Raw genomic sequence first — 57671 nt, 5'->3', positions numbered from 1 at the left:
GGGCCGTTTTCACCACCCAAGGAGCATTCACACCCATGAAGAAACTCACAACAACAGCATCGTTGGCATTGGCGGCACTCGGGGTCCTGGCATCGGGCAGCGCCCTGGCGCAGAACGCGGGCGACTGGGTCGTCGGCACCGGCTGGTTCCATCTTTCGCCTCAGGATTCGAGCAAGCCGCTGACCGTGACCTCGCCCGTGCACAGCGTGCTGGCCGGCTCGGGCGCGAGCGTCACCAACTCGGACACGCTGGGCCTGAATGTCGCGTACTTCATCGACCCCCACTGGGCCGTCGAGGGCGTGTTCGGCGTGCCGCCCAAGTTCAAGCTCCACGGCAGCGGCACGCTGGCGCGCGTGGGCGAACTCGGCCAGGCCCGCCAGTGGAGCCCGACCGTGCTGGCCAAGTACTACTTCAACGAAGGCAACGACGCCTTCCGTCCGTTCGTGGGCCTGGGCGCCACCTACGTCTGGTACAGCGACGTGAAGCTCACGCCGAACCTGCAGGGCGCGCTGGCCAGCCAGTTCCACGTGTCGCCGTACTCGGTGAACACCACCGCCAAGCTCGACAGTTCGTTCGCGCCCGTGCTCAACGCCGGCGTGGCCTACCAGTTCGACAAGCACTGGGGCGTGTCGTTCTCGGTGTCGTACATCCCGCTGAAGACCAAGGCCAAGCTCACCACAACCAGCATCACCGGCCTGCCGGTGGCACGCAGCGAATCGAGCCTGAAGCTGAACCCGATCGTCACCTACCTGGCGGCGACGTACCGGTTCTGACGGGATCCGGCGAGCCTCGGTGGCGCCGTCAGTCGCGTGAGGTGCGATAGGGCTCGTCGAAAGCCACGAAGGTCTTCTCGGCCAGGGCGCCATCGATCCACGCAGCGACGCCCGGCAGGGCAGCCACGCGCGCGATGTACGCGTCGATGGCCGGCGGCACCGGCAGGCCGTAGCCGCGGATGCGCATGCCCACGGGCGCGAAGCAAGCGTCGGCGATGGTGAAGGCACCGAACAGCATCGGGCCGCCGTGGCGGTCGAGCAGCTCGGTCCACATCTGCACGATGCGGTCGAGGTCTTCCTGCACGCCGGGCTGCTCGGCCAGGAGTCGCGCGCCCACCTCGGGCAGCGAGGCCTCGATGTTCATCGGGCAGTTGCCGCGCAGCTCGGTGAACCCCGAATGCATTTCGGCGCAGATGCTGCGCGCGCGGGCCCGCTCGGCCACGCCCTGCGGCCACAGCTGCTTCTCGGGAAAACGCTCGGCCAGGTATTCGGCGATGGCGAGGGTGTCCCACACGGCCAGGTCCCCGTCGACCAGCACCGGCACCTTGGCCACGGGGTTGATGGCACCGATCACGTGCTTGAACTGCGAGGTGGCGTCGAACGAATCGAAGCGCACCATCACCTCCTCGAAGGGAATGCCGGCCTGCGTCATGAGCACCCAGGGGCGCATGGACCACGACGAGTAATTCTTGTTGCCGATGTAGAGCTTGGACATCTGTCTGGGTCTCCGGGTCAGTGCGGGAATGCGGGGCAAAGCCGTCGATGCTAGCCGGGCGGCGCGCTGCGATTGATGACGAAGGCGGCGCGAATTGATGCGCGACGCTTCAGCGCGGGTCGTCGTTGTGGTTGTCGGTGCGGGACCCGGGCGGCACGATCACGCGCGGACCGGCGCCGTTCGCATTCGATGGCTTCGCCACGCGCTCGATGAGGTTCACGAGACGCGGCACCAGCGACAGCACCGCGAGCGCCAGCAGCGCGCTGAGCACGGCCGTGACCTCGCGGCCCAGCCCACAGGCCATGCCGATGGCCGCCGTCATCCAGAGCCCGGCAGCGGTGGTCAGGCCCTGCACGTGCGATTCGTCCTTGCCCTGCTTGAGGATGGTGCCGGCGCACAGAAAGCCGACACCGGCCACCAGCCCCTGGATCACGCGGCTCATGTCGGCCGGCACGATGCCGGTCTGCTGCGGGATCAGCACGAACAGCGCCGAGCCGATGGCCACCAGCATGTGGGTACGCACGCCGGCCGCCTTGCCCTGCTGCTCGCGCTCGAAGCCCAGCAAAAAGCCCAGCACGGCCGCCAGCAGCAGCCGCACCGCGATGCGCGTGAGCTGCGCGACGTCGCCCACGTCCGAGAACTCGGACGCGACGGTGTCGAGCACTTCGTCGCGCCAGGTCATGTCAGGGGAGGTCCTTGTTCGGCTCGGGCTCGCTCGCGTTGCGCGGGCCCACGCGGCCCAGGCGCTCCTTCAGCGACTGCGGCTTGCCGCTGATGATGGCGGCGTAGTGGGTGGTGTTGGCCAGCACCTTCTTCACGTAGTCGCGCGTCTCGTTGAAGGGCACGTTCTCGGCCCAGATGGCCGCGTCGAGCACCGGGCCGTTGCGCCAGTTGCGCGGGCGGCCCGGGCCGGCGTTGTAGGCCGCGGCGGCCAGCGCCATCGAACCGTCGAAGTCGTCGAGGGCGAGCTTCAGGTAGTTGGTGCCGATGGTGATGTTGGTCTCGCGGTCGTTGATCTGGCCGGGCGAGAAGTCGGTCAGGCCGATCTTGCGGGCGGTCCAGCGCGCGGTGGCGGGCATGACCTGCATCAGGCCCGAGGCGCCGACGCCCGAGCGTGCGTCCATGATGAAGCGGCTTTCCTGCCGGATCAGGCCGTACACGTAGGCCGGGTCCAGGCCGATGTCCTGGCTCTTGCGCAGCACCGTGTCGTGGAACGGCATGGGGAAGCGCTGCTCGACGTCGATCACGCCCTTGGTGCGCTCGCTGGTGTTGATGCAGCGGTCCCACACCTCGCGCTGGCAGGCCAGGTCGGCGGCGGCGAGCAGGGCGCGGTCGTCCATGCCGCCCTTGTCGTGCAGGTTGGTGGCGTAGTTCCACTCGCGCGTGCCTTCGGAACGCAGGCCCATGCCGATGGCATACAGGCCGCGTTGCAGCCCGGGGTTGGTGCGCGCGGCGTTCTTTTCCTCGGGCGTGAGCGGCGCGGGCCGGGTCGCCGCCACGACGCGCTGGCCCAGTTCTTCGAGCGCCAGCATTTCATAGAAGCCGCGCGTGCCGGCGATGCTGGTGTACAGCTCACGGGCCTGGGCGCGGCGCTCGTCGCCGCCGGCGGCGCTGAGCGCGCGGGCCTTCCAGTAGACCCAGGTCGGGTCTTGCTGCGCGGCGTCGCTCATGGCGTTGATGGCGGGCGCCACGTCCTTCCACTGGCCGGCGCGCAGCGCGGCGCGCACGCGCCAGCCGAGCATGTCGTCGGACAGATCGCTGTTCTTCGTGACGTTGCCGAAGTAGCTCACGGCCATCGGCGAAAGCTTGTTCGCGGCCGTGCGGCCGATGGTGCCCCAGACCCAGTTGCGCTCTTCGGCGGAGAGCATCGGGCTCCACTTGCTGTCGAGCTGCGAAGCGGCCTGGTCGGGGTCGGCGACCGCGATCTTGATGAGCGCGAGCACCACCAGTTCCTTGCGCGACTTGGCGGCCACGAAGGCGCGGCCGGTGAGGAACTTGGCGGCGCTGGCGTTGACCTCTTCGAACAGCGGCAGTGCGTCGGGCGCGGCGATGGTGACGGCACCGCGCGCAGCCGCGGGCCGGTTGGCCTCGATGGCCAGGCGCGCCTTCTTCCAGGCGTCGTTGGTGGTCATCAGGCGGGCCGCGACCATGCGGTCGGCGGCGGTGAGGCAGCCGTCGTCGCCGTCCCTTTGCGCGAACCAGTTGCGGCGCACTTCGTCGGCCTGCGCCTGCGTGGCCGTGCCGGTGCGCAGTGTGTCGACCAGCACCGCATAGCAGCGCACCTGGGCGTCGTCGCCCATGCGGAAGCCGGCGATGTTGGCGGCGAAGCCGTCCCAGTCGCGGCGCTGGCCGAGCAGCAGCAGCCAGTCGTTGCGCAGGCGGTCTTCCTGGTAGGTGTTGGGGTAGCGCGCGTAGAAGTCCTGCACCTCGTTGGGCGCGGCTTCCTGCAGGCGGGCCTTGAGCTCCCAGTAGGCGGCCCAGGGTTCGAGCGCATGGCCGCGCGCCTGCGGCAGCAGGGCCGTGAGGCGGGCCTTGTCGCCGCGCTGGAAGGCCTGCTTCATCTGGACCAGCACGTCGTCGTTGGTGTTGTTCTGCGCGGCAGCGGGCTGTTGCGACAGCAGCGCGGCGAGCGCAAGAACGGCGGAGAAAACCAGGGCGGGCGCGCCGCGGCGCTGACGAGTGCGCGCGGATGCCAAAATGCTTGGGAACTGCATCGGGGGATTATGGACAAGTCAAAGGATGCCGACACCTCGGCCACCGCGAGTTTTCTGAAGGACCAGCTGAGAAAAGCGCTCATCGAACAGCGCCTGGGCATGCCCGATCGCCTCGCGCGGGCCGACCTGCTGCAGCGCGTGATGCGGATCTGGCTGGTCGGCCGGCCCGACACCGTGATCGGCGCCTACTGGCCGATCAAGGGCGAGTTCGATCCCCTGCCTGCCTTGCACCGCTGGAAGGAAGACGGCGAGCTCATGGAAGAAACGCAGCGCCGCCGCATCGGCCTGCCGGTGATCGACAAGGTCCACAAGACGCTCACCTTCCACGCCTGGTACCCCGGCTGCCAGATGGAAGAAGACGCCTACGGCATTCCCAAGCCCAAGGACACCGAGCTGATCGTGCCGACCCTGCTGTTCGTGCCCTGCGTGGGCTACAGCGCGGGCGGTTACCGGCTGGGCTACGGCGGCGGCTTTTACGACCGCACGCTGGCGGCACTGGAGCCGCGGCCGTTCACCGTGGGGCTGGGCTTCACGAACGGCTTTCTCGAAGACTTCGAGCCGGAAGCGCACGACCTGCCCTTGGACGCGATCCTCAACGACAACGGCGTGGTCTGGCCGACCTCCTGAGCCAGCTCAATCGAGGTTGTCGACCGTGTCGGGATCGGGCACCTCGCCCACCGTTTCTCGCGTGATGACGGCCTGCGCCTGCAGCCAGTCGCAAAAAGCCTTGATCTCGGGCCGCAGCGCATTGCGCGGCCCTGAAATGAGCCAGTAGGCCATCGGCGAATCGAGGCGGTGCTGCGGCAGCACCTCGACCAGGTCGCCGTTGGCCAGACTCTCGGCCACCAATGAGTTGCGCGCCAGCACCACGCCCTGGCCGGTGAGCGCGGCCTGCACCATCTGGTAGGCGTAGTTGAAATAGAGCCAGCGCTTGGGCTGGGCGCGCTCCAGGCCGTTCACCTCGAACCAGCGGCGCCACGTGAGCCATTCGAGGTGCGTGCGGTGCGCGTCGCCGGCCTCGATGAGCGTGAAGCGGGCGATGTCGGCCGGCGTCTTGATCGGCGGGCTGCTCTTGATGAGCCAAGGGCTCGCCACCGGCGTCAGGTTTTCGCCGAACAGGCGCACGGCGCTGGCGGGCATGGCCTCGGGCGGACCGTAGCGCAGGGCGATGTCCACGTCGGCCACGTCGAGGTCGACTGCGATGTCGCTGGCATCGATGCGGATGTCGATCTCGGGGTTGTCGCGCTGGAAGGCCTCCAGCCGCGGAATCAGCCACATCGAGGCGAACGAGGCGAAGGTGGTGAGCGCCACGCTCTTGCGCCCCGCGCTCTGGCGAATCTGCCGCACCGCCGTGTCGATGCGCGGCAGCGCCTGCTGCACGGCCAGCAGCAGTTGCGCCCCGGCGCTGGTCAGCTCGACCGCCCGCGTGTGGCGCAGGAACAGCGCCACGCCCACCTCTTCCTCGAGCGACTGGATCTGCCGGCTGACGGCCGACTGGGTGAGCGCCATTTCCTCGGCGGCGGCGCGGAAATTCAGGTGCCGCGCGACCGCCTCGAAGGCCCGCAGGTGCCCCGCGGAGATCGGGCGGGAGCGCAGGTGGGTTTGCGAATGTTGCATGGGTATGACTTTGGTGTGCGTCCCGGCGGCCGGATCGATTGATGCGAAACGCGCATCAGTAGGCTACCTCGTTTTCATTGGACCTCCAAGGCCGCAAAAACGATCATTCATTCCCGAACTGCGCCAACCTCTCTGTCTGTCAAGGCGCTTCGGACCAGCTTAGGAGTCCACACCATGTCCACCGCCGTCTGCACCAACGAATCGCTCGCTTCCCTGTCCCGCGCCAACCGCACCGCGGCCATTCCGCCGGCCGTGCGCCGCGGCGCCTGGCAGATCGCGCCCGGCGAGGCGATGAGCCTGAAGGCGCGGTCGGCCAGCGTGCTGCGTGTCAAGCAGGGCCGCGTGTGGATCACGCCCGACGCCACGGCCCACGGCCCCAGCGAAGACATCGTGCTGGCCCCGGGCGAGTCGCTCACCGTGGCCGCCGGCCAGCGCATCGTGATGGAAGCCTGGGATGGCTACGGTGCCACCTACGTGTGGGATCCTGTCTGACCGGCCGCCAACGCGACCGGCACCTCCCGCACTCCTGATCCAAGGCGGCTTCGGCCGCCTTTTCTTTGCCCGGCGTTTTCGTGCGCCGTCGCCGGAGCGCCGGGTTCAGCTGCTGATGTCGAAGCTCGCGCGCAGCGCCAGGAAGTACGCCAGCGCGGCGTCGCCGCGCAGCGCCTGCAGGGCCGAGATCGGGTCGGGCCCCTCGCACTCGGCCAGCCCCATGGCAAAGCCCGTGTAGCGCCGGGCGGCCAACGGGCCGTCGTGGACCACCACGAGGTCCGCATGCCTGGGATCGCGCCGCAGCCGCGCCATCAGGCCTTGCGCTGCCCCGTGCGGCCCCTCGAAATGCTGGCAGAAGAACTGGCCGTCGAACACCAGGAGGCCGGAGATGCCGTCCACGGCATTGCGGGCGCGGGCCTGGGTGACGATGGCGCCCACGGTGGCGGGCGGCAGGTCCTGTGTAAGCAAGCTGCAGTAAAGGAATTCGTGCAGTTTTTCCGGTTCTGCGGGAGTAGATAGGGGTGGTTGTTCTTGTGTCATTCGATGCGGAAGGGTAAACGCTTCCGAGTCTAGGGAGCTGCCCAGCGTTCCGATATGTAAAAAGACACAGCGCCGCGGCCTATAGTTCAGCGTGAAATTCGAGGACTACCCCATTGCCGCCGCGCCACCCCAGGGCGCGAACGCGTGCGAACACTGCGCCCTGCGCCGTCTCGAGGCCTTCTTGCCGGTGACGGCGCAGCAGCTACAGGCCATCGAGTCTTTCCGCATCGGCACCCGGCGCGTCGAGGCGGGCGGCACCGTCATCGAGGAGCACCGGCCCAGCCCGCAGCTCTTCACCCTCTACGCGGGATGGGCCTTCCGCTTCAAGACCCTGAGCGACGGCCGCCGTCAGATCTTGAGCTTCCTGCTGCCGGGCGACTTCATCGGCCTGCAGGACGAGTTCGCCGACGGCCAGACCCATGGCGTCGAGGCCGTGACCGACGTCACGCTCTGCGCCTTCCCGCGCGACCGCCTGTGGGAGCTGTTCCATGCCGAGCCCCGGCTGGGCTACGACATCACCTGGCTCGCCGCGCGCGAGGAAAAGATGGTGGACGACCACCTCGTCACCGCAGGCCGCCGCAATGCCGGCGAGCGCGTGGCCATGCTGCTCATGCACCTGTACCGCCGCGCCCAGCGCCTGGGCATGGTGCGCGACGAGTGGGTCGAGTTTCCGTTCAACCAGCAGCACATCGCCGACGCGCTGGGGCTGTCGCTGGTGCACACCAACAAGACGATGCGGCGGCTGCAGGGCCTGGGCCTGTACAAGCTCGACGGCGGCTGGCTGCGCATCCTGGAGCCGCGTGCGCTCGAAACGCTGGGCGACTACTTCGAGCGCCCGATGCGGCCCGTGCCGATGATCTGAGGACGACGGCCGGCCCGCTGCCTCAGCGCGCGGCCACCAGCTGCCGCAGGTCGCCCTGGTAGGCCTGCAGCCGACGCACGGCCTGCTCGCGCTGCGCGGTGCTGGTGGTGTTGTGCAGCGCCGCCAGATTGCGGCAGCCTTCCTGCAGCAGCGCCTGTTGCTGGTCGCGCCACGGGCCGGGCGGCGGATCGGCGATGCGCAAGATATAGGCGTGCAGCGCGGCGCGGGCCTCGGCCTGCGAGGCGCGCGGCCCTCCGTTGCTGCCGAGAAAGCCGCGCAGCAGCACCAGCGCCTCCTGCTGGCGCTGGCGCCGCTCCTCGTACGCCAGCCGCGGGCTGAACACCGACTGCGCCACCTGCTGGCGCAGCAGGGCGCGCTGCTCGGTCGTCAGGCGACCGTAGAAGTCTTCCTGTCGCTCGAGGAACTGGTCGTAGCGCTTTTCCTGCACCTGCGCGGGGCTGCGGTCGAGCCAGTCCTTGCGGTACTCGGCGTTGTTCTTCGCGTATTTGCGTTCGAGTTGCTGCAGCTGCGCCTCGCTCAGGCTCAGCGCCAGTTCGGTGCTGGCGGCCTCCGCGTGCTCGGTGACGGCGAGCAGCCGCTCGCGGACCCGGTCGGCCAGCTGGCAGGCCTGGGCAGGCGTCACCTCGGAAGGTGCCAGGCCCTGGGCCTCCTGCAGCAGGCCGATGATCCGCGGCAACTCGTTCTGGCGGTGCCAGGCCAGCAGCTGGGCCAGCTCGTCGCGCACCTTCGGGGTCTGGGCGTCGTCGAAGTCGAAGTAGCCGTCGAGCCACCAGTAGCTCAGTTCGGGCAGGTTGTTGTAGGCCAGCTTGACCGCGCTGCAAGCCCCCAGGGCAGCGGCCAGCAGGAGCACACCGATAATCCGGGCCAGTCCAGCACAACGAATCCGGGAAGAAAAGCGCATGAATCAGACTCCGCAGCAGAACCACCAGGGACCGGTCGACGTCGTCATCATGGCGGCCGGCAAGGGCACGCGCATGAAGAGCAAGCTGCCCAAAGTGTTGCATCGTTTGGCCGGCCGCGCACTGCTGGCCCATGTGACCGACACCGCCGCGCGCATCGGCGCGCGCCACGTCGTGGTCGTCACGGGCCACGGTGCCGAGCAGGTCGAGACCGCCATCAAGGCCGCGGCCGCCAACGCCGCCGCGCTCGGCTTCGCGCGCCAGGAGCCCCAGCTGGGCACCGGCCATGCCGTGCAGCAGGCCACACCCCAACTGCCGGACGACGGCACCGTGGTCATCCTGTCGGGCGACGTGCCCCTGATCGCCGAGGACACGCTGCGCACCCTCATCGCCGCCAGCGGCGGCGAGCGGCTCGCGCTGCTGACCATCGAACTGGACGACCCCACGGGCTACGGCCGCATCATCCGCACCAGCGCTGGCGGCGAGGTGACCGCCATCGTCGAACACAAGGACGCCACCGAGGCGCAGCGCGCCGTGCGCGAGATCAACAGCGGCGTGATGGCCGTGCCCGCGCGGCTGCTCAAGGGCTGGCTGGCGCGGCTGGACAACAAGAACACCCAGGGCGAGTACTACCTGACCGACATCGTGAAGTTCGCGGCCGACGACCGCGTGCCGGTGGTGGCGCATGTCACGACCGACGCGCTGCAGGTCGCCGGCATCAACAGCCCGGTCCAGCTCGCGGCGCTGGAGCGCGCCTGGCAGCTGCGCCAGGCCAACGTGCTGATGGAACAGGGCGTGCGCCTGGCCGATCCGGCGCGCTTCGACCTGCGCGGCACGCTGAGCTGCGGCACCGACGTCGACATCGACGTCAACTGCGTGTTCGAGGGCACGGTGTCGCTGGGTGATGGCGTGCGCATCGGCGCGAACTGCGTCATTGCCAACGTGCGCATCGAGGCGGGCGCGGTCATCCACCCCTTCACCCACATCGACGGCGAGAAGGCCGGCGTGACGGTGGGCGCGGGCGCGCTGGTCGGGCCGTTTGCGCGGCTGCGGCCCGGCGCCCAGCTGGGCGCCGAGGTGCACATCGGCAACTTCGTCGAGGTCAAGAACTCCACGCTGGCCGCGGGCGCCAAGGCCAACCACCTGGCCTACCTGGGCGACGCCACCGTGGGCGAGCGCGTGAACTACGGCGCGGGCAGCATCACGGCCAACTACGACGGCGCCAACAAGCACCGCACCGTGATCGAGGCCGACGTGCACGTGGGCAGCAACAGCGTGCTCGTGGCACCGGTGACCATCGGTGCGGGCGGCACCATCGGCGGCGGCTCGACGGTGAGCAAGTCGACCGAGCCCGGCGCACTCACGGTGGCGCGCGGCAAGCAGGTCAGTTTTGCCAACTGGTCGCGGCCGAAGAAGCTGCCGAAAGGCTGATCTTTTCGGCGCGCTCCTGTTGAGGGGCGCGTGCCATGGCAAGGCAGACGCCGCGGCGGGCGCTTGGTCGCATCAGCCCAGCGGCACGCGCGCGCCGAACTTCGCGCGCTTCAGGCTGAAGAACGCCTTCACGTTGCGCACGTTGGCGTCGGCCGTGAACAAGCGCTGCGTCAGCGCGCTGTAGTCCGGCATGTCGCGCGCCACCACCACCAGCACGAAATCGGGTCCCGGCGACACGCGCCAGCACTGCTGCACCGCGTCGTCCGCGATCACGCGGGCCTCGAAGGCGTCGAGCGCGGCGGCGTCCTGCCGGTCCAGCGAAATCTCCACCACCGCCTGCAGCCCGTGGCCGAGCACCGTGGCGAGCCGGTCGGGCGAGAGCAGCGCGACCTGGCGCTCGATCAGCCCCTCCTGCCGCAGCCGCTGCACGCGGCGCAGGCAGGTGGGCGGCGAGATGCCCACGTCGGCCGCCAGGCGCTGGTTGGTCTGCGAGGCGTCGTGCTGGAGTGCGTCGAGCAGCTTGAGGTCGATCGCGTCGAGCGAGATTGATTCCATATTTATTGGAATTATGGAATAAAACTCCATATACATGTTTTGATGAAATAAAAGTCCGAAATCGTGGAAATTTAGACGCCATATTTCTCTACTGCCTCCCTACCATCGAGCCCTTCTGTTCTTCAAGACAAGGTACATCCCATGTGCGGCATCGTCGGCGCAGCCTCCCATCGCGACATCGTTCCGGTCCTGGTCCAGGGCCTTCAGCGGCTCGAATACCGCGGCTATGACTCCTGCGGCGTCGCGGTGCATGCGGGCGGCCTGAGCCGTGCGCGCACCACCTCGCGCGTGGCGGACCTGCTGACCCAGGTGCGCGACGACAAGGTCGAAGGCCTCACCGGCATTGCCCACACGCGCTGGGCCACCCACGGTGCACCGGCCGTGCACAACGCCCATCCCCATTTCAGCCACGGTCCCGGCGCCGACGCACCGGCCGCCCGCCCAGGCCGCATCGCGCTCGTGCACAACGGCATCATCGAGAACCACGAGCCGCTGCGCGCCGCGCTCGAAGCCAAGGGCTACGTGTTCGAGAGCCAGACCGACACCGAGGTCATCGCCCACCTCGTCGACAGCCTCTACAACGGCGACCTGTTCGAAGCCGTGAAGGCCGCCGTGCTGCAGCTGCACGGCGCCTACGCCATCGCCGTCATCTGCCGCGACGAACCGCAGCGCGTCATCGGCGCACGCGCCGGCTCGCCGCTGATCCTCGGCGCCGGCAAGGACGGCACCGAGAACTTCCTGGCCAGCGACGCGATGGCGCTGGCCGGCGTGACCGACCAGATCGTCTACCTCGAAGAAGGCGACGTGGTCGACCTGCAGCCCGGCAAGTACTGGATCGTCGACAAGAACCACAAGCCCGTCACGCGCACCGTGCGCACCGTGCACGCCCACAGCGGCGCGGCCGAGCTGGGCCCGTACCGCCACTACATGCAGAAGGAAATCTTCGAGCAGCCGCGCGCCATCGGCGACACGCTCGAAGGCGTCGAGGGCATCGTGCCCGAGCTGTTCGACGGCATCGGGCAGGACGGCGCCACCGGCGCCAGCGCGCACCGCGTGTTCCAGGACATCGACAAGATCCTCATCCTGGCCTGCGGCACCAGCTACTACAGCGGCTGCACCGCCAAGTACTGGCTCGAGAGCATCGCGAAGATCTCCACCCAGGTCGAGATCGCCAGCGAGTACCGCTACCGCGACTCCGTGCCCGACCCCAAGACGCTGGTCGTCACCATCAGCCAGTCGGGCGAAACCGCCGACACGCTGGCCGCGCTCAAGCACGCGCGCTCGCTCGGCATGGAGCAGACGCTGACCATCTGCAACGTCGCTACCAGCGCCATGGTGCGCGAGTGCAAGCTGGCGTACATCACGCGCGCCGGCGTCGAGATCGGCGTCGCCTCGACCAAGGCCTTCACCACCCAGCTCGCGGGCCTGTTCCTGCTCACGCTCGCCATCGCGCAGTCCAAGGACCGCCTGAGCGCCGTCGACGAGGCGCGCTACCTGAAGGAAATGCGCCACCTGCCCGTCGCGCTGCAGTCGGTGCTCGCGCTCGAGCCGCAGCTCATCGGCTGGGCCGAAGACTTCGCGCGCAAGGACAACGCCCTGTTCCTCGGCCGTGGCCTGCACTACCCGATCGCGCTCGAAGGCGCGCTCAAGCTCAAGGAAGTGACCTACATCCACGCCGAGGCCTACGCCGCCGGCGAGCTCAAGCACGGCCCGCTCGCGCTCGTCACGAGCGAGATGCCCGTGGTCGCCGTGGCGCCCAACGACGCCCTGCTCGAAAAGCTCAAGAGCAACCTGCAGGAAGTGCGCGCCCGCGGTGGCGTGCTCTACGTGCTGGCCGACGGCGACACGCAGATCGCCAGCGGCGAAGGCCTGCACGTGATCCGCATGCCCGAGCACTACGGCGCGCTGTCGCCGCTGCTGCACGTGGTGCCGCTGCAGCTGCTGGCGTATCACACGGCGTGTGCGCGCGGGACGGATGTGGACAAGCCGCGGAATCTGGCTAAAAGCGTGACGGTGGAGTGAGGGGTGCGGGGGCGGCGCGATGCTAATCTCGCCCAATAAAGTCGTATACGGGGCAATAGAGTCGTAAACGGGGCAATAGTGTCGTAAATGAAATAATGCGATCCTCTCGTCTTCGCACCGGAGGTTGATGAATGCAGCCGAGCGCTTAGATAGCTATCTAGATGTGAAGCGTCAAGAGGTTGTTTCTTGACGATTTGATTCTGGACATGGGCGCGAGGCCTCCGATACCGCTGTGCGGGCGGTGCCAGTTGTAGTGGTGCTGCCAGCTTGCCAGGGCATCGGTTCGATGAGCTGAATTCTGGTAGGTCCACTCGCGCAACGCGGACTGGATGAACCTCTCGGCTTTGCCGTTGGTCTGCGGTCGGTAGGGTCGCGTGAAGCTGTGCTTGATGCCCAGTTCAGTGCAAGTCGCCTTGAACTCACGCGAGCGGAAGGCCGCTGCGTTGTCCGTCAGCAGTCTTCGCACAGTGATGCCCAGGCGGGCGTAATAGTCCACCGCATTGCGCAGGAACAGGATCGCGTGCGCCTGCTTCTCATCGGGGTGCATGGCGGTGAACGCGAGCCTTGCGTGGTCGTCGATGGCCACGAACAACGTCTCCCATCCAGCGCCATCGACCGAGTCACGTCGGTTGCCCGTGACACGGTGGCTGGGCCGCACGATGCGCCCAAGCTTCTTGGTGTCGATGTGCAGCAGATCACCAGGTGCCTTGTGCTCGTGGCGCACGATCGGCTCGGCAAGCTCCAAGTCACTCAGCCTGGACATGCCTGCTCGCGCCAGCACCCGGCTGACTGTCGAGGCCGAAACACCCACGCCGCGTGCAATGCGAGCGTGCAGCATTCGACGTTTGCGCAGTTCGACGATGAGCAAGGCCTTGCCCGCGTCGATGGTCCTGGGCAAGCGTGCGGGTCTGGAAGAGGCATCGGCCAAGGCGGCTTGTCCGCCACCCAGATAGCGACCGAGCCACTTCCTGGCCGTTGGTGCAGTGACGCCGTGCGCAGCAGCCGCGCGTATGGCGTCCAAGCCTTCCAAAGTCATCTGCTTGACCATCTCGAGTCGGCGGGCAAAGGTAAGTCGGGCATGCCTATGGGTGTTCACGAGGCTCAGGGCCTCGGCATCAGCGGCGAAGCCGGCACCACCGGCAGCGGGCGTTGCGGGTAGACCGAGGTGCCGAAGGTGTTGCCCATGCGGTGTCCGGTCGCCGCGCGGTTGAACAGGCCGAGTTGGTTCGAGGGGCGCTGCACGATGGCCTCCGATGCCATGCCGGGTTGCGCGTCCTCCGGCCCGCGTGCAGGGGCCTTGGGCTGCAGCTTCTGCGTGAGGCACTCGTAGGAGGGCGTGCGTTCGCCGTTGACTGTGACCTCCGCACAGCTGTCCACGCCAGCGTTCGTCGCCTTTGCCGAGTCCTGCGCGGCTGCGACGCCGCAGACTCCCCACACCCCGCCCACCAGCAAGGCCGCCATGCCATACAAGAATTTCATGTGCCTGCCGTCCTTCTGTGTGCCGCCTCGAACGCGCCAGTCTAGGCCGCATGCAAGTCAGAGAGAAGACGGCTGCGTGGCATGCATACCAAACGTCACATGTCGGTCATTCGCGCCGGATAGCCTCGCCGCTTCGCACCCCATCTCTCCAGAACGCTTTCCTGTTGTCGACCTCCCGCCACATGACACGTACTTCCGCATCGGGCGGTGCCCTGACACTGTCCTGGTGCCTCGTCATGGCGTTGATGATGGGCGCGCGGCTCGCCGCCGCACAGGCCGCCTCCGATGGCGAGGTCGTGCGGTTCGACCTGCCAGCCCAGCCTCTGGAAATTTCCCTCGCCGTCTTCGGCCGCATCACCGGGCATTCGGTGCTGGTGGCCAGCAGCCTCACGGCCGGCCGCGAGGCTGCCGCGGTCCGGGGCGACTTCGCGCCGCGCGAAGCATTGCACCGCATGCTTGCGGGCAGCGGGCTCGTTGCACGCTACACCGGCACCAATGCTTTCACGCTCGTGCCGGTCCCGGCGGAGCCGTCCGAGAAAGGCCTGGCCGACGGGCGCGCAACGAAGGGCGACCCCGGGGCGGTGGACGCCATGCGGGCGCAGGCCGGCTATGCAGCCGTGCTCCAGGCATCGATCACGCGCGTGCTCTGCATCGCGCAGCCCGATGCCTTCGGCCGCTATCGCCTAGGCCTGCGGCTATGGATCGATCCCACGGGGCTCGTGAGCGAAGCCCGCCTACTCGAAGGCAGTGGCCTTGCGCAGCGCGATGTGGCGGTGCTCGCCATCCTGCGCTCGCTGGAGATGGATGCACCACCCCCGCCTGGCATGGCGCAGCCCGTCACCATCCTTCTCACGCCGCGCGCCGATCCGGCGCGCGACTGCCGGCCCTACAGCACCGCGCGTGGCGCGCGTGCGGGCTGAGCGCCGGGGACCGAAGGCATGCCCGATTCGATCAAGGCCGCGTTGCGCGCGCTGTTCCTCGCGCGCTACGCCCAGTTCAGGAAGCATCTGCAGATTCGCCTCGGCTCGGAAGACCTGGCCAACGACGCGCTGCAGGAGACCTACCTGCGCATGGAGAGCGCCAACGTGCGCAGCCCGGTGCGCTATCCCTCGGCCTACCTGTTTCGCATCGCGCTCAATGTGGCGGAAGACCAGCGCAAGAGCAACTCGCGGCTGCTGAGCGCGGGCGAGGTCGAGGCGCTCTACGACATGGCCGACGAGATGGCCGACCCGGCGCGCGGTGCCGAGGCCCGCAACGAGCTGGAGGCACTGGAGCGCGCATTGACCGAGCTGCCGCGGCGCCGCCGTGCCATCGTCCTGGCCGCACGCGTGGACGAGATGCCGCACAAGGACATCGCCGCGCGCTACGGCGTGTCGGCGCGCACCGTCGAGAAGGAACTGCGCGCGGGCCTGGAGCATTGCTGCGAGCGATTGGGAAGAGATTTCGTCCAGCGCTTCGGTCCCGGCGCCGGAAAACAGTCTAAGCGTCATGACAGCTGAAGAATCCGAACAAACCGGAGACGGCCAGGCGATGGAGCGCCTGCAACGTGAAGCCCGGGCCTGGGTCGTGCGGCTCGGTTCGCACCAGGTGACGGACGAGGACGCACAGGCCTTCAGGCGGTGGTGCGCGCAGAGCCGCAACCATGCCAATGCGTTCGTCCAGGCGCGCGAGGTGTGGCGGGCCATGGCGCCGGCCGCACTGCAGCTGCGCCGGCAAGACGAACGCAATGCGCGCACCCGCATGCCGGTGGCAGGCCGGCGTGCGTTCCTGGGCGGCGCGGTGGCCGCCTCGGTGGCTTACCTGGCGGTGCGGCCGCCGCTGCAGCTCTGGCCCTCCGTCACCGAGTGGGGCGCGGACTACCGCACCGCCACCGGCGAGCAGCGCGAGGTCGCCATGGCCGATGGCGTGGTGCTGCAGATGAATACGCAGACCCGCGTCAATGTGCTGCGCGGCACCGAGGGCGGCGAGGGCATCGAGTTGCTGGCCGGCGAAGCCGAGATCGCGACGCAGGCCTCGGCCTCCGCGCACGTCACCGTGTCGGCTGCGGACGGCGTGGTCTCGGCGGTGCGCGCACGCTTCAACATCCGCAATACCGACGGCCAGGTGTGCGTCACCTGCATTGCGGGCCAGGTCGAGGTGGCCCGTGGCGCGCAGCGCGTGTCGCTCGACGAAGGACGGCAGCTGCGCTACGGCGCCGCGGGCCTGGGCCCCGTCACGCCGGTGGACACCGGCCCGGTCACAGCCTGGCGCCGGCGGCAACTGGTGTTCGACCAGGTGCCGCTCGCGCAGGTGGTGGCCGAGGTCAACCGCTACCGGCGAGGCCGGCTCATTCTCACCAGCGAGGCATTGGGCCGCAGCCTGGTGCAGGCGAGCTTTTCCATCGACCGGCTCGACGACGTGGCTTCGCTGGTGCGCGAGGTGTACGGCGCAGAGCTCACGCAGCTGCCTGGCGGCATCGTGCTGCTGGGGCAGGCGACGGCCTGAGCATCCGGGCTTTCGTGAAGATTTCGTGACATGGTGCAGTCGCCCCGCACCCTGGCTGTCATAGCTCGGTAGACCACGGGCCCCCGACTTCCGGGCGCGCTCCGCGGCATCGACTCGAGCAATGAAACACGAACCCATGGAAGTCCGCATGCAACGCAGCAGCAGCACGGTGGCCCGGCGCAACACGAACTCTTCTTCCTTCTTTCCGAAGGCCCGGCTCACGCCGCTGGTGCATGCCATCGTGGCGATGCTGGCCGCCGCCGCGACGGCGCAGGGCGCGCATGCGCAAAGAGCGTTCAGCAGCGCGTGGATGGCGCAGAAGAACATGGCGCAGAACGCCGCCGCCGCCACCGGCCGGTTGCCCAACGGCATGCCGGCCTCGGCCCTCACCAGCCCGCAGGCACAGCAGCAGCGCGCAAGCGAGCAACTGCAGCGCTCGATCGGCAACCTGAACCTCGCCGCGCGCGGCATCGCGGCGCAGCAGGCCGCGCAGGAAGCCGCACGGCGCGCAGCGCTTGCGACCGGCGCGGACGTGCCCGACGGCCTCGTCGAGGGCGGCTTGCGCGTGGACACCGCCAGCCTCTCGGCCGGCTGGGCCAACGCCAACGCGCCGGTGCAGACGCAAGAAGGCGGCCGCACGCAGGTGAGCGTCACGCAGACCGGCGAGCGCGCGATCCTGAACTGGGAGACCTTCAACATCGGGCGCAACACCACGCTGAAATTCGCGCAGCAGCCCGGCTGGGCGGTGCTCAACCGCGTGAACGATCCGCTCGCGCGCCCCTCGCAGATCCAGGGCCGCATCCAGGCCGACGGCACGGTGATGGTGGTGAACCGCAACGGCATCGTGTTCAGCGGGAGCAGCCAGGTGGATACGCGCAACCTGCTGGCTTCCGCCGTGGGCATGACCGATGCGCAGTTCAAGCGCGGCATCTACAGCGAGGCCCTGGGCACCGGTTTCGTGCCGACGCTGGCCAACGACCTGAGCGCGAGTGCCACCGCCGTGGCCAGCGGCAACGCCACGGGCGACGTGATCGTGGAGCGCGGCGCGCGCATTTCCACGCACCAGCCGCAGACCGTGACCGAGGGCGGGGGCTACGTGCTGCTGGCCGGGCGCGAGGCGCACAACCGCGGCACCATCGTCACGCCGGGCGGGCAGACCACGCTCGCTGCCGGCGACAGCTTTGTGATCCGCAAGGGCCTGGGCACCGACAGCAACCAGCAGTCGAGCACGCGCGGCAACGAGGTCACGCCCGCGCGCAACAAGGACAGCACCGCCGGCAGCGTTTCCAACTCGGGGCTGATCCAGGCACTGACCGGCGACATCACGCTGACCGGCCGCACGGTCGAGCAGTCGGGCGTGCTGCTGTCCAGCACCAGCGTCACCACGCGGGGCACGCTGCACCTGAACGCCGCGGGCCATGCGGGCGAGGCCGATGCGCGCGTCACGCTCGCACCCGGCAGCATCAGCGCCGTATTGTTGGACGACAGCAAGGCCACCGCGCTGGACGTGCAGCGCGATGCGCAAATCAAGGAATCGGCCACCCTCTCCGACGGCGCGTACAACCGGCGCGACCTCTCGCTGGTGCAGATCGCGTCCACCGGCAACGTGGAGTTCCAGTCCGACTCGATGACGCTGGCCACCGGCGGCCAGGTCAACGTGAATGCGACGCGCCGCGTTCATCTGGCCGAGCGCGCGGCCATCGACGTCGCGGGTGCGGTGGGCGTGCGCGTGGCCATGGCGTCGAACAACATCGAAGTGAACGTCCAGGGCAACGAGCAGCGCGACGCACCGGGCAACCGCGACAGCAAGAACCTGAACAACGCCAACGTCTGGATCGACCGCCGCTACCTGGTGCGCGTGCCCGCGGGCACCAACGGCTATGCCACCGAACGCTGGTACACCGGCGGCGGCCTGCTGGAGGTGAGCGGCTACCTGAATACCGGCGGCCACGGCATCGGCGAATGGACGGCCTCGGGCGGCACCGTCGCCTTCGGCGGCGGCGAACTGGTGACGCGCGCCGGTTCGGCCATCAATGTGTCGGGCGGCTCGCTCGATGTGCAGACCGGCATGATCAAGCAGAGCTGGCTCACCGGCAAGGACGGCCGGCTCTACAACCTGTCGAGTGCGCCGGGCGACATGCTCTACAGCGGCGTCTACCGCGGCTTCGAGAGCCCGCACGAGCGCTGGGGCCAGAGCACCACCGAGTTCTTCTACAACCCGCTGATCGGCGCGCGCGAGCGGCTGGAGAACGGCTACACCGTGGGCCGCGACGCGGGCCGCGTGATCGTGGGCACGACGTCGGCGGTGCTCGAAGGCGGCGTGGAGGCGACCGTGTTCCAGGGCGAGCGCCAGCGCAATGCGCCCGACGCCGCGCTCGACGGCTACCGTCAATCGCAAACGGCGGCGCCGCGCGCCGGGCAACTCGTCATCGGCCAACTGCGCCCGGTGTTCGACACCGCCACCGGCATGCTGCGCGATAGCGCACAGGCCGCGGCCGAGCGCATCGACATCGGCGCGGTGCAGGGCATCGCCGAAGGCCTGCGGCTGGAAGACGCGTTGCCGGAGGAGCTGAACGGCAAGATGAAGATCGACGCCGGCTGGCTCAACGGCTTGCAGCTCGGCGGCTTCAAGGCCTATGCCACGGGCGGCATCTCGGTGGATGCCGAGGTGGCCGTGGGCAACGGCGGCAGCATCGCGCTGCATGCGACGCAGGTCGACGTCAAGGCCAATCTTGGCGCGCGCGGCGGCAGCATCGCGCTGGGCAACATGGTGGGCCGGCTGAAGTCCGGCAGCAACACCGATTTCATCGAAGAGCCGGTCGTCGTCGCGCCGCCCGAGGGCTACACGCCGGGCGTGGACGTGGCTGCAGGCGTCACGCTCGACACGCGCGGCCTCTGGACCAACCTGCGCAACAACCCCTCCGACATCGGCGCCCTGCCGTACATGAACGGCGGCAATGTCTTCATCAGCAGCACCGGCGACGTGCGGCTGCACGCCGGCTCGGCGATCGACACCTCGTCGGGCGCGGCCATGATGGCCGACGCTTCGCTGCAGGGCGGGCGCGGCGGAGACATCACGCTCAAGTCGAACCAGTACGACGCCAACGGCCGTGGCGCCGGCGCGCTGCTGCTCGAGGGCGAGTTGCGTGGCCATGGCGTCAAGGGCGGCGGCACGCTGACCGTCGACACAGGCATCGGCGTGGCCATTGGCGGCGGCGTGCTCCTGAACCCGGGCCGGCTGTCGGCGGGCGAAGCGGTGCCGGTGCACCTGACGCTGGCGCAGGCCTTCACCATTCCCGCTGGCACCGTGCTGCCGCAGGACTTCAGCTACGTCGCGAACACCGTCGCGCCGGGCGAGGCGATGAAGATCATGCCGGTTTTCACGGCCACGCGAAGCTACACGCTGCCCGCCGACTGGGTGGTGCCGGCCGCGACCGTGGCCTGGGAGTACGTGTACGTCCACAGCAAGACCGGCAGCATCTACGGCAGCGGCACCGTGGTGCCGGCGGGCACCGAGCTGGTCAACATCAGCGGCAAGATGGCGCCGGGCTACGTCGTGCCCGCGGCCGCGTTCCCCAACGGCATGCCCGTGCCCGACTACACCGCCACGGTGGCCGCGGGCACGCCGTTCGCGCGCGACGTGGCGCTGGCCGAAGGCGCGCTGCTGATGGCCGGCAACCGGCTGGCGGCCGACGTGGCGGTCAAGCCGCTGCTGGTGCTCGATGACAGCCTGTTCCGCAGCGGCTTCTCGCGCTACAGCGTGAGCGCCCAGCAGGGCGTGCAGGTGGCCGGCGGCGCGCGGATCGACGTGGCCATGCCCGTGCTGCGCGCCGATGTGGCCGCGGCCCGCGCTACGGCCACCGGCGCCGATCCGTCGGTGGTGCTGCAGCGCTGGCTGCCGCCGCTGTGGCAGGAAGACCCGCTGAAGGGCGTGCTCACGCAGCGCGCCGGCGCCGACCTGGCGCTGAATGCGGGCTCGATCTACAGCCAGGCGCCGCTGGTGGTGGGGCAGGGCGCCGCGATCTCGGTCGATCCGGGCCGCACGCTCACGCTCACCGGCAACGGCCAGATCACCATCGACGGCACACTCAACGCGTGGGGTGGGCGCATCGGCGTGCTGCCGGGCGCCTTCGGCACCGGCAACGACGCGAACCGGCCGTCCGGCGCGGCCAACGCCACCTCCATCTGGATCGGTGACGGCGCGGTGCTCGATGTCGCCGGCCGCGCCGAGACCGCGGTCGATTCGAAGGGCCATGTGTACGGCCGGGTGGGCAAGGGCGGTCGCATCGAGATCGGCGCGGCCTACAGCGTCGACGCACGCCAGGTCGACGCGGCCGATGCCTTCGTGGTGCTGCGCCCCGGCGCGCGGCTCGACGCCTCGGGCGCTTCGGCGAACCTGGACCTGCCGGGCCGCGGCACGGTGGAGGTGGCCAGCGACGGCGGCCTGATCGCACTGGCTTCGTACCGGGGCATGTTCCTCGACGGCAGCCTGCGCGCAGCCGCTGGCGGCGCGGGTGCGGCCGGCGGCACGCTGGCGCTGAGCCTGGAGACGCCCAACTACGGCGTGGTCGGCAGCCTGGACCTGAAGGGCATCAACGTGGACGATGCGGTGCGCGTGCCGCGTGAACTGGTGCTGGCGCAGTCGCAAGGCGACAGCGGTCTTTCGGCCGGCCTGAAGGCCGGCGAGCGCGAGGCCGCACTGACCTACGGGCACGCGCGCATCGGCGTGGACCGCATCGCCGGCGGCGGCTTCGACAACCTCTCGCTGATGGCCAACGGCCTGGTGAGCTTCGACGGCAGCATCGACCTGCGCCTGGGCCAGAGCCTGCGCCTGACCGCCAGCGCCATCGACCTGGCCGCCAACGCCGCGCCCGGCTCGCAGGTCAACCTGGCGGCGCCCTACATCCGCCTGGCCGGCAGCACACGCACGCAGGCCGACAACTACATCATGCCGAACCCGGTGCGCGGCTCGAAGAACGGCGGCACCGGCGGCGGCGCGCTCGGCATCCCGCTGGTGGCCGAGGGCTCGCGCCTGTCGCTCGATGCGCAGTTGATCGACATCGTCGGGGTGGTCAACACCGGCGCGCGCGGCACCATCATCCAGAACGTGGCCGAGCCGCTGGTGGTCGAGCGCAAGGCCTTCGATCAGATCGCGATGCGAAGCGGCGGCGACCTTCGCCTGTCGCAGGCGGCCACCTTCTACACGCCCGGCAACCTGACGCTGGCAGCTTCGCAGATCTACCCCGCAATGAACGACAGCGGCAGCTTCTTCGTGGGCGAGCGCGGTGGGGTCGATCAGTACGGCACGCTGGTGCGCGAGTTCGATCCGTCGCGCAGCCTGACCATCGAGCGCATCGATCCCTCGGCCCCGCTGCCCGCGCAGCCCTATTCGGTGTTCGGCAGCCTGAGGTTCGCCGCGGCCACCGTGAACCAGGGCGGCGTGGTGCGCGCGCCGCTGGGCGACATCACGCTGGGGGCGACCGCGGCGGCTTCGCTCACCGGCGAGGTCAACCTGCTGCCCGGCAGCGTCACCTCGGTCAGCGCCAACGGCCTCGCGATGCCCTATGGCGGCACGCTCGACGGCCTGAGCTACATGCACGACGGCAAGGACGTGGCGTGGAAGGGCGTGGGCAATGACCCCTCGGTCACGCTGGCCGCGCACGCGGTAAACGTGCGCGAAGGCGCCGTGATCGACCTGCGCGGCGGCGGCGAGCTCACGGGCACCGCTTTCCTCGGCGGGCGCGGCGGCTCGACCGACGCGCGCATGAATCCGCTGGTGCAGACCACCGCGCGCGGCACCTTCACGCTGCCGGGGCTGGCCACCAACCCGGTGTATGCCATCGTGCCCGGCGCGCAGCCCGGCTATGCGCCGCTGGTCAACGAGCACGGCGCGGGCGACCCCGCGCTGGGCCGCCAGATCACCATCGCCGCGGGCGTGCCCGGCCTGCCCGCCGGCACCTACACGCTGCTGCCTTCGACCTTCGCGCTGATGCCCGGTGCATTCCGCGTCGAGCTCAACGGCCTGGCGCCGAACCTGCCGCCGTCGGGCGTGACCGCGCCCATGCGCAACGGCTCCTACGCCGCGGCAGCGCAGCTGGGCACCGCCAACACCGCCATCCGCGACGCGCTGCCCACGCAGGTGTTCGTGACGCCGGCCGACACGCTGCGCAGCTACTCCCAGTACAACGAGACCGCCTACGCCGACTTCGCGATCGCACAGGCCCAGCGCACCGGCGTGCCGCGCGCGCTGCTGGAGCGCGATGCCAAGTCGCTGCGCTTCGATCTCGCCCTGCCCGAGAGGCTCGGAGCGATCAGCGACGCCCCCGCGCTGCGCTTTGCCGGCCGGGTCGACTACACCCCGGGCGAGGGCGGCTTCGGCGGCAGCGCGCTGCTGGTCGGCGGCTACGCCAATCGCTACGAAGTGCTGGCCGACGGCGCCGCGCCCACGCCGGATTTCAAGGGCGTCTCGGTCCACGCCGGCGCGCTCAACGCGATCGGCGCGCCGCGCCTGGGCATCGGCGGGCTGCCGGCCGTGAGCTACGTGGACCACACCGGCACCTCCCAGCGCGCCAACATCGCGGAATTCCTGACCGGCGCCGCCGACATCGTGCTGCGCGAAGGCGCGGTGCTGCGTGCCGGCGAGGTCTTCCTGGTCACCAACACCAAGGCCGGCGGCATCGTGGTCGAGCAGGGCGCGGGCATCAACACGCTGGGCCGCGGCCGCGCGGCCTGGGACTCGCGCGACGGCTTCGTCTACGCACCGGGCATCTCCAGCGTGCTGGCGGTGTCCAACGGCCGGCTCGACCTGCTGGCGCCGGGCTTCAGCAATTCGCCCGATGCAGGCCCCGGGCGCATCGACATCGGCGGCTGCGCGAGCGGCTCGCTGTGCCACGGCATCACGCAGCTCTACTCCGAGGGCACCATCGCGGCCTCGACCGACCAGAGCTTCGAGCTGCGCGACGCATCGCGCTACGGCACACGCAACCTCGTGCTGTCGGTGGGCGGCATCAACGTCGGCAGCGAGGCCGCACTGGCCGGCGCGGCTGCCCGCAACGCCTTGGCCCCGGGGCTCACGCTGAACCAGGGCATCCTGGACCGCCTGTTGCGCGGCGACACCTCCAGCGGCGCGCCCGCGCTCGAGAACCTGGTGCTGACCGCGCGCGACGCCATCAACTTTCACGATTCGGTCGAGCTCTCGACCATCGACCCCGCCACCGGGCGCTCGTCGCTCGAGCGGCTGGTGCTCGGCACGCCGGCCATCTACGGCGCGGGCGGTGCGGGGGCGCTGGCGCGCATCCACACCGGCATCCTGGTGTGGAACGGCGCCGCCAACGCACCGGGGCTGGTGGCCGCGGGCGGGGCGGGCAGCGGCAGCGGAAGGCTGCAGATCGACGCCAACCAGATCGAGTTCGGCTACGGCCCCAACAGCCGTCCCGACACCGTGCACGGTACCGACCGGCTGGTGCTCGGCTTCGGCGAGGTGGTGCTCAACGCCAGCGAGCGCATCACGGCCAACCATACGGGCTCGCTCTCGGTCTACCAGTCGCAGGGCGCGTGGGACGACACGCTGAAGGGCTACGCCTTCACCGGCGGCAACCTGCGCATCCAGACGCCGCTGCTCACCGGGCAGGCCGGCTCGGTCAACCGGATCAAGTCGGGCGGCGACATCGTGCTCGCCCCGCCGGCCGGCGGCGGGTCGCCCGCACTCTCGGGCCAGGCACTGGCCGATGCGCTCGGCGCCGAGCTCGGCCTGGACGCGGGCGGCAACCTCACGCTGGCCAGCCGCATCGCACTGCCCAGCGGCAAGCTCACGGCCTCGGCCGGACGCGACCTGCGGCTGGACGACGGCGCACAACTGGACCTGGCCGGGCGTCGCATCGATTTCTTCGATGTGCCCAAGTACAGCTGGGGCGGCGATGTGATCCTGGAGAGCCGCAGCGGCGACGTGCGCCAGTCGGCGGGCTCCCGCATCGACATCTCGGCCGAGCAGAACCGCGCCGGCAAGCTCACGGTGCTGGCGCTGGGCGAAGGCGCGGGCACGGTCGCGCTGAACGGCGCCATCGCGGGCGCGAGCAGCGGCGGCTACGACGCGGGCGGCACATGGGTGCCGTTCGCGGCCGGCGGCGCCGACATCCGCGGCCAGCACATCGAAGACTTCGCGGGCCTGAACCGCCGCTTCACCGACGGCGGCGTCTTCGGCAGCCGCAGCTTCCAGCTCAAGCAGGGCGACCTTGCGGTGGGCGACGAACTCAAGGCGCGCGAGATCAGCGTGTCGGTCGACGGCGGCCGGCTGGCCGTCAACGGCACGGTCGACGCCAGCGGCGAGCAGGCGGGCAGCATCCGTCTGGCCGCGCGCGACGGCGTGACCATCGGCGGCACGGCCGTGCTCGACGCGCACAGCCGCGTGCTGCGCGCGGACAGCTATGGCCAGCCGATCGAGGCGCCCAACCGCGCCGTCATCGAGATCGACGCGGGCAGCGGCCGCCTCGTGCTGGAGAACGGCGCGCGCATGGATGTGCGGGCAGGCACCGAAGGCATGGCGCAATCGCTGGGCACGGTGGAGCTGAGCGCGCAACGCATCGGCGGCGCGCGCGGCGACGACATTGCCATCGACGCGGGCGGCAAGGTGCAGATCGACGGCGCGCGTGCCGTCACCGTCAACGGCTTCTGGACCTACAAGGACGCCGCCTACGGCACCGACGCCGCGGCCGATGGCCGCCCTTACCAGGTGGTGAACCAGGCCTACCTCGACGCCAAGCATGCCGACAGCGTCGCCTTCATGGGCAACGTGCTGGAAAACGGCGGCCTCATGAACAACCGGCTCGCGGGCCTGCGCGCCTACGGCGATGCCTTCCACCTGCGGCCCGGTGTGGCCGTGGTCAGCGCCACGCCCGACGGCGACCTGCACGTCGATGGCGACATCGACCTGTCGGGCCACCGCTATGCGAGCGTCAATCCGCGCACGCCGCAGACCGGCACCTACGGCTCCGGGGAGGCTGGCGCGCTGGTGCTGCGCGCGGGCGGCAACCTGAACGTGTACGGCAGCATCACCGACGGTTTCGATACCTCGGTGCTGCAGCCCACGCCGAGCGACACCGGCTGGGTGCTCATCAAGGGCCGCGTGCCGTGGGGCGGCGACGTGGTCGTGCCGCGCGGCGGCATGGCCGAGTTGGCCGAGGGCACCTTCTTCCAGTCGGGCCGCACGCTCAACTACGCCCTGCCGATGCAGGCCATGAGCCTGCGTGCAGGCACCGTGCTGGCAGCCACCGCCACGCTCTCCGAAGACTTCGTGCTGCCCGCGGGCACCGTGCTCGGCGGCGCGGTGCGCGATGCGGCGGGCAACCTGCTGCACGCGGCGGGCACCGTGCTGGCGCAGGCCGTCACGCTGCGCAGCGGCATGAGGCTGGACGCCGGCAACCGCCTGCCGGGCGATGCCCGCGTCGCGGCCATGACCTGGCCGGCCGGCGTGCCGCTGCCGTTTCCGGCCGGCGCCGTCAACGACACGCCCAGCCCCGACTACAACGGCGACGGCTTGCCCGACCTTCCTGCCAATGGCGTGATCCTGGCCGGCTCGCTCAGGCTGGCCAAGGGCGCCGTGGTGCCCGCCGAAACGCTGGTCAAGCTGCCCGGCGACGTGGATTTCGTCAACCTGCGCCCGGCCGACGCCGATGGCAACCAGGGCCGCAACCTGGCGCTCGCGCCGATGCTGGCCGAAGGCTCGCAGTCGTGGTCGATGCGCCTGGCGGCCGGTGCCGACACGCAGGCGGCCGACACTCGCGCGCTGCGCCCGCGCAGCGCAGGCAGCTTCCAGGGCCAGCTGCTGATGGCCGACACGCACTACGGCATGGGCAGCGGCCTGGCGCTGCAGGCGCCGATGCCGGGTGTCGCGGGCCAGTACTACTGGATGGGCGACTCGCTGAATCAGATCGGCGCAGCGCCCGGCACGCTCATCAACCTCGACGAATGGGGCGGCGAAGAGGCGGTGTGGGCCATCAACGACATGGGGCTGGGCAACCTGGTGACCTGGGCACCGCTCGGCGCGCTGCCCAAGACCGTGCCCCTGCCGGCCACGCAGCAGCTCTTCAGCGTGCTGCGCACCGGCACCGGCGACCTCGACCTGCTCTCGGGCGGCGACTTCACCATGAACTCGCCCTACGGCGTGTACACCGCGGGCACGCAGGCCCGGGGCGTGGCCGCGGCCTACAACCTGCCGCGCTCCCGCATCGACGGCACCGTGCTCGGCGCCGACGGCACGGCCTACGAACCCTTCGTCGACGGCGGGGCGCAGAGCCTGTACCGCGCGTGGTACCCGGAGCACGGCGGCAACGTGCTGGTGCGTGCGCAGGGCGACATCCGCGGCGACCTGATCGGCAAGCCGACCCAGATCCGCGACGACGCCATCGGGCGCATCCGCTCGATGCCCGCGAGCAACGACGTGGGCAACTGGCTGTGGCGCCAGGGCACCGGCAGCGCGGTGGCCGGCAGCGAGGGCGTGCCCACGGCCTGGTGGATCAACTTCGGCAGCTACCTGCCGGGCCCGAGCACCGCCTACAACCTGTTCGGCACCGTGCCGTTCATGACCGGCTTCACCGGCATCGGCACGCTCGGCGGCGGCAACCTCGTGCTGGAGGCCGGCGGCAACGCCGGCATGTTGACCCGGCGCATGGACCTGGGCGGCAGCTTCGTCTCACGCAGCACCGGCCTCAACCTGGTGGTGGGCAGCACGGGCCGGGTGTCGGCGGACGGCCGGCAACTCACCCTCACGGGTGGCGGCGACCTGGACGTGCGCATCGGTGGCGGGCTCAACCCGGTGGCCGAACTGCGCTCGTTTCCGATCACCAACGATCCCACGCCGCAAACCATCTACCAGGGCGGCCGCCCCGACCTCAACAGCACCTTCGTCAACCTGCGCGGCGCACTGCGCATGCAGGCCGGCTCGGTCGGCGGCATCGAGCTGCGCTTCGACCGCGCAGACCCCGAGGAGTCGCGCGCATACCAGGTCTACACGGCCACTTCGTCCATCGCCGGCGGCGGGCCGTTGCTGGTGCCGGGCGATGCGGCGGTGCGCATCGATTCGCGCGGCGACCTGGTGCTGGGCAGCGTGGCCGATGCCGGCCGCGTGGCGCAGTTCAACAACGGCACGCCCTTCGTGGGCGAGGGCGTGCAGCGCCCGGGCGAGGGCTTCAGCTGGTTCTCGCTATGGACGCCGGCCAGCGGCATCGACCTGTTCAGTGCCGGCGGCAATCTCGCGCCGTCGACCGCCATCGTCGGCGAGCGCATGCGCGGCGACGGCCAGGCCACCGACGGGCGCTACATGGTGCCTTCGATGTTCCGCGCGGTCGCGGCCAGCGGCAGCCTCTACTACGGCAACTCGGTCACCGGTGCCGTCGACGGCAGCAACAAGGCCGTGCAGTCGCCCGTCGGCGTCATGCTGGCACCATCGCCCGTGGGGCCGCAGTTCACCCATGCGGGCGCGGGCCAGCTGGAGCTGATGGCGGGCGATTCGATCTACGCCGGCGGCTACAGCTTCACGCAGTCGGGCGCCGATCCGACGGGCTTGCCGACCCCGTTCAACCCGGGCTTCAGCGGCAGCCTGGAGCGCACCTGGTTCGGCCCGCGCAAGCTGAGCAATGTGAGCCCCGAGGCGCTGGCACCCAGCGTCTTCCTCGATACCTTCCTGCCCGGCGAGGGCTACCAGCGCTATCCGCTGTTCAGCCTCCAGGCGCCGACCGCTTCGGGCGACAGCGTGCCGGGGCAGCAGCCGGCGCGTTTCTATGCGGTGGAGGGCGACGTGATCGGCGTGCGCACCGGCTCCATCGTGTACCGCGGCGCGGGCAGCAACGGCGGCATTCCCGGCGCACTGCCCACCTGGTACGAAGGCGGCGGGCCGGTGGCGCTGCGCGCGGGACGCGACATCGTCAATTCGGGCACCGGCCTGGGCGAGTACGAGATGGCGCCCGTCGAAGCGCTCGGGTGGACCACGCAGGTCAACCGCGCCGATGCGAGCGCGCCGCTCAAGCCCATCGCGATGGAGGCCGGCAGCGCGCGCGGCAACCTGATCGTGCACAACAACCCCGACGACGTGTCCGTGGTGTCCGCCGGGCGCGACGTGCGCTACAGCAGCTTCTACGTGGCAGGCCCGGGCCTGCTCGAAGTGACCGCGGGGCGCGACGTGTACATGGCCGACAAGGGCGAGCTCAAGAGCATCGGCGCGGTCGTGAACCTCGCGCCGGGCGATCGCAGCAGCGGCGCGGGCATCGCGGTGGCCGCGGGCGTGGGGCGCAACGGGCCCGACTTCTCGGCCTTTGCCGCCCGCTACCTCGATCCGGCCAACCTCGCCGCCGCCGGTCAGCCGTTGGCCGATCAGCCCGGCAAGGCCGTGATGGTGTACAGCGACCGGCTCACGCTGGCGCGCTGGCTGCAGGCGCAATTCGGCTACGGCGGCGACGAGGCCGGCGCGTCGGCCTACCTCGCCAGCAAGCAGGCCGAGATCGACAGTGCTTACCAGCAGTCGGCGAGCGGTGCCAGCGGCGGAGCGCCGAACCGCGACCTGCAGCGCGAGTACGGGCTGACCAGCCAGCTGCACCTGGTCAACTGGCTGGAAGCGCGCTTCGGCGACGGCAAGCGCAACGGCCTGGGCCTGCGCTTCGACGCCGCGTCCACGGATGCGCGCGCCTTCTTCGCTGCGCTGCCGGCCGAGCAGCAGCGCGCCTTCCTGCGTCCGGTGTATTACGCCGAGCTCAAGGCCGCGGGCCGCGAGTACAACGCCGCGGGCGGCCCGCGAGAGGGCAGCTATCTGCGCGGGCGCGAAGCCATCGCCACGCTGTTCCCCACGCACGACGCGCAGGGCAAGGCGATCGAGCGCCAGGGCGACCTGACCATGTTCAGCAGCGCGCTGTACTACGAGACCGTCGTCAACGGAATCCCGACGACGCGGCCCAAGCCCGGCGTGAAGTACCTGACCAAGGCTGAGTGGATCGCCATCGGCAGCCCGGGCTACGACGTGCCGCATTACGAGGTGCAGGACGCAGGCATCCACACTGACTTCGGCGGCGACATCCGCCTCATGGTGCCGGGTGGTCGCACGCTGGTCGGCGTGGACGGCGGCTTCGTGCCCGGCGAAGGCTCGGGCGTGCTCACGCAGGGCGCGGGCGAGATCGAGATCTTCTCGAACGGCAGCATCCTCCTGGGCCAGAGCCGCATCTTCACCACCTTCGGCGGCAACATCCTGGCCTGGTCGGCGCAAGGCGACATCAACGCGGGCCGGGGCTCCAAGTCGACCGTGGTGTACACGCCGCAGCGGCGCGCCTACGACGACGTGGGCCTGGTAAGCCTGTCGCCGACCACGCCCAACACCGGCGCGGGCATCGCCACGCTCAACCCGCTGCCCGAAGTGCCGCCAGGCGACATCGACCTGATCGCACCGCTGGGCACCATCGACGCAGGCGAGGCCGGCATCCGCGTGTCGGGCAACGTGAACCTGGCGGCGCTGCGCGTGGTGAACGCGGAAAACATCCAGGTGAAGGGTCAGTCGGTGGGCATTCCGGTGATCGCGGCGGTGAACGTCGGCGCGCTCACCAACGCCAGCGCCGCGGCATCGCAGGCGGCCACCGCGGCGCAGGACGCGGTGCAGCGCGACCGCGCGGCGCAGCGTCAGGCGCTGCCGTCGGTGTTCACGGTGCGCGTGCTCGGCTTTGGCAACGAAGGCGCGGGCGATGCGGGCAGCAGCGACAGCGGCATGCGGCGCGAGCACAGTGGCGCGGCCTACGACCCCAAGGGCGTGGTGCAGGTGCTGGGTGCCGGCGCGCTCACCACAGCGCAGATGCAGTCGCTGACGCCGCGCGAGCAGCGCGGCCTGAAGCAATGAACGGCTGACCTCGCACGGCATCCGAAAGAAGAAGGGCCTCCCGCGCGGAGGCCCTTCTTCTTATGTGCGCAAAACCGGCCGAACAGGGCCGCCGCCCGATTTCTTGATGAAGTTTTCATGACAAACGACAGTCGCCGCGCGCGCTGCACGTCTAGATATCCGTACGCAGCAGCGACATGAAGGCTCTCCATCATGAACTCGCTGCCACGCGAGCTTCATCTTTGAGAACCGAGCTGCAAATGCATGACATGAAGAAGAACGGCCCACCGACCCGCTGGAGAGCGGTGTGGCTGGCAACGATGGCGATGGCCGCGCAGGGAGCGGCCATCGCGCAGGCGCCGACGCCCGCGGCCCCGTCCGCTGCACCCGCTGTGCCCGCGGGTGCCTCCGCACCGGCGCCACCGGCCGAGCCCGCCCGCAAGGTCGACATTGCCGAGTACATCGTGCGCGGCAACACCGTGCTCGATGCGCGTGCAATCGAGAAGGCCGTCACGCCCTTTCTCGGCCCCGAGCGCACGCTCAAGGACGTGGAGGCTGCGCGCGACGCATTGCTCGCGGCCTACCAGGCGGCGGGCTACCAGTCGGTCTATGTCGACCTGCCCGAACAGCAGGTGACGCAGGGCGTCGTGTTCCTGCATGTCAACGAGACCCGCGTGGGCCGTGTGCGCGTGGTGGGCGCCGAGTACAACTCGCCGCTGGACGTGCGCGACCAGGTGCCGGCGCTCAAGGAAGGCGTCGTGCCCGATTTCAACAAGGCGCAGACCCAGCTCAGCGCGCTCAACCGCGGCCCCAAGCGCCAGGTGATGCCGCTGGTGCGCCAGGGCAGCATGCCGGGCACCATGGACGTGGACCTCAAGGTCGAGGACCAGAGTCCGTGGCGCGCGAGCGTCGGCCTGAACAACGACTACAGCGCCGACACACGCAAGCTGCGCGCCAGCGCCTCGCTGGGGCACGACAACCTCTGGCAACTGGGCCACAGCGCCTCCATCAGCTTCTTCGGTGCGCCGCAGGACCTGAGTCAGACCAAGGTGATCTCCGCTTCGTACGCCGCGCCGATTCCGGGCTCCAGCTGGAGCGTGGAGGCCAACGCCTTCGTGTCCGACAGCAACGTGGCCACCGTGGGCGGCACCGACGTGCTGGGCAAGGGCCACTCGATCGGCCTGAAGGCGACCTACACCGTGCCGAATGCCGGCGACTGGTGGCACGCGTTCAGCGTGGGCATCGACTTCAAGAACAACAAGGAAGCGCTGACGCTCAAGGGCAGCGGCGACATCGTGCCGCTGAAGTACGCGCCGATCACGCTGTCGTACACGGGCTTTCGCCAGTCGGACAAGGGCCAGTACGGCGTAGGCATATCGCTGGTGGTGGGCACCAGCAGCTCCTTCAAGTACGGCAGCAACGAGACCGAGTTCGACTACAAGCGCTACAAGTCCTCGCCCAGTTTCATGGTGCTGAAGACCGACCTCAACGGCACGCACACCTTCGACGGCGGCTCGCAGCTGTCCTTCCGCTTCAATGGGCAGATGACCGATTCGCCGCTGGTTTCCAGCGAGCAGATCGCAGGCGGCGGCATGAACTCGGTGCGTGGCTATCTCTCGGCCGAGGCCACCGGCGATTACGGCGTCGTCGGCTCGGTCGAGCTGCGCAGCCAGCCCCTGACATTCCTGGGCAGCACGGTGGAGAACTGGCGCGTCTATGCCTTCGCCGACGCCGCGCGGCTGCGGCTGAAGAGCCCGCTGCCCGAACAGGACGACCGCTTCTCTCTGTATTCGGTGGGTGTGGGCACCACCTTCAAGGTCGGCCAGTACCTCGCGGGCCGCGTCGACATCGGCTATCCGCTCATCGACGGTCCGCGCACGAAGAAGCACGACCCGCGGGTGAATTTCAGTCTCACCGCGAATTACTGATTCGCAAGGCATCCCCTTTTTCATTTCTTTTTTCTCTCTCTACGAGTTTTCCGGAGACCTGTCATGCGACGAATTCTTTTCATCGTGCTCACGCTGCTGAGCACGCTCTTGCCCGGCATGGCCCACGCCTGGTGGCAAACCGAGTGGTCCTACCGCAAGCCCGTCACCGTCGACGGCGGCCCGCAGGCCGGTGCCATCGGCAGCGATGCCGGGCGCGTGCCGGTGCTGGTGCGCCTTCACACGGGAAACTTCAAGTTCGAAGGCGTGAGCGAGACCGGCGCCGATCTGCGCTTCGTCGCGGCCGACGACAAGACCGTGCTGAACCACCAGATCGAGCAGTTCGATCCGCTGCTGGGCATGGCGCTGATCTGGGTCGACGTGCCCAACGTGTCGGCGGGCACGCCGCAGAAGCTGTGGATGTACTACGGCAACCCGAAGGCGCCCGCGTCCGGCAACGGCCAGCGCAGCTTCGATCCCGACTACACGCTGGTCTATCACTTCGCCGAAGGCGCGGTGCCCCCGCGCGACACCACAGCCTACGGCAACAACGGCCAGACGCCGGCGGTGCCGGTCGAAGGCACCGTCATCGGCAAGGGCGCCCAGCTCGGAACCGGCCCGCTGATGTTGCCGGCCACGCCATCGCTCGCCGTGCAGGCCGGCGGCACGCTGACCTTCTCCGCCTGGGTCAAGCCCGACCAGCTCGGCGCGCGCCAGGCGATCTATGCGCGCCGCGACGGTGCCGGCGAACTGGTAATCGGCATCGACCAGGGCGTGCCCTTCGTGCAGGTCAACGGCCAGCGCACCACGCCCGGCCAGCCGATCCAGGCCGGCCAGTGGTCGCACCTGGCGGTGAAGGCCGAGGGTGAGAGCGTGGCGCTGTACGTGGGCGGACGTCCCACGGTGTCGCTGGCGGGCAAGCTGCCGGCGTTGAACACGGCGGCGGCGCTCGGCGCCGATGCGCCGGCCGCCACACCCGGCGCATCGGCCGCACCGGGCGCACAGCCTGCCGCAGCCTTCGCACCGTTCACCGGCGCCATCGACGAAGTGCGCCTGTCCAAGGTGGCGCGCGCCGATGCGCTGCTGCTGGCCGATGCCGTCTCGCAGGGCGCGGAGTCGCGCCTCACGGTGTTCGGTGCCGACGAGCAGCAGGCCGGCAAGAGCCACTTCGGCTTCATCCTGGCCGCGATGCCGCTGGACGCGTGGATCGTGGTGGGCCTGCTGGGCCTGATGATGGTCGTCTCGTGGGCCATCATGATTGCGAAGGGCCGTCACTACGGCGCCACCTCGCGCGCCAACGAAGCCTTCATCGAGCATTTCCGCGAAGCCGCCGGTGCACCGCTGGACCGCCTGGCCACGAGCAACACGGTGCCGCAAGACGTGCGTGCCGATTCGTCGCTCTGGCGCCTCTATGAAGTGGCCATCGGCGAGATGCGCCGCCGCCATGACCGCGGCTATGACCTGAGCGCCGTGTCGGCTGCCACCATCGGTGCCATCCGCGCGGCCATGGACGGCGTGATGGTGCGCGAGATCGAGCGCATGTCCAAGCGCATGAACTGGCTCTCGACCACCATCGAAGGCGCGCCTTACGTGGGCCTGTTCGGCACGGTGATCGGGATCATGCTGGTGTTCGTCGTGGCGGCCATGGCCGGCGCGGTGGACATCAACTCGGTGGCCCCGGGCATGGCGGCCGCGCTGCTGTGTACCGCCGCCGGCCTGGGCGTCGCGATTCCCGCGCTGTTCGGCTACAACTGGCTCGCCTCGCGCTCGGACGCCATCACGGCCGACATGGCCGTGTTCGTCGATGAGTTCGTCACGCGCCTGGCCGAAGAACAGGGCGAAGGCCGCTCGCTGCCGTCGGCCCGGGCCTGAGGAGCGAACCGCCATGGCAACCCCAGCCAAGTTCACGGCGCGCAGGCGCACCGGCGGCATCAACATCACGCCCTTCGTGGACGTGCTGCTGGTGGTGCTGGTGATCTTCATCCTCACCAGCAACGCCAGCATCCCCGGCATCAAGGTCGACCTGCCCAAGGCCAGCGCCTCGGTGGCGCTGGAAAAGCCCAAGACCAAGGCCATCACCATCGACAACGCGGGCAACGTGTTCCTCGATGCCTACCCGGTCACGCTGCCGGAGCTGGAGGAGCGCCTGCGTACCGAGAAGGCGCTGTCGCCGGACTTTCCCGTGATCGTGCGCGGCGACTCCAGCGTGCAGTACGCGAAGGTGATCGACGTTCTGGATCTGCTGCGCCGCATCGAGCTGAACCAGATCGGCCTCGTGACCGGCAAGCAGAAGTGAGGGGCGGAGCGTGAAACCTCGCGATCCGACTTCTGCGCCCACGCAGCGCGCGGGCGGGCTGTGGCGCCGCTGGGGCGGTGTGGCCATCGGCGTGGCGATCTTCGCCGCGCTGGTGGTCCTGGTCTGGCATCTGCTCGCCGACACCGCGAGCACGAAGCGCGTGGTGGCCGATGCGCCGATGCTGATGCTTCCGCCGCCACCCCCGCCGCCGCCCGAACCCGAGAAACCGCCGGAACCCGAGCCCGAAAAGGTCAAGCCCGAAGTGGTCGAGAAAGAGCCCAAGCCGGTCGAACCGCTGGAGCCGCCGAAGGACGACACGCCGCCCAGCCCGTCCAAGGACCTGGGCGACCCGGTGACCATGGACAGCGCCGCGCAGGCCGGCAACGACGCCTTCGGCATCCAGGCCGGCAGCGGCGGCGGCATGAGCGGCACCGGTGCCGGCGGCGGCCTGGGCAGCGGTTCGTATGCACGGTACGTCTCGAGCATGTTGCAGCAGGCGCTGTCGCGCGACCCGCGCACGCGCCAACTGGTGTTCGACGACATCCAGGTCGACCTGTGGCTCGGCCCCGACGGCAAGACCACGCGTGCGCAACTGGTGCGCGGCACCGGCACGAGCGACATCGACGAAGCGGTGCTCGCCATGGTGCGCGGGCTCGACCGCATCGACGAGAAGCCGCCCGCCTCGCTGCGTTTTCCGATGCGCGTGTCCATGAAGGGGCGCCGGCCATGACGACCGCGACCGTGCCCCCAGCCCTGTCTGTCCCATTCAATCTTGTGAACGAAGCGATGAACCATCTTCAAAACATTCCGAGTCGGGGCGCCTTGCCGACCCTGCGCAAATGCGCGCTCGCGGCGGCCGTGGCCTCCGCATTCGTCTTCGCGGCCACGGGCGCCGCGGCCCAGTCAGGCGCGGCGCCTGCCGAGACTGCCATGGTCAAGCTGATCCGGGGCCTGATCCAGAGCGGCACGCTGGCCAAGGACGTGGGCGAGGCCCTGCTGGCCCAGGCCCAGACCGAGGCGCTCGCGGCGCAGCAGACGCAGCGCATGGCGGCTTCGGCGACCGCGGCATCGGCTGCCACGGCCGGCGGATTGCGCCTGGAAGCGGGCGATGTGCGTGTGCCCTACATCTCGCAGACCGTGCGCGAGCAGATCCGCGACGAGGTCAAGGCGCAGGTCATGGCCCAGGCCAAGGACGAAGGCTGGGCCGCGCCCAACGAAACGCCCGAGTGGAGCAAGCGCATCCGCGTGGAAGGCGATGTGCGCGTGCGCAACGAATCGCGTGGCTACGCGAGCAACAACAGCAACATCGAAGTCAACTGGTCCGAGCTCAACAAGGGCAGCGGCTACGACGTCAATCCCAATACCAACCTCTCCCTGCCCTCGATCCTCAACACGCAGAAGGACCGGCGCAACCTGTTCCGCGCGCGCGCCCGGCTGGGCGTGTTCGCCGACCTCTCCGAGAACACCAAGGCCGGCGTGCGCCTGGCGTCGGGCAGCGACGAGAGCCCGGTGTCGACCACCCAGACGCTGGGCGGGGGCCTGAGCAAGAAGAGCGTGTGGCTCGACCAGATGTGGATATCGCACAAGCCGGTCGACTGGCTCACCGTGACGGGCGGCCGCTTCGGCAATCCCTTCATGTCGAGCGACGTGCTTTTTTCCAACGACCTGAACTTCGACGGCATCGCTGCCCAGTTCGACAAGAAGCTGGGCAACAAGGACCTGTCGCTGTTCGGCACGCTGGGCCTGATTCCGCTGGAGTACTCGTCCGACAATTCGCCCAGCCGCAGCCAGGACAAGATGAAGAGCGAGAACAAGTGGCTCTTCGGCGCGCAGATCGGTGCCGACTGGAAGATCAACGACGACAACCGCGTGCGCGGCGCGCTCGCGTACTACAACTTCCGCAACATCTCCGGCCAGGTCTCGCAGCCCTGCGCGCTCTATGCCGGCGCCGACGGCTGCAGCACCGACTGGTCGCGTCCGGCCTTCATGCAGAAGGGCAACACGCTCATGCTGCTGCGCGACATCTCGCTGGACCCGCTCAATCCGGCCGGCACGCCGCAGCCGCAGTACGTGGGCCTGGCCTCCAGGTTCCGCCTGATCGACCTGAACCTGCGCTGGGACACCGCGGTGGCAGGCAACAACCTGCGCCTGGACGCCAACTTCGTGAAGAACACCGCGTACGACGCCAAGGACATCTGGAGCCGCGCCGGCACGCGCGGCGCCATCGTCAACAACTTCGGACCCGGCGGCGGCACCAGCCAGTCCGATTTCAAGAGTGGCGGCAATGCCTACCAGATCCAGGCCACTTACGGGAAGCCGGCACCGGCGGCGCGTGGCGACTGGAACGTGCTCGCGGGCTACAAGCGGATCGAGCCCGACGCGATGCCTGACGGCTACAACGACTCGACCTTCCACGGCGGCGGCACCAATGCGCGCGGCTACTTCCTGGGCGGTTCGTACGCGATCGACAAGAACATGTGGTTCACCGGTCGCTGGATCTCCGCCAAGGAGGTCTACGGCCCGCCGCTGTCGATCGACACCCTGCAGCTCGAATTCAATGCGCGTTTCTAAGGAGCTTGCCGTGCCTTCAAAAATCATCCCGGCGCTGGTGCTGGCAGCGCTGGCCGCCACGGCCGGCGTGACGCACGCGCAGCAGCAGGGCCAGAGCATGGAAGAGCGACTGCGCGCGCAGTTGCGCGTGACGACCTCGCAGCTGCAGCAGGCGCAGAACGAGCTGGCCGCGCTCAAGGCCGGGCAGCAGCCCAATGGCGCCGCGGGCCCTGCGGCCGCTGCGCCGGCCGGCAAGTCCGAACTCGAGGCGCTGAAGAAGGAACTCGCGCAGAGCCAGCAGCAACTCGCCGCCGAGCGGCATGCGCGTGGGCAGGCGAGTGCGGGCAGCGAGCAGCTGCGCCAGCAGGCGCAGGCCGCGGCCGAGAAGGCCGGCGCGCAGGTCGCGCAGTACCGTGGCGCCTACGACGATCTGCTCAAGCTGGCGCGTGCCTCCGAAGCCGAGCGCCAGCGGCTCGCGGCCGAGGCGACGACGCAGCGCACCGCGCTCACGCAATGCGAAGCCAAGAACGCGCAGCTCTATGCCGTGGGGCAGGAGGTCCTGCGCGCCTACGAGACGGTGGACCTGGGCAGCGTGCTGGCATCGCGCCAGCCTTTTGCCGCGCAGAGCCGCGTCAAGTTCGAGCAGATCGCTCAGCAGTATGGCGACAAGCTGTACGAGGGAAAGTTCGACGTGCGCGCGGTGAATGCGCCGGCGCCTGCCACCGCGGCCCCGGCCGCTCCCGCACAAGGAGAGAAGCAATGAAACGCATGAAGTACCCCTTGCCGTCGCCCGCGATTGCCCTTGCGGGCGTGCTGCTGGCTTCGTCGGCTGCCATGGCCGCAGCGCAGGCACTCGCCGCCGGCAATGCCGTCGTGGCCCGGATGGGCGAGATCTCGATCGGGCAGGACGAGGTCGAGAAATTGCTGCGGGCGTTGCCCGACGCGGAACGCGCCGCAGTGAAGGCCGACCGCGCGAGCCTCGACGGCTGGCTGCGCCAGCGGCTGCTGAGCGAAGCACTGTTGCGCGATGCCCGCAGCAAGGGCTGGGCCGAGCGGGCCGAGGTGAAGGCGAAGGTCGATGCGGCAGTGCGCGAGGTCGGTGCGCGCATCGTTTCTGCCAGCTATCTCGAATCGGTGAGCCAGGTGCCGCCGGATTTTCCGTCGGACGCGGAACTCAATGCCGCGTATGAGCAGGGCAAGGCCAATTTCAATCTGCCCGCCGGCTATCGGGTGGCGCAGATCTTCCTGGCCACGCCCGGGCGCGATGCAGCCGCCATCGCCAAGGTGCGCGAGGAGGCGAGCAGGCTGGCCCGCCAGGCCCGCGCGGGCGACTTCGCAGCCGTGGCGCGCGCCAATTCGCAGGACAAGGCCACGGCCGAGCGTGGCGGCGAGGTCGCGACCTTGCCGCTGGCGCGCATGCTCCCCGAACTGCGCGACACGGTGGCCCGGCTGAAGCCGGGCCAGGTCAGTGAGCCGATGCAGGCGGAGGCGGGTTTTCATGTCGTGAAGCTGATCGACGTGCAGCCCGCGCGCACCGCCACGCTCGACGAGATGCGGCCGCAGCTGCAGGCCGCATTGCGCCAGCAGCGCCAGCAACAGCTGGTGCAGGCCTACCTGGCGCAACTGGCGCCACCGACCCAGCTGAGCATCGACAGCGCCGCGCTGGATGCGGCGATCCAGAAGACGAACTGAACCATTCTTTTCCCACAACAGGGGCATGCGCATGAACAACACATCGACAACAACCACCCAAGCCAACGAGCTCGCCACCGGAGCGCCGCACCTCGACCTGCTGGACGCCGTCACGCCCGAACAGGTGTCGGACGCCATCAAGACCGCGGGCGCCGCTGTCACGGCCATCGAACAGGACGGCGTTGTGCGCTTGCACAGCGCGAGCCATGGCATCGGATTCCAGGTGCTGTGGGGCAACCCGGTCACGACCACCCAGTTCACCGACTTCACGTTGAGCTGCCCATTGCGCGTGCAGGGCGGCACGCTGCCCGATGCCGTGCTGGCTTCGTGGCACCGCACCAAGCGCTTCGCCCGCGTGGCCCAGCACGGCGACTTCGTCGTGCTCGAGATGGACGTGGTCGTCGCTGGCGGCGTGAGTCCTGCCTACCTGGCGTTCGCCATGCGGCTGTGGATGCAGATGATGGGCGAGTTCTTCCTGCACCTGCGCAACTACGGGCCAGCCGCCGAAACCCGCGGCGATGCAGCGAACACCGAGGCCGGCGCGGTGGCCGCGCAGGGCGAGCCCGCGGCCGCCTGAGCGTGCACCGAATGCATCCAAGCGCGATGCCTTCCGCCCTCCGATCCGTGCCGTCGATCGACGACCACGACCTGCCGGCGACCCGTGCCATCCATGCCACGGAACGGCAGGCGCAGCGCGCGCGGCGCGCCGAGACCGCACGCCAGCGGCAGCGCGCGGCGCTGCTCGATCTGCTGGCGCAGACCATGGCGGAGATGCACATCTCGATGTCGGAACTCAATGCGGCGCGGCGTGCGTTCGAGGTCCGAAGCAGAAGCGAGGCCGGCGCGACAGAGTGACCCCTGAAGCAATCAACCATCATGACACTCACAGGCATCGAGCCCCACATGGCGATGTTCATTCGTCCCGAGCGCCTTGTAGACAGTGCCTGCATCGGGCATGCGCCATTCGCCGCGTGGCTGACTGCCATGGCCCGGCCGAGATGGTTCGTCGAACTCGGAACGCATCTTTTGCGGATGGCTCGATCGACCTGCTGCACATCGATGGCCTGCATACCTGCGAGGCCGTCAGAAATGACTTCGAGACCTGGTTGCCCAAACTCTCCGACCGGGCGATCGTGCTGGTTTACGACACGGCAGTTCGCGCGCGGGGCTTCGGCGTCTGGCGCTATTGGGGCGAGATTTCCCCGCACTTTCCGCACTTCGAACTCGATCACGCGTAAGGCCTGGGTGTGCTGCAGGTTGGCACGGATGTCGCGGCTGGCGTTCGGCAACTGATGTCTGGGCCGCGATGCCGAGGGCACGCGCCGCGTCAGGCCCGGGCGCTGGCCGTGGCGAATTGCGCTCACGCATCGCCTCGCGCAGTCCGAATCGATCGCGCGGCATCTGGTCGGATCGCTTTCAAGGCGGGTGACCCGGCCGCTCAGGTCGGTGCGCGGCATGTTCAATTGACTCTCGCTGCCGTCGGCCTGCCTGCATGACGCGGGAACGTCGGGCACTGAACACTAACGTTGCAACGAGCCCGTCACATGCCGGTGACAGCATGAATGTTTCCAGAATGGCGCGCATTTCTTGTCGACTCGAATTTTCAACCTCACATGGCCTGCGCAGCCATACGGCAGCCGTGACGATGCTCGCGGCGCCGCGGCGCGCCGGGACTGATCGGCGTGCGCCTGTCTGTTGCCCGCTTCGAATGCCGCGTGGTGGCGCTCTGCGGGCTCGTGCTGTTCCGGCTCGCCGGGCCGGCATGGGCGGCTGACGCATCCATGCCGCTGCCGCGGGATGGCCAGCTCCGGGCGGGCCCCATGTCACGCGCGGCGGACCAGGCCCTCGACTTCGACATCCCGGCGCTTGCGCTGGGCGATGCGCTCAAGCGCTATGCCGCCGTGACCCGACAGCCCGCTCTCTTTCGCAGCGAGATCCTGCTGGGCCTCACATCGTCCGCCGTGCATGGCATGTATGCGCCCGATGTCGCCCTCGGTCTGCTGCTGGAAGGCACCGGGCTGGTTGCCGAGAAGGTCCGCACGGGGTCGGGCATCACGCTCGCGTTGAAGCCTGCGGACACGCCGGCGACGACCCCGCGCGCCGCCGGCCTCGGCAGCCTTGCGGGCTACCCGAGCCTGGTGCAGGCGCAGGTCTGGGAAGCACTGTGCGCCAGCGCCCGCACGCGGCCGGGAACGTACCGCTCTCTTCTGCGCCTGGAGGTGGACGGCACGGGCCAGGTTCGGCGGCCGCGCCTGCTCGGCCCGAGCGGCGATGCGTCCAGGGATGCCGCGATGCTCGAGGTGCTTCAAGGCGTGCACCTTGCGCAGGCGCCACCGCCGGATTTGCCGCAGCCCCTGACTCTGCTCATCCTGCCAACGGATTCGCGCAGTGGACCGCGATGCCGCGGCGCATCCTGACCGTGGCCGAAGACACGCGCCCCGTCCTGATGGACTACGTGTCCAGGCACTACGACGCCCTCAAGCGCCAGCTAGGGCGGGCGTTGCGCAATCCGGATCTGGCCGAGGACGCGCTGCACGACACCTGGTTGCGCGTGAACGACAAGGGCAAGAACGAAGACGGTCCGATCCGCCGGCCGGGCGGCTACCTCGTGCGCATGGCTTTCAACATTGCGCTGGACATCCAGCGTCGCCAGAGCCGCAACCTGCCGCTCGACGAGATCGATGCGCTGATGGAGTTTGCCGACACGGCGCCCGGCCCGGAACGGATCGCCGAGGCGCGCTCGCAGCTGGATGGCGTCGTCAAACTCCTGGACCGCATGCCCGCGCGGCGGCGCGAGGTCGTCGTGCTGGTGCACATGGAGGGGCTCACGCAACCCGAGGCGGCCAAGCGCCTCGGCGTTTCGTTGCGCACCGTCGAATACGAACTCAAGAACGCGCACGACTACCTGAGTGCCAGGATGTCCGATGACAAAAAATAGTTGCGGGATCCGGCGGGCGCATTCGTCGTGCTGGGTGAAGAATCGAATTGCCCTGGCCGGACGCCGGACCGAGCCCCGCGATGAAGGGGGCCGGCCGTGACGCACGACACCATGACGCCATCCGTCGACGACGACGACGACCTCGCCATCGGGGCCGAGAGAACGAGGCAGGAGGCCTGGGAATGGCTGCGCCTGTTCCATTCGGGGGCCGTGAAGCCTCAGGACGCCGACCGCTTCCGGCGCTGGGTAGCGAGCAGCCCCTCGCATGCGGCGGCCTTCGGCGAGGCCCGCGCGCAATGGGGTGTGATCGGTCCGGCGGCCGCGGGGCTGCTTCGCGCGAATGCCCAGGCGGCGGCGTTTCATGCGCGCCACCTGTCCCGACCCATGCTTCCCCGCCGGGCCTTCCTGAGCGCGGCCGCGGGCGCGGCGGCCATGGCCGGTGTCGCGGGCGTGGCGGTGTTCCATCCGCCTGCGGGCTTGTGGCCCGCGCCGGCGGAGTGGGGCGCCGACTACCGCACCGCCACCGGCGAGCAGCTGGTGGTCGACCTGACCGAGCGGGTGCATGTCACCCTCAACACCCAGACCCGCATCCGGCGCCAGACGGTGGGCGGTCAGACGACCGGCATCGACCTGCTCGCGGGCGAGGCGGCGTTCGACCTGCCGGCCGGAGCCGGCGGCGGGCGGCCGTTCGGCGTTGTCGCAGGAGTCGGCCGCAGCCTGGTCGAGTCGGGGCGTTTCGAGGTGCGCTACCTGAACGCCAGGGTGTGCGTCACCTGCATCGAAGGCGCGGTGCGCGTGGAACACGCCGCGGGCACCCGCGAGTTGCGCGCGCGCCAGCAGACGGTGTACGACGGCAGTTCGGTGAGCAGCGTGGCGCTCGTCGGCGCGGCGAATCTTTCCGCCTGGCGCAAGGGGGAACTGGTGTTCACTCAGACCCGGCTCTCCGACGTGCTCGACGAGATCAATCGTTACCGGCCCGGGCGCGTGATGCTGATGAATGCCGCCGCGCGCAACCGGCCCGTGACCGGGAGCTTCTACATCGCATCGCTCGACCTGGCGCTGGCGCAACTGCAGCACGCCTTTGTTCTGAATGCGCGCTTGCTGCCGGGCGGGGTGGTGCTTCTCAGCTGATCCTCGCCCCGCGCCCGGGGTGCCTGGCCAAGCGTGCTTTTCAAAATAAGTTGCGGGGTGGTGGGGCGCCCGTTCGTCGTAGTGCATGGACTCAACTTTCTGGCGGAAACGACACATGAGCACACGCGGACGCGAGGGCGCAGCAACGACACCGGGCAACGGCATGCTGGCGCAAGAGGTGCGGCGGGGTCGCCGCTTTCGCATGGCTCCGATCGCCCGCGCGATTGCCATGACGTTGGTCGCAAACGGCGCGCTCCTGGATGCGCAGGCGCAGCAGGCTTTCAGCGGGGCCTGGTTCGCCGGAAAGAACGCGGCGCAGAACACCGCAACGGCCACGGGCCGCCTGCCCAACGGCATGCCGGCATCGTTGTTGAGCAACCCGCTGGAACAACGCAAGGCCGGCGAGCAACTGCAGCGCTCCATCGGCAACCTGAACATGGCGGCACGCGCCATCGCAGCGCAGCAGGCGGCACAGTCCGCAGCGCGCGAAGCCGCATCGAACGGCGGCCCGGACATCCCCGATGGCCTGGCCGACGACGGCTTGAAGGTCGACACGAACAGCCTCACCGCGGGCTGGCTCAACGCCAAGGGGCCGGTGCAGAGCGCCGCGGCCGGCCGCACCGTGGTGGGCATCGAGCAGACCGGCGAGAAGGCGATCCTGAACTGGGAGAGCTTCAACGTGGGCAAGCACACCACGGTGCAGTTCGACCAGAAGGGCGGGGCGAAGCCGGACGGCACCAATGCATGGATCGCCCTGAACCGCATCAACGACCCGAGCGGCCGGCCCAGCCGGATCGCTGGGCAGATCAAGGCGGACGGTTCGGTCTACCTCATCAACCGCAACGGCATCGTCTTCACGGGTTCGAGCCAGGTGAACACGCGCTCGCTGGTGGCATCGAGCCTGTCGCTGTCGGACAAGCAGTTCAAGCTGGGCATCAACAACCCGCAGGTGCTCTCCAACCAGGGCAACGATTTCCCGATTCCGCAGTTCGGCGAGTTCACGTCCGCCAAGCCTGAGATCTATGGCGACAACGGCTTCAAGCCCGGCGTCGGCGGCGCGCCCGACCGCATGGGCAACGTGGACCGCTTCGATCCCGGCGCGGCACCCGGCGCGGTGCGGGTCGACGCCGGCGCGCAGCTGTCGGCGAGCAGCGGCGGCAAGGTCATGCTGTTCGCGCCCAAGGTGCAGAACGCGGGCCGCATCTCGGCGCCCGACGGCCAGGTCATCCTGGCGGCCGGCGAAAACATCTACCTGAAGACGCCGTCCGCGCAGGACCCGAACGCGCCCCGCGGCCTGGACGTGAACGCGTCGGCCGTGCCCGGCTGGGCCTTCACCGGCGGCCAGGTGCTGGGCGCACTCAACCTGTCGCCGGTCTATGCAGATGCCAACTTCGTCGCCGGTCTGCGCGATGTCGTCATGCCCGAGATGGCCGCGCGCGCCAAGGCCGTCGGCTACGAGGTGGTCAACACCGGCACCGTGCAGGCCGACCGCGGCAACATCACGCTGCAGGCGCAGGACGTGCGCCAGTCGGGCGTGCTGAGCGCCACGACGGCGTTGAACAACCGCAACGGCTCGATCCTGATGCGCGCGTGGGGCCTGGGCACCCACATGTACGCGGACGGCGTGAACGATTTCGTCAACTGGTCGGCCGGCACGCTGACGCTGGGCGAAGGCAGCATCTCGCAGGTCCTGCCCGACGCCTCGGACACCAGCGAGATCGAGGCCTCCGCGCTCGCCACGCGCTACCAGCCCGGCCGCGTGAGCCTGTACGGGCAACTGATCGATGTGCAGGCCAAGGCCGGCGTGCTGGTGCCGGCCGGAACGATCAAGGCCGAATCGGCGGTCAACCCGCTGTTCACGCAGCTTCAATATCACAAGCCCGGCAGCCGGGGCGACGCGAGCCGCATCTACGTGGACGCCGAGGCGTTCCTCAGCGTGGCCGGCCTGCAGGGCATGCAGGTGGACATGTCGCGCAATTTCATCGAGGCCGAGATGCGCATCAACGAACTGCGCGACTCGCCGCTGCAGCTCGACGCCTGGATCCGCGGCAAGAAAGTGATCGTCGACCGGCGCGTGAACGGCGTGTTCAGGGACGGCCCGATGGCGGGCGTGCAGTGGGTGCTCGGGCCCGACGGGGCCACCTACATTCCGGGCGCCTGGGTGGGAACGCCGCTGGGCGACGTGAGCGGCTGGGTCGGCGTGGGCAAGACCGACCTGCGCGAACTCTCGGCCGACGCGGGCCGCATCGAGCTGCGCGCCGGCGGTGCGGTGATCACGCGCGCCGGCTCGATGCTCGACGTGTCCGGTGGCTCGGTTCGCTACACCGACGGCATGAACACGGCGACCAAGCTCATGGGCGCCGACGGCCGCATCCACACGATGGACCGGGCCATGTCCGACACCGACTACACCGGCCTGGCGGGCGAGTTCACGAAGGAGCATCAGCGCTGGGGCGTGAAGACCACGTGGCGCACGCCGCTCATCGGCGCCGACTACAAGGAAGCCGGCTACACCGAAGGGCGCAAGGCCGGCGCGGTGCAGATCCATGCGGGCGATGCCATGGTGCTCGAGGGCGACATGCTGGGCGGCGTGGTGGTGGGCGAGCGCCAGTCGCAGAACCCCGGTGGGAACAAGGGCGGGCGGCTGGAGCTGGGCGAGAACACGCCGGACGGCCGGCCCTGGTCGCCGGGCACCATCGTCGTCACGCACGACCCCAAGCGCCTCGCGCAGGACTTCGACGCCAGGACCAAGCTCGGCGACGACTTCTACGTGCAGCTCAAGCCTGACGAACAGAAGTCGCGCAAGCTCACTTTTCTTTCGGACGACATGCTCAGCGATTCGGGCCTGGGCACCATCGCGCTCAACGTCATCAACGGCGACTTCGAACTGGCGAAGGGCGCCGCAGTCACCTTGTCGCCGGGCGCGTCGCTGTTCGTGGCGGGCACCGAAGGCTCGACGAACGACATCCGCATCCACGGACAGATCCGCGCACCCGGCGGGCAGATCAGCCTGTCCTCGGCCAACGGCTTGCTCGAGGTGGGCGAGCACGGCCGCCTGGACGCCAGCGGGCAGTGGATCAACACCTGGCGCGACGGTGCCCTGCGCGGCGCCTGGGCCGTGGATGGCGGCGCGATCACGGTCAACGTCGGAAAGATATCGGCCCACAAGGCGGCCGTGTTCGATGTGTCGGGCGGCGGCCGCACGGACCTCGGCAAGAAGGGCCTGCCAACGCTGCGCGTGGGCGATGCGGGCGCGATCTCGCTGACCGGCGTGACGCCCGACCTGGACCTGGGCGCACTGAACCTGCGCGCCCACGCCGCGGGCTCGGCGGGCAACCTGTCGCTAGAGACCGCTTCGTCGGTGCAGGTCGGCGGCGTTGCGGCCGCTGCGCAGCCGGGCAATGCATCGGCAGAAGCAGAAGCAGCGGCTCCTGTCGTGCTGCCCGCCACGCTCTTCGGAGAGCGCGGCTTCGGCAAGGTCTCGGTCTCGGTGCGCGGCGAAGGCAAGGGCATCACGCTGCCTGAGGACGCAGCGGTGTCGCAGCAGGCCACCAGCATTGACCTGCGCAGCTTCGCCTGGCGCGACCTGCCGAGCGGGCGCAACCTGGCCGACGTGGCGCCGCTCGGTGTGCTGCGACCCGAAGAGCGTGCGGCGCGAGACCCCGCATCGCTGCGGCTCGGCACGGAAAACGGTCCGATCCGGATGGCGCGCGGCGCCACGGTGCGCACCGACACCGGCGGCAGTCTGTCGCTGAACGCCGGCGGCGACCTGGGCGTGCTCACGGTGGCGGGCCGGCTGGACGCGCCGGCCGGGCGCATCGGCTTGAACGGCCGCACGGTCGCCCTCGAAGCCGGCGGCGAACTGCTGGCGCGCGGTGTGCCGCTGATCCACGTCGACAGCACCGGCCGCCGCATGGGCGAGGTGCGCGACGGCGGCACGGTGACGGTCCAGGCGAGCGAACTGCGGCTCGAGAAAGACGCACTCATCGACGTCTCGGGCGCCACCGGCACGATCGACGATGTCGCCGATGCCGGCCCCTCGGGCACCCGCGTGCCCCGGCCCGCGCAGGCGATCCAGCTGGACAGCAACGGCGGCCTGATCGAGATCTCGGGCGCGGGCCTGATCGAAAGCAGGATGCGGGGCGTTGCGGGCGGGCCCGGCGGCATCGGCGGGCGCATCCGCCTGAACATGACCGCATCGTCCGGCCTGAACGGTTCGCCGCTGGAACAGCTCGCGCGCGCGCTGCCCGACCCCGATTGCTACGGCTTCCTCGTGGACGGCGCGTGCAGCGACTGGAAGCAGGGCCTGGACTTCGACTGGGCCCCCGGCCTTCGCTCATGGGGCTACGACATCGCCGGCCCGATGGTGCTGCCGTCGTCGCTGGCCGCGGCGCTGGCGGACACCAAGGAACTCGTGGTGTCCGACCGCTTGCCAACGCCCGGCCCTTCCAGCCCGCTCGATCCGGCGCAGTTCGGACTGTCCGCGCAAACGTTGGACAACTTCCGCGACATCTTCTTCTCGGGCGGCGAGCTGCTGCGCGACCTGCTCGACAAGCCCGGCCGCCAGTTCGCGCTGACGGTGCGCCCGCAGGCGTTCAGGGACGGCGGCTTTGCCGATCTCTCGCTGGTGAATGCAACGCAGGGCGCGATCCGGCTGGACAACGCGCACCTCGCGTTCAGTCGTTCGATCTCGCTGCAGGGACCGATCGTCGGGCATGCGGCCTCGTCGTCGACGCTGCGCGCGCCGCACCTCGTGCTGTCGGCCGTGCCCGACGCGTCGCGGGCTCCGTCGGCAGCATCCTCCGCGGCAACGGGCCAGCTCACCCTGTCCGGTTCGCTGATCGACATCACGACCTCGGAGAACGCCGGCCAGTTCCAGACCGGTGCCGTGCGCATCGGCGGCTTCGCACGCACGGTGCTCGAAGCCGGCGAGATCCGCATCGGTGGCCCGTTGCCCACGCAGTTCGGCGAAGCAACGAAGCTGCAGGTCAACCTGGACGTCGACGGGCACCTCGTGCTGCGGGCCGGCCAGGTCTACCCGACGACCGCGATGGCCGGCGTGGTCCGCGCGGGCGATTCGATCACCGTCGAGCGCGAAGGCGATGCCGGTGGTGCGCCGTTGTCGGCCGGCGGCAGCCTGCGCCTGCAAGCGCCGGTGATCGCGCAGAACGGGGTGCTGCGCGCGCCCTTCGGCCAGATCGAACTGGACGCGGGCGAACGCCTGTCGCTGGGCGCGGGCAGCCTCACGTCGGTGTCGGGCGCCGGCCTCACCGTGCCCTTCGGCACGCTGTCCAACAACGAACACTGGCACGACCCAACCCAGGGCATCGACGTCGCCAATCCGTCGAGCGGCTCCCTGGTGGCGCCGCCCGAAAAGCGCATCACCATGAAGTCGCCCGACGTGGCACTGGCGCGCGGCGCGGTGGTGGACATCGCGGGCGGCGGTGACCTGCACGCCTCCGAATTCGTGCCGGGCCCGGGCGGCTCGCATGACGTGCTGGCCATGCCGGGCATGTACGCGATCCTGCCGGGCCAGGCCGGTGCGGCGCCTGTGGCCGCTGGTGCGGGCGTTGGCGCGGTGGGGCAGCGCGTCTGGCTTGCCGGCGGCCCCGGGCTGGCGGCCGGCTGGTACCAGTTGCTGCCCGCGCGCTTTGCGCTGCTGCCCGGCGCCTTCGCGGTGCAGGCGACGGGCAAGGCATGGGGCGGCGCGCGTGCGCCGGCCACCCGCGCGCCGGACGGCAGCCTGGTCATGCAGGGTCGGGCCGGCGACACCCATGGCGGCCGCCAGGACGCGCGGACCACGGCCTGGCGCGTGATGTCCGGCGGCACGCTGCGCCGCTATTCCGAATACAACGAGGCCACGGCCAACGATTTCTTTTCGTCCGAAGCCTTCAAGCTCACGCAGTACCGTCTCACCGGCCAGGACGTCGTCACGCCCCGCCTGCCGCGCGACGGCGGCGCGGTCGTGTTCGACGCGCAGCGACGCCTGGTGCTGGACGGCACGCTGCGCTCGGCACCCGACGCGGGCGGACGCGGCGGGCTGGTCGACATTGCCGGCCAGAAAATCGCCATCGTCGGCAGCGGGCAGGACACCGCCAGCCTGCAGGCCGATGGCTACCTCGTCATCGATTCGGCGAGCCTGTCGAACTTCGGCGCCGGCAGCCTGCTGGTGGGCGGCAAGCGCCAGGGCAATGCACTCGGCCTGGAGCTGGAGGTGACCGCGACCGACATCGTCGTGCGCAACAACGCAGGCTCCGAACTGTTCGGTCCCGAAATCATCCTGGCGGCCAGCGACCAGGTCGCCATCGAGGGCGCAAGCCGCGTCAGCGCACGGGGCGCCGGCGGCCGGGGCTCGGGCAACCTGGTCATGAAGCCGAGGGTGGCGGCGGTCTACACCGACCCCGACGGCAACCTGGACGACAACTTCGACGGCGTGATCGATGCCAAGGACGCCGTGGACGATGTGCTGACCACGCCCGCCAAAGACTGGGGCGCGCTGGTCCGCGTGACCACGGGCGATGCGGCCAAGGTCATCCGCCAGGGCGTGGACACCTCGCGCGGCGGACTGGTCTCGATCGGTGCCGGTGCCGTCGTCGACGGCGGCGCGGCCTTGCTCATCGACGCGACGCGCACGACGGAGCTGGCCGCCTCGGCGCAGATCGCGGGCACCGACCTGTCGGTGGCTGCCGGCCGCATCGGCTTCGGCGGCGGCACCGAAGGCATGGTGCTGGACAGCGGCGCGCTCGCGCAGCTGGCCCATTCGACACGCCTGACGCTGCGCAGCTACACCGGCTTCGACTTCTACGGCTCGCTCGACCTGGGCGCGGCCGGCCTCAAGGCGCTGACCTTCGACGGTGCCGCCTTCGTCGGGCGGGGCGCGGGCGATGTGGTCATCAAGGGCGAGAGCATCGCGCTCATCAACAGCGGCGGCGGCGCGAACGTGCCGGCCGGCGCGGGCTCGGGTGGCTTCACCCTCGACGCCGCCACGCTCGTGCTGGGCGCGGGCCAGAAGACGTTCTCGGGCTTCGGCGCCGTGACGCTGGCCGGCCGCGATGCCATCGTCGGCGAAGGCGCGGGCGGCATCGACACCGGCGCCGCGCCGCTCACGCTGCGCACGCCGCTGCTCACCGGACGCGGCGGCGCGGCGCAGTCCATTGCCACGGGCGGTGCCTTGCAGGTTGTGGCATCGCCGGAAGGCACGGCCGCACCGTTCGACCTGCAGGAAAGCCTGGGCCTGCGACTGGGCCTCACCGGCCGCAGCATCGCCTTCGGCGGCCGGGCGGTCGCGCGGGGCGGCAGCATCGACATGACGGCCACCGGCGGAAGCCTGGTCGTGACGCAGGGCGCGCTGATCGACGTGGGCGGCTCGGCCCAGCAGTTCTTCGACGTGGCCGAGCACGCGGATGCGGGGCGCATCACCTTGTCTGCGGCGGGCGGCGACGTGCGCCTGGACGCCGGCAGCCGGCTCCATCTTGCCGCGCACCCGGACGGCGGCGACGCCGGCACGCTGAGCCTGGCGGCATCGCAGGGCGGCACGGTGGTGCTCGACGGCCTGATCGCTGCGCAGGCGAGCCGCACCGGTGGCAAGGCCGGCAGTTTCTCGCTCGACATCGAGGCGCTGCCCGACTTCGCCGGCTTCAGCCAGCGGCTGAACGACGCGGGCTTCAACCGGTCGCGCCAGTTCCGCATCCGCCAGGGCGACGTGGCGCTGGGCGGCTTCACGCAGGTGGAAGACTTCGGCCTCACGGCAGACCGCGGCCGCATCGACATCACCGGCACGGTGGATGCGCGCTCGGCCTATGGCGGTGCCATCCGCATCACGGCCGGCAACGGCGTGGCGATGCAGTCCGGTGCGCAGCTGCTTGCCGGTGCGACCGGCAGTCTCGGCAATGGACGCGTCACACTCGAAGCGGCCGGCGGGCAGCTGCACCTGGGGGGTGGCCTGATCGATGTGGCCGGCAACGAAGGCGGCAAGGTGCGGCTGCGCGCGCAACAGAACGCGACGCATGACGACCTCGCGGTCGCCGCGCTGAACACCACCGTCACCGGCGCGCGCTCAGCGGTGCTCGAGGGCGTCAGCACCTACGACGTGAAGGACTACGACGGCGCCACGGTCGATTCGGTCAAGGCCGACGCCATCGCGCATGCCGCACGTTTTCGCGGTGCATCGGCCGCAGTGGCCGCGCGCCTGGGCACGGCCCTGGACGTCATGCCGGGCATCGAGATCCGCAGCGCGGGCGACCTCGCGCTGAACAGCGACTGGAACCTGTTCAGCGACTTCTCGAATGCACGCGAAGGCACGCTGACCTTGCGCGCGGGCGGCAACCTGGCCATCAACGGCCACCTGAGCGACGGCTTCGACGTGGCGGACCGCAGCGGCCTGCTGCAGGCGGGCCCCTCGTGGAACTTGCGGCTGGTGGCGGGCGGGGAGCTGGCGTCGGCCGATGCCATGGCGCTGCGACCCCTCGTCGCGCAGACCGCGGGCAAGGGCTCGATCACCGTGGGCACGGCCAACACCGCCGTACCGACGGACGACGACCCGACGCCCGACAACGGCGCAGGCAAGCTCGTGCGTACCGGCACGGGCGATCTCGAGGTGCGCGCGGGCCGCGACCTTCGCCTGGCGCACAAGGAATCGGTGATCTACACCGCCGGGCGCAAGGACACGACGATGTGGAGCGACTTCTCCACCGCCAACCGCAACGCGAGCTACGGCGTGGAAGGCGGCAACCTCGTCATCGGTGCGCTGGGCAGCATCGAAGCCATGCCCTCGGGCCAGCATTTCACCGAGTGGCTCAACCGCCAGGGCACCCTCAACGCCGAGCGCTTCTTTGGCGAGTACAGCAACGGCGAGAACGCCATGCATCCGGACGGCACCTACGGTCCCGTCATTCACGGGCCCGAGCAATCGAGCTGGTGGATCGACTACGCGCGCTTCCAGCAGGGCGTGGGCGCGCTGGGGGGCGGCAACGTCACCGTGGACGCGGGCGGCGACCTGCGCAACCTGCTGGTCGCCTTGCCGACCCACATGCGCATGCGCGGCGGCCGCTCCGCCAACGAGGCGATGACCATGGAAATGCGCAATGGCGGTGCCATGACGGTGCAGGCCGGCGGTGCGATCCGCGGCGGCCAGTACTACGTGGCGCGCGGCGCCGGCGACATCCGTGCCGGCGAGACGGCGGTCGGCCACACGGTCGTGCTGACCCGCGACGACAGTGCCGGCGGCTTCACCAGAACGAACTACACCGTGGCCCCGGTGCTCGCGCTGGGCGACGCCACGTTGAGCCTGCGCACGGCGGGCGACCTGCGCCTGCAGACCGTGATCGATCCGCTGCTCGTGACCTACGGCGAAGGCCTGCGCGGCGACGGCCAGTTGCTGAACTACGGCGCCTACATGAGCGGCTATACCGACCGCAGCGCGCTGCGGCTGGTGTCGACCGGCGGCAACATCACCTTCGTGAACCGCGCGACGTTCATCTTCCGCGACCTGCTGCTCAACAGCTTCGACACCGACACGCTGGTGGGCTTCGGCGGCAACCGCTATCCGGCGCGCTTCTCGGCGGCCGCGCTGAACGGCGGCATCGCGGTGGACGGTCCGCTGCACGTGCTGCCGGGCACCACGAACGACGTGAGGATGGTGGCGAAGACCGACATCCGCTTCGACGCGCCGCTGCTCATGGCCTATGCCACGCCCGCAATGATGCCCTCGGGCTACATGCCGGGCGGCGCGGGCTCGCCGGTCAACCAGATGAACATGGAGGACATGCTCGACAACCTGATCGGCCCGGCCTCGTCCACCTTCATCAACACGCCCTACCTGCGCAGCGTCCACAACCCCGAGGTGCTGCCGCTGGCCAACGACTTCGAGCCCAGCCGCATCTATGCCTCGCAGGGCTCCATCGTCGGGCTCGACGTGAAGGCCAACGAGCAGACCTGGGTGCGCGCGGGCACCGACATCCGGGGCCTTCGCCTGGCCGGGCGCAACCTGCGCGGCTCCGACGTCACGCTGCTGGAAGCGGGCAACGACATCCTGGCGATGGCGGGCGTGCTGCGCCTGGACCGCGACAACGAATTCCCGGTCGGCCTGACGGGCAACATCGAACTGCAGGGCCCCGGCACCCTGGTGCTGGCCGCCGGCCGCGACCTGTACGCCGACAACCTGCAGGTGCAGACGCTGGGCAACCAGCGCTACGACAGGGACAACCGCGCAAGGCCCGAGTCGCAGGTCAAGGGCTTGCCGGAACAGGGCGCCACCATCACCGCCATGGCCGGGCTGAACCGTGCGGTGGGCTACGAGGCGTTCACGCGCGCCTACCTCGATCCCGCAGCCGTCACGTCCATGCCAGACCACCTGAAGGCCCGCAGCGCCGACGGCACGGTGCTGCCCATCTACCTGATGGACCAGCTCGAAACGCGCGAAGGCGGACAGGAAAAAACCGTGCGCCGGGGGCTGGTGTCGTACATGAAGGACATGACCGGTGAGACGCTGGCACCGCTGGAAGCCTGGGCGCGCTTTCAGCAATTGCCTGCGCTCGCGCAGCAGCAGTTCCTGCGGCAGATCTACCTGATCGAACTGCGGGAAGCGGGGCGCGACCAGAACGAACCGGGCACCGGCGGGCTGCCGCGCAACGGCGGCTACAACCGCGGCTACGCGGCCATCAAGACGCTGTTCCCGGGCGACGACTGGAAGGGCGACGTGGCGGCCAACAAGCTCATGCTGCGCACGATGGCCGGCGGCGACATCGACGTGCTCACGCCCGGCGGTGGCCTGCAGGTGGCGGCGCTGGGCGCGACGGTGCCGGCCGGCTATGGCCTGGTGACGCTGGCCTCGGGGCACATCGGCATCTTCGCGAAGGACGACGTGACGGTGAACCAGTCGCGCATCCTGTCCTTCGTGCCCGAGGTCACGAAGGAAGGCAGCGACCAGATCATTTGGGCCACCGTCGGCGACATCGACGCGGGGCGCGGCGCCAAGACCCTGCGCGTGCCCTCCGCGCCCGAGGTGGCCACCGACCTGGACGGCGTGACGGTGATCCGCGAGAAGTCGGACATGAGCGGCAGCGGCATCGGCACCGTGGGCGACGGCGACGTCGACCTGGTGGCGCCGCGCGGCACCGTGAACGCCGGCGACGCCGGCTTGCGCGTGGCGGGCAACCTGAACATCGCAGCGCTGCAGGTGCTCAACGCGGACAATATCCAGGTCAAGGGCGAGACCAAGGGGCTGCCGGTGATCGCGACCGTGAACATCGGCGCGCTGACCAACGCCAGCTCGGCGGCGGCGCAGGCGACTGCGGCCGCGCAGGACATGGTGCAGCGCGAGCGCGCGGCTGCGCGGCAGGCGCTGCCTTCGGTCTTCACGGTGCGCGTGCTCGGCTTCGGCAGCGAGCCCGGCCAGGGCGCAAGCGACACGTCCCCGCGTGCGGGCCTGCAGAGCGGGGCGAAGGTCGACTACGACCCGATGAACCCCGTGCAGGTCGTTGGCATGGGCCGCAGGATCGACCCTAGGCACTGGGCCAACCTGAGCAGCGACGAGCTTCGTCGGCTGCAGCAGGACCGGTAGGCCGGCAAGGGGTGATGCGCCATGGCATGGAGTGTCCTTTGCAAACCGGTAGAAGCACCGGCCGGCGACGAAGCCGCTAACGACCCGGTGGACGAGGCGCAGCGCCGCCTGGCGCTGCAGGCGTTTCTCTGCGCGAACTACGAGGGGCTGCGCGGCAGGTTGACGCGCCATCTCGGATGCGCCGATACGGCCAGCGAGTGCCTGCACGATGCCTGGCTGCGGCTGGGGCGCCTGGATGCGTGCGCGCCCGTGCAGAACCCCGGCGCCTACATCTACCGCATGGCCTGCAACGCCGCGATGGACCGCATGCGCGGCGACCGGTCCTGGCAGTTCACGGGCGATGCCGACACCGGCATTGAGCATTTCGCCGACCCCACGCCCGGCCCCGCGCACGTCGCCGAGGCGCGCTCCGACCTGGCAGCCGTGCTGTGCGCGCTGGAGCGCTTGCCACGCCGGCATCGCTCGGTGCTGGTGGCGCTGCGCATTGACGAGATGACCCGCGATGAGGTCGCGAGCCGCTACGCGCTCTCGCTGCGCGGCGTGGACACGGCCTTGCGGCAGGCGCTGGACTATTGCGCGGGCCATACCGGCCTGCAGGTGCTGGCCGGCGTGAGTGCGCCACGGCGGGCGCTGCGCGCGCGCGCCGAGGCACTGTCGGTCAGCGTGTCGCGTGGCTGGGCCTGTGTCCCTCATCCAGAAAGACCGCCATGAACGCTTCTTCCGCCAGATTCGCACCTCGCTGGACACGCCTGTGGTTGGCCTTCGGCTGGTTGGGCCTGGGCCTTGTGAGTGCCATCTTGCCGGTGGCCGCGGCGGCGCAGCCGCGCCAGCAGGTGCCGCAGCACTGGATCAGCTACGCCACCCTGGCGAGCAACCAGTTGCAGGCCTCGCTCGGCGACCTCGCCAACGACGCTGTGGTGCGCTTGCACGCCTCGATGCAATCGCGGATGCGCCAGGACGGCCGCGCGAGCCCGCCCGCGTCCGTGGTAGTGCGCGTGTGGGTTGCCTCCAGCGGAAGGGTCGAGCGCGTGGGTTTCGACTCGCTCGGTGATGCGCAGGCCGACGCCGACCTGCGTGCGCTGCTCACTGCCCGTCCGCTGGCCGAGCCGCCGCCGCGCGACATGCGCCAGCCGATGGTGCTGCAGCTCACGCTGAGCTCCGTCACGAGCAGCTGAGGCAAGGGAGATGCAGCATGCCCGCGCGGTGGTGGCCCTGATGCTTGCCGGCCTTGTGGCTGGCCCGACGTTGCTCGCACGGATGGCGGTCAAGAGCGAGGAACAGCAAGCAGTGCTGGGGCTGGTTCGGGCGCTGCGCTCGGAACTGCCGGTTGACCCGATCCACAGGGCATGGCGCTCTGGTATCGCTGGTCGTGGTCTTCACCACTTTGCCGCGCATCACGCCTCGCAGCCCCAGGCGCCGCATCAGCCGTTCGACTGTGCAGCGCGCCACCGCAGTGCCCTCGCGTGCCAGTTGCCTTCAGACCTTGTCGGCCCATAGTCCTGCATGTTGGCCTGCCAGACGCGCTGTATCGCCGCGATCGACTCGACTGCCGCCCCCAGCGACGGGTACTCCCTGCGGTGCTCCTGCACCATCCACTCTATGGAGTCAGATCAGTTCAGGGCCTGCCCCCGGACGCACCACGCGCTTCGGCACGCCCGGGTTTCACCGGCCGCTGCCATCCGCGCATGTAGGTGATCAGCGACTGCGACAGGTGGTTGGCTGCAAGAGACAAGCGACGGGAGTAGCTGGCCACCAGCGTGGCGCGCGCCGATCGCAACGAGGCGTCGGTGAGTGGAATCGCGACCACCTTGCCGGCCTCGATCAGCGGCGCGACGACGTCGCTGGGCTGGAAGGTGATCAGGTCGGACTCCGCGACCAGCCGGCTCGCGAACGAAAGCGAGTTGGTTTCGATGGCGATGTTCAGCTTGAACTTGCCCTTGGAACTCACGCGATCGACCAGCTGACGCAGGCCGAAAGACCGGTCGGGCAACGCGAGCGGAACGTCGGCCACTTGCGCAAGCGTGCAGCTGCGTTGTTGTGCGAGCGGATGTTGCGGCGAAGCGATCACGCACAGGGGCTGCTCGATCTTCTGCAATTCGATGAGGTCGGGACGCGGCGAGGCGCCGAACAGGATGCCCAGGTCGTACTTGTGCTCTGCCACCGACTCGCCCACCGCATGCGACCCCATGAGGTCGAGCGAAAAGGTGATGCCCGGGTGCGTGCGGATGAAGGTCGGCATGAAGCTCGTGAGCAGGCCGTGCAGGATGCCTTCCACGCAGCCCACCCGCACATGGCCCTTGGCCAGCGTCTCGTACTCGTGGATCTGGCCCTTCAGGTCGGCCAGCTGCGTCTTGTTGTCCTGCGCATAGCGCAGCAGGAGCTCGCCGGCCGCAGTCAGCGCCATGCCCCGTGCGTGGCGCTCGAAGACGGGCACACCCAGTTCGTCTTCGAGCAGTGCGATCTGCCGGCTCACGGCACTCTGGGCGACGAAGAGCTTTTCCGCCGCCACGCGCACCGAGCCAAAGGCCGCGACCTCGTAGAAGTACCGAAGGGTTGTGGATTCGATCATGCGTGCACTCTACGGGATGGCTGGGAAGGGGCGCGGCGACGCTCAGATCGCGGCGCGTGCCTGCCGTGTCAGCATGCGCCCCGCGCGCGCAAGCACCCGCGCCTCGCTCGCGCCTCGGTATGCGAGCACGCCGTTCACGAACACGCGCTCGATGCCTTCGCTCACGCCCAGCGGCTGGTCGTAGGTGGCGGTGTCGGTGATGGTCTCGGGGTCGAACACGACCACGTCGGCCATGGTGCCGACGCGCAGCAGGCCANGAAGAGCTTGCGCTGGCGCCAGTAGCGCGCGAACACGCGCGGGAACGCGCCCCACAGCCGCGGGTGCGGATGGCGGTCGTGCGGCAGGCCGTCGCTGCCGATCATGGTGCGCGGATGTGCGATGACTCTTTCGACGTCGTCCTCGTGCATCAGGAAGTAGCACGCACCACCGGGCTTCAGGCGCAGGCTGGCCTCCTGCTCGGTGGTTCCCCATTCGCGCGCGATGTCGGCGATGAGGCGACCGGTCATCTCGGGATGAGGCTCGGACCAAGTCAGCAGTACATCGATGACGCCATCGACCAT

36 protein-coding genes and 3 pseudogenes are annotated in these 57671 nt (G+C 69.7%); 26 read left to right on the top strand and 13 right to left on the bottom strand.

Going from position 1 to position 57671, the window contains the following annotated elements; all coding sequences use genetic code 11:
• Positions 1-35 precede the first annotated feature (35 nt).
• Complete coding sequence (locus ASD34_RS08205; protein ID WP_056575499.1) at positions 36-773, top strand: OmpW/AlkL family protein; 738 nt, start codon at positions 36-38, stop codon at positions 771-773.
• 28 nt (positions 774-801) lie between these two features.
• Here the strand turns inward: ASD34_RS08205 and ASD34_RS08200 are convergent, their stop codons facing one another.
• The 3 genes from ASD34_RS08200 to ASD34_RS08190 all read right to left on the bottom strand — a co-directional run bounded on the left by ASD34_RS08200 (position 802) and on the right by ASD34_RS08190 (position 4202).
• Positions 802-1488, bottom strand: a complete 687-nt coding sequence (locus tag ASD34_RS08200) for a glutathione S-transferase family protein (protein WP_056575496.1) — start codon at positions 1486-1488, stop codon at positions 802-804.
• 109 nt (positions 1489-1597) lie between these two features.
• Positions 1598-2170, bottom strand: coding sequence for an MgtC/SapB family protein (locus tag ASD34_RS08195; RefSeq protein WP_056575494.1), 573 nt, complete (start codon positions 2168-2170; stop codon positions 1598-1600).
• Between the two features lies 1 nt (position 2171).
• A complete protein-coding gene (locus tag ASD34_RS08190) occupies positions 2172-4202 on the bottom strand; it encodes a lytic transglycosylase domain-containing protein (protein WP_056575491.1) in 2031 nt (676 codons plus the stop codon).
• A gap of 9 nt (positions 4203-4211) precedes the next feature.
• On the opposite strand from ASD34_RS08190, the gene ASD34_RS08185 reads away from it, so the two are divergent.
• Positions 4212-4829 carry a 5-formyltetrahydrofolate cyclo-ligase gene (locus ASD34_RS08185; RefSeq protein ID WP_056575488.1) on the top strand — a complete coding sequence of 206 codons (618 nt, stop codon included), beginning with the start codon at positions 4212-4214 and terminating at the stop codon, positions 4827-4829.
• A 6-nt stretch (positions 4830-4835) separates the two neighbouring features.
• On the opposite strand, the gene ASD34_RS08180 is transcribed toward ASD34_RS08185, so the two are convergent.
• The gene (locus ASD34_RS08180; RefSeq protein WP_056575483.1) at positions 4836-5819 is read right to left on the bottom strand and encodes a LysR substrate-binding domain-containing protein; all 984 of its coding nucleotides are present in this window, start codon (positions 5817-5819) and stop codon (positions 4836-4838) included.
• Between the two features lie 174 nt (positions 5820-5993).
• Between ASD34_RS08180 and ASD34_RS08175 the strand changes: the two genes are divergently transcribed.
• Positions 5994-6311 (top strand): DUF2917 domain-containing protein, encoded by a 318-nt coding sequence (locus ASD34_RS08175; RefSeq protein ID WP_056575481.1) that lies wholly within the window; start codon positions 5994-5996, stop codon positions 6309-6311.
• Positions 6312-6416: 105 nt separating this feature from the next.
• Here ASD34_RS08175 and ASD34_RS08170 read toward each other — a convergent pair whose 3' ends face one another.
• On the bottom strand, positions 6417-6851 hold the full coding sequence (locus tag ASD34_RS08170; protein ID WP_056575478.1) for a BLUF domain-containing protein: 435 nt from the start codon (positions 6849-6851) through the stop codon (positions 6417-6419).
• A 91-nt stretch (positions 6852-6942) separates the two neighbouring features.
• Here ASD34_RS08170 and ASD34_RS08165 point away from each other — a divergent pair, with 91 nt between their 5' ends.
• Positions 6943-7713 (top strand): Crp/Fnr family transcriptional regulator, encoded by a 771-nt coding sequence (locus tag ASD34_RS08165; protein ID WP_082548551.1) that lies wholly within the window; start codon positions 6943-6945, stop codon positions 7711-7713.
• A 22-nt stretch (positions 7714-7735) separates the two neighbouring features.
• Here ASD34_RS08165 and ASD34_RS08160 read toward each other — a convergent pair whose 3' ends face one another.
• Complete coding sequence (locus ASD34_RS08160) at positions 7736-8584, bottom strand: DUF6279 family lipoprotein (protein WP_235510008.1); 849 nt, start codon at positions 8582-8584, stop codon at positions 7736-7738.
• A gap of 49 nt (positions 8585-8633) precedes the next feature.
• Here ASD34_RS08160 and glmU point away from each other — a divergent pair, with 49 nt between their 5' ends.
• Positions 8634-10064, top strand: coding sequence for a bifunctional UDP-N-acetylglucosamine diphosphorylase/glucosamine-1-phosphate N-acetyltransferase GlmU (gene glmU, locus ASD34_RS08155; RefSeq protein WP_056575475.1), 1431 nt, complete (start codon positions 8634-8636; stop codon positions 10062-10064).
• A 72-nt stretch (positions 10065-10136) separates the two neighbouring features.
• Here the strand turns inward: glmU and ASD34_RS08150 are convergent, their stop codons facing one another.
• Entirely contained in the window at positions 10137-10619 is a 483-nt protein-coding gene (locus ASD34_RS08150; RefSeq protein ID WP_056575472.1) for an Lrp/AsnC family transcriptional regulator, read from the bottom strand.
• Positions 10620-10760: 141 nt separating this feature from the next.
• On the opposite strand from ASD34_RS08150, the gene glmS reads away from it, so the two are divergent.
• Positions 10761-12641 (top strand): glutamine--fructose-6-phosphate transaminase (isomerizing), encoded by a 1881-nt coding sequence (gene glmS, locus ASD34_RS08145; protein WP_056575469.1) that lies wholly within the window; start codon positions 10761-10763, stop codon positions 12639-12641.
• A 157-nt stretch (positions 12642-12798) separates the two neighbouring features.
• Here the strand turns inward: glmS and ASD34_RS08140 are convergent, their stop codons facing one another.
• Positions 12799-13737 carry an IS481 family transposase gene (locus ASD34_RS08140; RefSeq protein WP_056575466.1) on the bottom strand — a complete coding sequence of 313 codons (939 nt, stop codon included), beginning with the start codon at positions 13735-13737 and terminating at the stop codon, positions 12799-12801.
• Positions 13738-13742: 5 nt separating this feature from the next.
• Positions 13743-14120 (bottom strand): hypothetical protein, encoded by a 378-nt coding sequence (locus tag ASD34_RS08135; RefSeq protein WP_056575463.1) that lies wholly within the window; start codon positions 14118-14120, stop codon positions 13743-13745.
• A gap of 182 nt (positions 14121-14302) precedes the next feature.
• Here ASD34_RS08135 and ASD34_RS08130 point away from each other — a divergent pair, with 182 nt between their 5' ends.
• The 20 genes from ASD34_RS08130 to ASD34_RS08035 all read left to right on the top strand — a co-directional run bounded on the left by ASD34_RS08130 (position 14303) and on the right by ASD34_RS08035 (position 55717).
• On the top strand, positions 14303-15040 hold the full coding sequence (locus ASD34_RS08130) for a TonB family protein (RefSeq protein ID WP_162248695.1): 738 nt from the start codon (positions 14303-14305) through the stop codon (positions 15038-15040).
• Between the two features lie 18 nt (positions 15041-15058).
• Entirely contained in the window at positions 15059-15619 is a 561-nt protein-coding gene (locus tag ASD34_RS08125; RefSeq protein ID WP_056575457.1) for an RNA polymerase sigma factor, read from the top strand.
• Positions 15609-16604 carry a FecR family protein gene (locus ASD34_RS08120; RefSeq protein ID WP_082548550.1) on the top strand — a complete coding sequence of 332 codons (996 nt, stop codon included), beginning with the start codon at positions 15609-15611 and terminating at the stop codon, positions 16602-16604. The genes ASD34_RS08125 and ASD34_RS08120 overlap by 11 nt, the downstream gene beginning before the upstream one ends.
• Positions 16605-16725: 121 nt before the next feature.
• The gene (locus ASD34_RS08115) at positions 16726-30471 is read left to right on the top strand and encodes a filamentous haemagglutinin family protein (RefSeq protein ID WP_082548549.1); all 13746 of its coding nucleotides are present in this window, start codon (positions 16726-16728) and stop codon (positions 30469-30471) included.
• Positions 30472-30719: 248 nt separating this feature from the next.
• Positions 30720-32378: a ShlB/FhaC/HecB family hemolysin secretion/activation protein gene (locus ASD34_RS08110; protein WP_235510007.1), complete on the top strand. Its 1659-nt coding sequence runs from the start codon at positions 30720-30722 to the stop codon at positions 32376-32378.
• A gap of 63 nt (positions 32379-32441) precedes the next feature.
• Positions 32442-34247 carry a DUF2341 domain-containing protein gene (locus ASD34_RS08105; protein ID WP_056575448.1) on the top strand — a complete coding sequence of 602 codons (1806 nt, stop codon included), beginning with the start codon at positions 32442-32444 and terminating at the stop codon, positions 34245-34247.
• Between the two features lie 13 nt (positions 34248-34260).
• A complete protein-coding gene (locus ASD34_RS08100; RefSeq protein ID WP_056575445.1) occupies positions 34261-34671 on the top strand; it encodes an ExbD/TolR family protein in 411 nt (136 codons plus the stop codon).
• Positions 34672-34681: 10 nt separating this feature from the next.
• On the top strand, positions 34682-35401 hold the full coding sequence (locus tag ASD34_RS08095) for an energy transducer TonB (RefSeq protein WP_235510006.1): 720 nt from the start codon (positions 34682-34684) through the stop codon (positions 35399-35401).
• Between the two features lie 56 nt (positions 35402-35457).
• Positions 35458-37242 (top strand): putative porin, encoded by a 1785-nt coding sequence (locus ASD34_RS08090; RefSeq protein ID WP_082548547.1) that lies wholly within the window; start codon positions 35458-35460, stop codon positions 37240-37242.
• A gap of 10 nt (positions 37243-37252) precedes the next feature.
• Positions 37253-37984 carry a hypothetical protein gene (locus ASD34_RS08085; RefSeq protein WP_200937550.1) on the top strand — a complete coding sequence of 244 codons (732 nt, stop codon included), beginning with the start codon at positions 37253-37255 and terminating at the stop codon, positions 37982-37984.
• Entirely contained in the window at positions 37981-38913 is a 933-nt protein-coding gene (locus ASD34_RS08080) for a peptidylprolyl isomerase (protein ID WP_056575442.1), read from the top strand. The genes ASD34_RS08085 and ASD34_RS08080 overlap by 4 nt, the downstream gene beginning before the upstream one ends.
• Before the next feature lie 31 nt (positions 38914-38944).
• Positions 38945-39490 carry a YbjN domain-containing protein gene (locus tag ASD34_RS08075; protein ID WP_200937549.1) on the top strand — a complete coding sequence of 182 codons (546 nt, stop codon included), beginning with the start codon at positions 38945-38947 and terminating at the stop codon, positions 39488-39490.
• A 47-nt stretch (positions 39491-39537) separates the two neighbouring features.
• Positions 39538-39768, top strand: coding sequence for a hypothetical protein (locus tag ASD34_RS27870; RefSeq protein WP_056575439.1), 231 nt, complete (start codon positions 39538-39540; stop codon positions 39766-39768).
• Positions 39765-40151 (top strand): class I SAM-dependent methyltransferase, encoded by a 387-nt coding sequence (locus tag ASD34_RS27865; protein WP_268810572.1) that lies wholly within the window; start codon positions 39765-39767, stop codon positions 40149-40151. Before ASD34_RS27870 ends, ASD34_RS27865 begins: the two co-directional genes overlap by 4 nt.
• Before the next feature lie 444 nt (positions 40152-40595).
• Positions 40596-41330 carry a TonB-dependent outer membrane receptor gene (locus ASD34_RS08060; RefSeq protein WP_157609660.1) on the top strand — a complete coding sequence of 245 codons (735 nt, stop codon included), beginning with the start codon at positions 40596-40598 and terminating at the stop codon, positions 41328-41330.
• A gap of 2 nt (positions 41331-41332) precedes the next feature.
• Positions 41333-41851 carry an RNA polymerase sigma factor gene (locus ASD34_RS08055; protein ID WP_235510005.1) on the top strand — a complete coding sequence of 173 codons (519 nt, stop codon included), beginning with the start codon at positions 41333-41335 and terminating at the stop codon, positions 41849-41851.
• 96 nt (positions 41852-41947) lie between these two features.
• Positions 41948-42982: a FecR family protein gene (locus tag ASD34_RS08050; protein ID WP_056575426.1), complete on the top strand. Its 1035-nt coding sequence runs from the start codon at positions 41948-41950 to the stop codon at positions 42980-42982.
• A gap of 115 nt (positions 42983-43097) precedes the next feature.
• A complete protein-coding gene (locus ASD34_RS08045; protein WP_162248694.1) occupies positions 43098-54542 on the top strand; it encodes a filamentous haemagglutinin family protein in 11445 nt (3814 codons plus the stop codon).
• 21 nt (positions 54543-54563) lie between these two features.
• A complete protein-coding gene (locus ASD34_RS08040; protein WP_082548543.1) occupies positions 54564-55253 on the top strand; it encodes an RNA polymerase sigma factor in 690 nt (229 codons plus the stop codon).
• Positions 55250-55717 (top strand): YbaB/EbfC family DNA-binding protein, encoded by a 468-nt coding sequence (locus ASD34_RS08035; protein WP_157609659.1) that lies wholly within the window; start codon positions 55250-55252, stop codon positions 55715-55717. The genes ASD34_RS08040 and ASD34_RS08035 overlap by 4 nt, the downstream gene beginning before the upstream one ends.
• Before the next feature lie 121 nt (positions 55718-55838).
• On the opposite strand, the pseudogene ASD34_RS27045 reads toward ASD34_RS08035, so the two are convergent.
• The 4 genes and pseudogenes from ASD34_RS27045 to ASD34_RS28125 form a co-directional block, all read right to left on the bottom strand.
• Positions 55839-56071, bottom strand: a pseudogene (locus ASD34_RS27045) (IS3 family transposase); the annotation flags it as partial.
• Positions 56072-56157: 86 nt separating this feature from the next.
• Complete coding sequence (locus ASD34_RS08030; RefSeq protein WP_056575415.1) at positions 56158-57111, bottom strand: LysR family transcriptional regulator; 954 nt, start codon at positions 57109-57111, stop codon at positions 56158-56160.
• Between the two features lie 42 nt (positions 57112-57153).
• Positions 57154-57367 (bottom strand): annotated as a pseudogene (locus ASD34_RS28130) (D-aminoacylase); the annotation flags it as partial.
• Between the two features lies 1 nt (position 57368).
• Positions 57369-57671: pseudogene (locus ASD34_RS28125) on the bottom strand (D-aminoacylase); the annotation flags it as partial.

Origin of the sequence: Variovorax sp. Root473, assembly GCF_001426505.1 — a bacterium.
In the GTDB taxonomy this organism is placed as follows: domain Bacteria; phylum Pseudomonadota; class Gammaproteobacteria; order Burkholderiales; family Burkholderiaceae_C; genus Variovorax.
This window is presented reverse-complemented; position numbering and strand designations above follow the sequence as displayed.

What these genes read in the sequence shown, in the direction of transcription:
- ASD34_RS08205 (WP_056575499.1), top strand. Translation starts at nt 36, where the DNA reads ATGAAGAAACTCACAACAACAGCATCGTTGGCATTGGCGGCACTCGGG.
- ASD34_RS08200 (WP_056575496.1), bottom strand. Translation starts at nt 1,488, where the DNA reads ATGTCCAAGCTCTACATCGGCAACAAGAATTACTCGTCGTGGTCCATG.
- ASD34_RS08195 (WP_056575494.1), bottom strand. Translation starts at nt 2,170, where the DNA reads ATGACCTGGCGCGACGAAGTGCTCGACACCGTCGCGTCCGAGTTCTCG.
- ASD34_RS08190 (WP_056575491.1), bottom strand. Translation starts at nt 4,202, where the DNA reads ATGCAGTTCCCAAGCATTTTGGCATCCGCGCGCACTCGTCAGCGCCGC.
- ASD34_RS08185 (WP_056575488.1), top strand. Translation starts at nt 4,212, where the DNA reads ATGGACAAGTCAAAGGATGCCGACACCTCGGCCACCGCGAGTTTTCTG.
- ASD34_RS08180 (WP_056575483.1), bottom strand. Translation starts at nt 5,819, where the DNA reads ATGCAACATTCGCAAACCCACCTGCGCTCCCGCCCGATCTCCGCGGGG.
- ASD34_RS08175 (WP_056575481.1), top strand. Translation starts at nt 5,994, where the DNA reads ATGTCCACCGCCGTCTGCACCAACGAATCGCTCGCTTCCCTGTCCCGC.
- ASD34_RS08170 (WP_056575478.1), bottom strand. Translation starts at nt 6,851, where the DNA reads ATGACACAAGAACAACCACCCCTATCTACTCCCGCAGAACCGGAAAAA.
- glmU (WP_056575475.1), top strand. Translation starts at nt 8,634, where the DNA reads ATGAATCAGACTCCGCAGCAGAACCACCAGGGACCGGTCGACGTCGTC.
- ASD34_RS08150 (WP_056575472.1), bottom strand. Translation starts at nt 10,619, where the DNA reads ATGGAATCAATCTCGCTCGACGCGATCGACCTCAAGCTGCTCGACGCA.
- glmS (WP_056575469.1), top strand. Translation starts at nt 10,761, where the DNA reads ATGTGCGGCATCGTCGGCGCAGCCTCCCATCGCGACATCGTTCCGGTC.
- ASD34_RS08135 (WP_056575463.1), bottom strand. Translation starts at nt 14,120, where the DNA reads ATGAAATTCTTGTATGGCATGGCGGCCTTGCTGGTGGGCGGGGTGTGG.
- ASD34_RS08130 (WP_162248695.1), top strand. Translation starts at nt 14,303, where the DNA reads ATGACACGTACTTCCGCATCGGGCGGTGCCCTGACACTGTCCTGGTGC.
- ASD34_RS08125 (WP_056575457.1), top strand. Translation starts at nt 15,059, where the DNA reads ATGCCCGATTCGATCAAGGCCGCGTTGCGCGCGCTGTTCCTCGCGCGC.
- ASD34_RS08120 (WP_082548550.1), top strand. Translation starts at nt 15,609, where the DNA reads ATGACAGCTGAAGAATCCGAACAAACCGGAGACGGCCAGGCGATGGAG.
- ASD34_RS08115 (WP_082548549.1), top strand. Translation starts at nt 16,726, where the DNA reads ATGAAACACGAACCCATGGAAGTCCGCATGCAACGCAGCAGCAGCACG.
- ASD34_RS08110 (WP_235510007.1), top strand. Translation starts at nt 30,720, where the DNA reads ATGAAGAAGAACGGCCCACCGACCCGCTGGAGAGCGGTGTGGCTGGCA.
- ASD34_RS08105 (WP_056575448.1), top strand. Translation starts at nt 32,442, where the DNA reads ATGCGACGAATTCTTTTCATCGTGCTCACGCTGCTGAGCACGCTCTTG.
- ASD34_RS08100 (WP_056575445.1), top strand. Translation starts at nt 34,261, where the DNA reads ATGGCAACCCCAGCCAAGTTCACGGCGCGCAGGCGCACCGGCGGCATC.
- ASD34_RS08090 (WP_082548547.1), top strand. Translation starts at nt 35,458, where the DNA reads ATGAACCATCTTCAAAACATTCCGAGTCGGGGCGCCTTGCCGACCCTG.
- ASD34_RS08080 (WP_056575442.1), top strand. Translation starts at nt 37,981, where the DNA reads ATGAAACGCATGAAGTACCCCTTGCCGTCGCCCGCGATTGCCCTTGCG.
- ASD34_RS08075 (WP_200937549.1), top strand. Translation starts at nt 38,945, where the DNA reads ATGAACAACACATCGACAACAACCACCCAAGCCAACGAGCTCGCCACC.
- ASD34_RS08045 (WP_162248694.1), top strand. Translation starts at nt 43,098, where the DNA reads ATGAGCACACGCGGACGCGAGGGCGCAGCAACGACACCGGGCAACGGC.
- ASD34_RS08040 (WP_082548543.1), top strand. Translation starts at nt 54,564, where the DNA reads ATGGCATGGAGTGTCCTTTGCAAACCGGTAGAAGCACCGGCCGGCGAC.
- ASD34_RS08035 (WP_157609659.1), top strand. Translation starts at nt 55,250, where the DNA reads ATGAACGCTTCTTCCGCCAGATTCGCACCTCGCTGGACACGCCTGTGG.
- ASD34_RS08030 (WP_056575415.1), bottom strand. Translation starts at nt 57,111, where the DNA reads ATGATCGAATCCACAACCCTTCGGTACTTCTACGAGGTCGCGGCCTTT.